Source organism: Streptomyces sp. NPDC101132 (assembly GCF_044759225.1).
In the GTDB taxonomy this organism is placed as follows: domain Bacteria; phylum Actinomycetota; class Actinomycetes; order Streptomycetales; family Streptomycetaceae; genus Streptomyces.
In genome coordinates this window covers 356518-408795 of the sequence record NZ_JBIVYX010000008.1, presented here as the reverse complement: position 1 = coordinate 408795, position 52278 = coordinate 356518, and the positions used below count along the sequence as shown (strand labels likewise).

Genomic DNA, 52278 nt, shown 5'->3' with positions numbered 1-52278 from the left:
GGGGGGCGTGACGCGCGCCAATATCAATAATCCGGGCGGGGGGGGGGGGCCCCCCCCCCCGGGGGGGGGGGGGGGGGCCCGCCCGGGGGGGGGGGGGCCCGGGGGGGGCCCCCCCCCCCGCCCGCGTACGCGTACGCGGAACCCTGCCCGCCCGCGTACGAGGGGACCTGCCAGCCGTCGCCCGGCCGGTCCCCGTAGCGGTCGCCCGGCCGGTCTCCCGGCCGGTCGCCCCAGGGCGTCCACGGTTCCGCGTACGAGCTCAGGAAGCCGCCGCTGGTGAGCGCACCGAAGCCGGCGAACCCCAGGTCCTCCTCACCCGTACGGTCGCCCGGCAGCGCCCGGAAGGCCCGCAGGTACTCCGAGCAGAGGGCGTCGTAGATCGGGGTGTGCGAGCCGCCGTGCGGATCCCGCTCGCGCGCGGGGCGCATCGCGGGGACGTGACCGTAGCCGTGGCTCTGCTGGCGAGAGGCGTCGTATGAGTGCACGTGCTGCCAACGACCCCCGGGGCCGCTCGGATGCGGGCGCGGCGGCAAAAACGCAGATCGCCGGGGGTACACGGACCCGAACACGGTCCTGACGTGTACCCCCGGCGCGTCCCGGGTGCCCGTCCCGGGCGACGGATCAGGTGCCGGCGAGCGGCAGCTCCGCCGCCACGAGCAGCCCGGAGGCCGCCGCCTTGTCCAGGGCGTCCCGGAGCAGGTCCTCGCGCGGCTGCTGGCCGATGGAGCCGACCGGCGCGGCGTACACCAGCACCTTCTGCGACCGGTTGGCGGCGGCCCGCCAGCCCTCGGTGACCGGCAGCGCCTGGTGCGCCTGCCACCAGGCCACCGGGCTGCCCCCGTTCGGGCCCGGCTGGAGCACGGCGTGCAGCTTGCCCATGGCCAGCAGCACCGACCAGCCCGACAGCGCCGACGGCAGCGAGGCCATGTCGGTGACCGGGACGAAGCCCTGCTCGATCAGCAGCGGGAGGAAGTCGTCCCCGGGGCCCGAGGTGCCGGGGCGGGCGATCGGCGCGGTCGGCTCCACCACGAGGGCCGGGTACAGCTCGCCCCCGATGAGGACCAGCCCGCTGGTGATGCCGAGGACGGCCTGGCCGCCCGGCACGCTCTGCGGCACCGCCTGGGCCAGGTCGGGGGAGGGGCTGTCACCGGTGATGCTGCGGACGGCGCCCTGGAGCTGCTCCTCGGAGACCGCCACCACCTGCGAGGGGATGCAGGTGGCGTGGGCGAAGGCGAGCACGGCGGTCTCGTCGCCGACGAACAGCACGGTGCTGGTGCGTTCCCGCTCGGAGTCCCCCGGGGTGCGGCAGGAGGTGCAGTCGTAACTGCCGGGGGCGGTCTCGCCCCGGAGCAGGAGTTCGGCTTCTTCGTCGCCGATCTCGGCGCGTACGTCATCACTGACGTCGAGCATGCGCGGCACGGGGTGACTCCTCGGACTAGACGTGCGTGGCCGGGCGGTTCCCGGCTCTTCCGGTCTCAACGGGGGACCCGCGGCCGGGGTCACGCCGTTCAGGGGAACGGAACCGAACCGGCCGACCAGCCGGGTGAACCCGCCACCCGGGTCTTTCCCTTCGGTGCGCTTCCTGGCCGTTGCGGGCCCCTCGCTGTCCGAAGTCGCACGAACGGGTGGCGCGCGGGCCTGGGCCGACCGGGTGGGCCCGCGTGACCCCGCCGCGCGGCACGGCGGGCCGCCGGGGAGCGGTGCGTAGCGTGACCCGATGCCTCCCCTCCGGAACCTGGCGGCGGTCCTGCTGGCCGCCGCCGCGCTGGCGGCCGTCCCGCCCGCGGCCGTACGGGCCCACGCCGCCGGCCCGGACACCGCGGCGGCGGCCCCGCCGCCCCCGGCACCCGGGCCCTCCGGCGTCGGGCACGTCGGCTCCCGGGGCGTGATCGGCACCGGACCGGGCGACTGCGGACCCGGCGGCACCTGGCCCTGGGACTGCCTCGCCGACTGCGAGAGCAGCGGACGCTGGAACATCAACACCGGCAACGGCTTCTACGGCGGGCTCCAGTTCCGGCAGACCACCTGGGTCCGGTACGGGGGGCCGGCCTACGCGGCCCGCGCCGACCTCGCCACCCGGGCCCAGCAGATCAGGGTCGCCGAGGACCTGCTGCCCGAACAGGGATGGGAGGCCTGGCCGGTGTGCGCCAAGCGGTACGGACTGAGCGGGCGCGCCCACGTCGTACGGGCCGGCGACACCCTGTACTCGCTGGCCCGCACGTACCGGGTCAAGGGCGGCTGGCAGGAGCTGCACCGGCTCAACTCCGCGCTCATCGGGGCCACTCCGAACGTGCTGCGGATCGGCTGGATCCTGGCCCTTCCGGCGGCCGCGGCAGCAGCGATGCCACCGGCTCCACCGCCTCAGCGCTGAACGCGACCCGCCCGCGCACGAGTTCGTGCACCAGGACGCCCGGGCGGGCCAGGGCCCGCGGCACCCGAGGCCCGGCGGCCACCACCGTGGCCCCCGCCCGGGCGAGACCGGCGAGCAACTCGTACGTACGGGCCGCCACCTCCGGCGACATGCCCTGCACCGGCTCGTCGACCAGCACCACCGGGTCCGGGCGGGCGGCCGCGGCGAGCAGCGCCCGGGCCACCGCGAGCTGGCGCTGCTCACCGCCGGAGAGGGTGGCCGCGGTGCGGGGGAGCAGGGCGGCCAGCGCCGGGTACGCCTCCAGCGCGGCCGAGGGGTCACCGGCGGGCCCGGCCAGGGCCAGGTTCTCGGCCACCGTGAGCGTGCCGTAGAGGGCGCGTTCCTCCGGTACGAAGCACAGGCCGCGGCGCGCCCGGTCGTGGGCCCGCATCCGGGTCACGTCCTCGCCGCGCCAGCGCACCGTGCCGGCCGCGACCGGCACCGCGCCGGCCAGGGCCCGCAGCACGGAGGTGCGGCCCGAGCCGTTCCGGCCGACGAGCAGCGTGAGGGTGGCGGCGGGGAGGGCCAGGTCCACGCCGTGCAGGGCCTCCAGGGGGCCGTAACGCACCTTCACACCCGACAGTGCGATGTCAACGGTCATACGGCGTCCGGGAGGAGAGCGTCTCGGGGCGGAGCACACCGGCCTCCATGCGGTGCACGGTGTCGGCGAGCCGGGCCACCAGATCGAGGTCGTGCTCGATGAGGAGCAGCGCCGTGCCGTCCGCGGCCAGGGCGCGCAGCACCCGGGCGAGGGCCTCGACCTCGGCCGTGTCGAGGCCGGCGGCCGGCTCGTCGAGCAGCAGCGCCCGCGGGTCCGCCGCCAGGGCCCGGGCCAGCTCCACCCGCCGCAGCGTGCCGGTGGGCAGCCCGGCCGCCGGCACCCGGCGCACCGGGCCGTCGAGGTCCAGCAGCCGCAGCGCCCGCTCGACCGCCCGGGGGGCCGGGCGCCGGCCCTGCTCGGCGCCGACGCGGACGTTCTCCTCGACGGTGAGCGAGCCGAAGACCGCCGGCTGCTGGAAGGAACGCACCAGCCCCAGGCGCGCCCGCGCGTACGCGGGCAGCCGGGTGACGTCCCGTCCGGCCAGCAGCACTCGGCCCCCACTGGGCCGCAGCGTGCCGGCCAGGCAGTGGAAGAGGGTGCTCTTCCCGGCACCGTTCGCCCCCACCACCCCCGTGACCCGCCCGGCCGGCACGGCCAGCCCGACCCCGCGCAGCACGTGGTAACCCCCGTAGTGCGCGTGCAGCGCCTCCGCCCGGAGCACCGGCTCCGGTCCGCCGGGGCCGTACCCCGGAGCCGCCGCCACGGGCGGGCGGCCGGGCGCGGCGGCCGGGGGCGGCGGGGCGGTCGGCGGAGTCGGCGGAGGGGGAGGGGGAGACGGAGAAGCCGGGGTGCCGGGGGCACGGGGGTCCCCGGCGGGGCCCGCCGGCCGCCGCCCCGCCGGGTCCTCCGGTCGCTGTCCCGCGGGGTCCTCCGGCCGGGGCCGCCCCGTGGGCTCCTCCGGCCGCGGACCGGCCCGGGCGGGACCCGCGGGCGCCGGGGCGGCTACCGCGGCCGGGGCGGGCCGGTCGGCAGGGCGCAGGGCGGCCGACGGAGGCGGGGGAGGGGCGGTCGGAGCGAGGAGGCCCGCGAGGCCCGCCGGGAAGCGGCCGATCAGCGTGGCCAGCAGGCCGATCACGGCGGCCGCGACACCACCCCGGGCACCGGCGTCCAGCCCGACCAGCAACGCGGCGGCCAGCAGCGCCCCGGGCATGCTGTCCGCCCCCACGACCACCACCGCGGCGAACCACAGCAGCCCCCGCACCGGATCGAACGCCTCCGGGTCGAAGGCCCGCACCCCCATGCCCAGCATCCCGCCGCCCAGCGCGGCCAGCGCGGCACCGACGACGAAGGCCCCCACCTTCAGCCGGTCCACCGCCACCCCGGCCGCGCCGGCACCGGCCGGGTGGTCCCGCATCGCGGCGAGCCCCCGCCCGGTCCGCCCCCGCCGCAGCGCACCCACCGCCGCCAGGGCCACCGCCAGCAGCACCAGCTCCAGGACGTAGTACGCGCGGTCCGCGGCGAAGCCGGCCGGGCGGCCCAGATCCAGCCCCGAGGTGGCGTACGGCTGGGCGAAGACGAACCGGCTCACCGCCACCCCCACCGCCAGCGTCGCCAGCGCCAGGGCCAGCCCGTGCCGACGGATCGCGGGCCACCCGGTCAGCAGCCCGAGCGGCGCCACCAGCAGCACGGCGAGGGCGAGCGCCGCCGGCTCGGGCACGGCGGGCAGCCCCGGGAACCGCCCGGCGGCCAGCAGCGCGGTGAACAGCGCCCCCAGCCCGGCGTACGCCGCCTGCCCCAGCGAGATCTGCCCCCCGCGCCCCGTGACCACCACCAGCGACAACAGCACCACCGCCAGGGCCGGCACCCGTACGGCGGTCTGGAGGTCGTCCCCGCCGAACCCCAGCGGCAGCAGGAACAGCAACCCGGCCGCGCACCACACGAGCGGCTCCCGGCCCCCCGCCCGGCCCCCGGCCCGGCCCCCCGCCCGCCACCCGCCGCCGGCCCCCACCGGCCCCGCCGCCCCCCGCTCCGGCAGCTCCCCGGCGGGCACCGGCACCAGCAGCGTCGCCGCGAGCAGGGCCAGCACGAACAGGTTCGCCGCCACCGCACCCAGCAGCGGCGCCGCCCAGCCCTCCGGATGGAACCGCGTCAGCTGGGCCTGCGCCACCCCCAGGGCCAGCGCGGCCAGGATCGCCACGGGCAGGCTCCGCATCCGGGCCAGCACCGCGACCGCCACCACCTCCAGCACCAGCAGCGGCAGCCCGTACGGGTCCAGCCGCACGTAGGGGGCCAGCAGCACGCCCGTCAGCCCCGCCGTGAACGACCCGAAGGCCCAGCCCACCGCGGCCACCCGGTCGGCGTCGATGCCGCCGAGCGCGGCCAGCGCCCGGTTGTCCACCACGGCCCGCAGCGACCTGCCGAAGCCCGTACGCCGGGTCACCACCGCCACCAGCAGCGCGACCAGCACCGCCGCCGCCAGCTGGGACCACGGCTCGCCGCCGACCGGCACCGGAGCGTCGTCCCGCGCCCCCGGCCCCCACACCAGCACGGCCGCCCCCACCAGCAGCACGAACACCCCGATCGAGGCCACCAGCGTCAGGTCGGGACCGGCGCCCCGCACCGCCAGCGGCCGGAACACGGCCCGGTCCAGCAGCAGCCCGATCCCGGGCGCCACCAGCAGCAGCGTCACCGCCCCCGCGGCCGGCACCGGCCAGTGCCACTCCACCACCAGCTGGCGCATCACGTACGCGCACACCATCGCCACGGCACCGTGCGCGAGGTTCAGCACCCCGGTGGCCCGGTAGGTGACGATCAGGCCGATCCCGGTGAGCGCGGCGGCACTGCCGACCGCCAGTCCGGCCAGCGTCAGCTCGTACGTCAGCGAGGCCACGACGGCTCGCACACCGGGCACGGCGTCAGACCGGAGCCGGCCGCCTCCTCCGCGTCCGGACGCCCGTCCACCAGCGGGCAGTCCGGCCGGTGGGCCAGCGTCCCGCCCGGCACCCGCAGCGGCGGCCCCTCCGAGGACGCCGACGCCCCCGGGGCCGGAGCCCCGAACGCCACCGCCCCGTCCCGCTCCTGACGGCCGTCCGGCACCGGCCCCCGGTCCGCCGCCGCCCCGTCCCGCACCAGCACCGCCGCCAGCAGCACCGCGCCCGCCACCACCAGCGCCGCCCCCGGCACCGTGCACGAGGCCAGGTAGGGCAGCTGCCGTTCGGCGTACCGCTCGCCGGAGATCCCGTACCAGCCCAGCACGCACAGCAGCGCCCCGCAGACCAGTGCGCCCACGGCGGCCCACAGCGCCGGGCGCGGAACGTCCCGCATCGGCAACCCCCTCGACGGTGGTGCGTCCCGGCCCCGGAGGACCGGACGGCGGCCGGTTTCTTGCACGATGCCCGGAAGCATCAGACCCTGGAAGCATCGAGCCGAACGGCTCGCTCGGACACCGGTGGTGAGCCAGATGGTCCTGGGCGGACACTCTCGTATCGCGGCGCTCGCCGCGGCGGCGGTCCTCGTGCTGACCCCCGCCGCGGTCGGATGCTCCGACGACGGCGGCGGCAACGGCGCGGCCACGCCGGGCACGCCGAGCGTGGCGGCCCCCACGCCGACCGGCCCCCCGGGCCCCGCCGACCCGGCCGCGGCCGAGGCCGAGGTCACCAGGAACTGGGTGGCGTTCTTCGACCCGAAGACCCCCACCGAGGAGAAGGTCAAGCTGCTGGAGAACGGCGAGACCCTCCAGCCCGTGCTGCTCGCCATGCGCGCCGACCCCAACGCGCAGAAGACCTCCGCCAAGGTGACGAAGGTCGAGTTCACCTCTCCCACCGAGGCCGCCGTGACGTACGACCTGCTGGTCGGCGGCACCCCGGCCCTGACCGCCTCCAAGGGCACCTCCGTCCACGTGGACCAGGTCTGGAAGGTGTCCACGAAGACGCTGTGCGCGCTGATCCAGCTCAGCGGCGACACGTCCGTGCCGGGCTGCTGACGCCCTTGCCCCCGCGCCGGGCCGACGTACGCCGGACCGCCCGGCACCTGCTGCTCGCCGCCGTCCTCGCGCTGACCGCGGCCTGCGGCAGCCGGCTGCCGGAGAGCGCCTTCGAAGCCCGCACCCCGACCCCGCCGTCGGCCGCCGCCTCCGGCTCGCCGGTCCGCGTCGGCCTGATCGCCAGCGTCACCAGCCCGGTCGGGGGCGACGCCTTCACCGGCCCCGGCGAGGGCGCCAAGGCGTACTTCGCCGCACTCAACGCGCAGGGCGGCCTCGGCGGGCGCCCGGTCGAGGTGATCACCTGCGACGACGGCGGCAGCGGCATCGGCAACAACGAGTGCGTCCACGAACTCCTCGACGAGCAGAAGGTGTTCGCCCTGGTCGCCACCACCGCCCTGGACTACGCCGGCGCCCCGCTGGTCAGCCGGGCCGGGGTCCCCGACATCGGCGGACAGCCCATCGGACCCGCCTACGACACCTACCCGCACCTGTACGGGATCTACGGCAGCCAGGCCCCCCGCACCGGCAGGACCCCCGGCTGGAACGGCACCCTGTACGGCGGCACCGAGGTCTACCGGTACTTCAAGCAGACCCAGGGCGCCCGCAGCGCCGCCGTCGTCGCCTACAACCAGGCCGCGTCCGCCGCGTACGCCCGGCTGGTCACCGAGGGCCTGGAGGCCGAGGGCTACACCGTGGTCCAGGAACAGGTGGACTTCGCCCTGCCCAACTTCCGCGCGGTGGCCGCCGACCTGAAGGCCCGCGGCGTGGACCTGGTCTTCGACGCGCTCGACAGCCACGGCAACGCCCGCCTGTGCGAGGCGATGGACGCGGCCGGGGCCGACGTCACCGCCAAGGTCACCAACGTGCAGAACTGGAACGACACCGTCGAGCGCGACTACGCCGCCGCCCCGCGCTGCCGCAACGCCCTCTGGGTGACCGGCTCCAGCCGCAACCACGCCGAGGCGGACCACCCCGCGGTGCGCGCGTTCCGCACCGCCATGGGCGACCGGCCGCTGTCCCAGTGGCAGCTGGAGGGCTGGGCCGCCGCCATGTGGTTCACCGACGCGGCCCGCTCCTGCCTGCCGGACCTCACCCGCGCGTGCGTCGAGCGCTTCATGAACCGCCCCGAGCCCTACACCGCCCGGGGCCTGCTGCTGCCGGCCTCGTACGTGCCCTCCGCCACGCCCCCCGAGGAGCGCCGCACCTGCCTGTCCGTGGCCCGCTGGCAGGACGGCAGGACCTGGGTGGACCAGGGCCCCGACATGACCGCCAACTGCTTCGTCGTCCCCCAGCTCCCGTACCGGCCCTGACCGCGCCTCCGGTACGGGCCCTGACGGCGCGTCCGGTACGGGCCCTGACGGCGCGTCCGGTACGGACCGCCCGGCCGCTCGCGTACCGGCCCCGGCCGCCGCCGGCCCCGGCGCTGGCAGACTCGGGCCCATGCTCGAGACCTCCGCACGACTGCTGCGCCTGCTCTCCCTGTTGCAGGCCCACCGCGAATGGACCGGCGCCGACCTGGCCGAGCGGCTCGGCGTCACGCCGCGCACGGTCCGCCGGGACGTGGACCGGCTGCGGGAGCTCGGCTACCCGGTCAACGCCAGCCCCGGCACCGGCGGCGGCTACCAGCTGGGCGCGGGCGCCGAGCTGCCGCCGCTGCTGCTCGACGACGACGAGGCGGTGGCCGTGGCGGTGGGCCTGCGCACCGCCGCCGGGAACGGCGTCGAGGGCATCGGCGAGGCCTCCGTACGGGCGCTGGCCAAGCTGGAGCAGGTGCTGCCGGGCCGGCTGCGGCGGCGGGTGTCGGCCCTCAACGCGTTCACGGTGCCCATGCTCAGGGCACCCGGCGGGCCGGCCGTCGACGCCGCCGTGCTGACCGAACTGGCCGCGGTCTGCCGGGACGGCGAGCGGCTGCGCTTCGTCTACCGGGACCACCGGGGCGAGACCAGCCGGCGCACCGTCGAACCGCACCGGCTGGTGTGCACCGAGCGCCGCTGGTACCTGGTGGCCTGGGACGTGGACCGGGAGGACTGGCGGACCTTCCGGGCCGACCGGATCGAGCCGAGGCCGCCGCACGGCCCCCGGTTCCCGCCGCGCACCCCGCCCGCCGAGGACCTGGCCGCGTACGTCTCGGAGGGCGTCTCCCAGCGGGTCTACGCGGCACGGGCCGTGCTGCGGCTGCTCGTGCCGGCCGAGGAGGCGGCCCGTACCGTCTCGCCCTCGGACGGCGTGCTGGAACCCGTCGACGCGGACAGCTGCCTGCTGCACACCGGGGCGGCCGCGCTCGACGTACTGGTGATCCACGTGCTGCTGATGGGCTTCGAGTTCGAGGTGGTGGAGCCGCCGGAGCTGGCCGACCGGATCAGGGCCGCCCGGGACCTGCTGGGCCGTGCGGCGGCGCGGAGCCCGGAGGGGAATCCGGGGCAGGACGAGGAAGTCGTGGCGGGGCGGCGGACAGGGGGTCGCCCATTCCGGTGACCTTCCGAAGCGTCGTGCCGTGCAGCGAGACGAACGACGTGACCAGGCAGAGGTGGCCCCTCGCTGTCCGTCGTGCTGCGGATCGGGATCAGGCCCGTCGGGCCACGGGCTCAGCCACGATGCCGGCGGCAGGTCCGCGGGAACGGGGTGCCGACGCGCCGGGCCGGACGGGCCGGGACGGGGTTCGCCGGGGACCTGGCGGGGAGGGCACGGGCTTGTGGAGGAACCATGGACATTCCATGGAGCGCCGGTTTCCGGGCCGGTTGCGGTACGCGGAATGGGGCCCCGGGAATTGCCCCGCGGCGGCGGCGAATTCGGGCGCCATTCGGGCCGTTCCGGGCCCGCCCGGAATGGGGAGGCGGAACCCTCTGTGACCGCCGCCGAGAGCGGGGGATTCCGCTTCGACCGCTGTCGACGTTCTGTGACACAAGCGTGACCCGGGATGGACCAACGTCCGGGCGCACCGCCGGCGGGACCGGTTCCGGCCCCGCCACGGCGGGCGCCCGGACGGCCGGGCGCCGGTCGTGGGGCGGGCGGTCAGGCGCCGGTGGCGGGGCGGGCCGTGGCGGTGGCCCCGCGCGGGGCGCGCTCGGCGTGCACGGGCCGGCGGGTGCCCGCCGCGGTGCCGGGGGAGCGCTCGGCGCGGATGAGGTGCGGGCGCGGTGCCAGGTGGGCGGTGGTCCGGGCCGCGTGGCCGGCCGGGGCGGCGGCCGGTGCCGACGGGCGCAGGGGGTCCTCCCCGTCGGCCGCGGTGGGCCGCTGGACGAACACCCGTGTGGACAGCGGCGTGACCGGCACGGGGGCCGGGGCCGGGGCCGGGACCGCGGCGCGACGCCGGGCGCGCAGGGACCGCAGCAGCTCCCGCAGTTCGAAGACCCAGGCCTCGACCCGGGCGATCAGCGGCTCGAACCAGGGCAGCGCCAGCAGGATCAGCAGGCCCGCGGCCCAGCCCAGCAGCACGTCGCTCACCCAGTGCGTACCGAGGTAGACGGTGGTGGCGCCGACGCCGAGGGCGACGACCGCGGAGAGCACCGAGAGGTTGCGGCGGGTCCGTACGGTCGAGGCCAGGTAGGCCAGGATTCCCCAGGTCACGACGGCGTTGGCGGTGTGGCCGCTGGGGAATATATCGCCGCCGGCGAAGAGTTCGGCCGATCCGATCTGGGTGGCGTAGTGCGGACCGAGCCGCCCGAGACCGAGCTTGACCGCGCCGACGGTCACGTTGAGCAGCAGCAGCGCCACCCCGAGGGTGATCAGCGGCCGCAGGGTGTGCTGGCGCCAGGAGCGCCAGCCGAGCCAGGCGGCGACCATGACCGCGGTCGGTCCGCGCTGGCCGAGGACCACGTAGTAGTCCAGGAACGCGTGCAGCTGGGGCCACTGCTCGTAGGGGCGGAAGAACATCACCTGCCAGTCCAGCCGGACCAGCCGGGACGTGGTCAGCACGCCGACCACGATCGCGAGATAGAAGGCGAGGGTCGCGCCGAAGAGCACCACGCGGTGCCGGCTCATCTGCGGTACTTGCAGATGAGCCGGTCGTTCGGGTTCACGGTCCAGGCGGGCGAAGACCCGCTCCAGACGGGTGAAGATTCGGTCGGTACGCACTCAATCGACGTTACCGCGCGTGAGTGCACGGCCCGGCCGAATCGCTGGGTTCGTGATGACCATGTGATGTGGAGTAGGTCTCATTCGGGGACCTATTCAAGGCAATGCGAGAATCGGCGCTCCGTGCCGGATCGGGTCCGCTCGAATTCCACTCGATGCCGTCCGCGAGTTTATTCGAGAGGAAATCCCATTACCCGACCGGTTCCGGAATTGACGGCTCCGCCGTGCGGTCCCCGGTCACGTCCCGGTCACGCACCGGTCACGGCGCCCGCGCCGCGCGCCCCCCGCCGCACGCCTCCCGACGGAGCCGGAACGAGCCCCGCCGCACGCCTCCGACGCGACCGGACCCCGCCCCGCCGTACGCCTCGGCCCGCCCCGACCCCGCCCCGCCGGACTCCCTACGGCGGCCCGGAACCGTTCAGCCAGAACGCCCCGTACACCGCCGACAGCACCGCGGCCGCCCCCAGCACCGCGGCCGCCCGCCGGGTCCGCCACCGGGCCAGCGCCACCGCGACCGGCAGCAGCAGCGGGAACGCCGGCAGCAGCAGCCGCGGCTTCGACCCGAAGTACCCCGAGGCGCACAGCGCCAGCGCGACGACGATCCCGCAGTAGACCAGCAGCGGCAGCGGCTGCCGGTCCCGCACGCACCGCCCGTACAGCCACAGCACCAGCACCACGCCGGCGATCAGCCCGACCCCCGCGAGGAACGCGGGCGAGGCCAGCCTCCCCCCGATGAACCGCGCGAAGGCCCAGCCCCCGTCGAAGCCGTTCCCCCAGCCGGCCTGCACGTCCAGGTACCCGAGCAGCCCCTCGCCGGTGTGCCCGCCCACCCACAGGACGTACCCCGCCGCCCCCAGCGGAGCCAGCAGCACCCCCGCGAGCATCCCGGCCGACCGCTCGCCCGCCCGCACCCGCAGCAGCGCCCCCGCCCAGACCGCGGCCACCACCGCCGCACCCACCGGCCGGGTCAGCCCGGCCAGCGCCGCCAGCAGACCGGCCGCCGGCCACCGGCCGGTGAGCACCGCGTACAGCGCCCACGCGGCCAGCGCCGTGAACAGCGACTCGCTGTACGCCATGGACTGCACGATCCCGACCGGCAGCACCGCCCAGACCACCGCGGCCAGCACCCCCGCCCGGCGGCCGTACAGGAGGTCCGCCACGGCGAAGATCCCCCACGCGGCGAAGAGCGAGGCCAGCCACGCCACCAGCAGCCCCGCGTCCTGGTGCGCGAGCGGACTCACCGCGGCCAGCCCCCGCTCCAGCCACGGCAGCAGCGGGAAGAACGCCAGGTTCGAGTGGACGTCGCCGTTCGGCAGCGCCACCTCGTACCCGTACCCCAGCACGGCGACCCGGGTGTACCAGAGCGAGTCCCAGCGCTCCGCGAGCAGGTGGTGCGGGCTGCTGCCGGCGGCCAGCCCCCACACCGCCAGCGCGGCCAGGCCGAGCAGGCGCACGGCGGCGAAGCCCAGCAGGGCGGGCGAGGCCCTGCGCAGCGCGGCGGACAGGGCGGCGCCCCGGGACGGGTGCGGCGGAGCGGGTGGAGCAAGATCGGTCACGGGCATGATTATCGGTGGAGGCGGCCCGGGACCACGGGCCGTCACCGGGCGCGTACGCAGGGGTGGTGCGAGTGGCGTACGCCACACCCCGGCGGCCGCAGGGGTGAGAGCTTGACCACGTGATCCACAGCCGAACTCGCGTACGCTGACGGTTCACTCGCCAGTCGATGCCGGACCCCGAAGAACGCCGTGGAACGCCCGCGGAACGCGTGGCACCAGAGCTCACACCGCTGGTCCGCCGAGTGCGAGGGATCACCTGGGAGGTACATGCATGTCAGGGACGAACACGGTCCGAGAGCGGATCCCTTCCCCCTGGCAACGACAGGCCCGGCGGCTCGCCGCGGCCCAGGGCGGCGCGAACCGCTGGGTGGTCCTGGTCGTCCTCTGCGTCAGCCTGGTCCTCGTCGCCCTCGACGCCACCATCCTGCACGTGGCCGTCCCGGCGGTCACCGAGGACCTGCGCCCCGGCTCCATCGAACTGCTCTGGATCGTCGACGCCTACCCGCTGGTCTGCGCCTCGCTGCTGATCCTCTTCGGCACGCTCGGCGACCGCGTCGGGCGCCGCCGCGTCCTGCTGCTCGGGTACGCCCTCTTCGGCGTCGCCTCGGCCGTCGCCGCCCTCGCCGACAACGCGCAGGTGCTGATCGCCGCCCGGGTGCTGCTCGGCATCGGCGGCGCGATGATCATGCCGGCCACCCTGTCGATCATCCGGCAGGTCTTCCCCGACCGCCGCGAGCGCGCCCTCGCCATCGGCATCTGGACCGCCGTCGCCGCCGTCGGCGCGGCCACCGGACCGGTGCTCGGCGGCTTCCTGGTCGAGAACTACTGGTGGGGCTCGGTCTTCCTGATCAACATCCCGCTGATGGCGCTGCTGCTCCCGGCCGCCCGCTGGCTGCTCCCCGAATCCCGGGGCACGGGCAACGGCCCCTGGGACGTCCTGGGCGCCCTGATGGCCGCGGCCGGCATCCTCGGCGTGGTCCTCGGCGTCAAGCGGGCCGGTGCGGGCGACGCGCTCCTCAGCCCCTGGACCCTGGTGCCGCTGCTCGCCGGCACCCTGCTGCTGGTGCTGTTCGTCCGGCGGCAGAAGCGGCGCGCCCACCCCCTGGTCGACATCGGGATGTTCTCCCGGCCCGCCTTCGCCACCTCCGTCGGCTGCATCGTGCTCGCGATGCTCGCCCTGGTCGGCCTGGAGCTGCTGGCCGTCCAGTACCTCCAGCTGGTGCTCGGCCTCAGCCCCCTGGAGACCGGGCTGCGGCTCCTCCCGCTGACCTTCGCCGCCATGGCCGCGGGCGCCGGCGGCTCGTACACCCTGCACCGCGTCGGCCCCCGCGCCATGGTCTCGCTGGGCTTCCTGCTGACCGCCGGGGCCGTGGTCCTGCTGACCCTGATGGGCCAGCACGACCGGCCGCTGCTGCTCACCGTCGGCTTCGTCCTGCTCGGCTTCGGCCTCCAGACCACGCTGTTCGGCGCGTACGAGTCCATGCTCAGCGAGGCGCCGGTGCAGCAGGCCGGCGGTGCCGCGGCCATCGGCGAGACCTCGTACCAGCTCGGCGCGGGCATGGGCATCGCCCTGCTCGGCAGCGTGATGAACGCCGCCTACGCGCCGGGCCTGCGCGAGGTGCCCGGCGTCTCCGCGGCCGACAGCGCCTCCGCCGCCAACTCCCTGGGCGAGGCCTACCAGGTCGCCGACGGGCTCGGCGGCACCGCGGGGGAGTCCCTCTTCCACGCCGCCCGGACCGCCTTCGTCCACGGCCTGCACGTCACGCTGCTGGTCAGCGCCGGCCTGCTGCTGCTGGGAGCGGTGGCCGCGCTGCGGCTGCCGCGGGTGATGGACTGCTCGGCCGCCGCCGGGGAGGCGGACGCGGCCGGGGACGCCGTCCCGGACGCGCGGGACGAGGGCGGTGTGCCGGCGGTCGCCGCGGCCGGTACGGTGGCGCTGCCCGCGCAGCCGACGGGCGATCAGGCCGGTCACCGGGTCAAGGTGCCCGGGCCCTCGCGCGCCCGGCACGGCGCGGTCGGGGCGGCCGGGTCTGGACGCACCGCACCCTGAGCCGTACCGTCGGCGCCGAGGCATGAAACTTCCACCGCTAGTTTTCGGGGCGGGGCCGCCCCCGCGGCCGCCCCGCCACCCTCGCGCCCGCCGGAGGCCACCCGTGTCCGCAACGCCGCCCTTCGACCCCGCCGACCCCCTCGGCATCGACGACCTCCTCAGCCCCGAGGACCTCGCGGTCCGCGACACCGTCCGCAGCTGGGCGGCCGACCGCGTCCTGCCCCACGTCGCCGAGTGGTACGAGAGCGGCGAACTGCCCGTCATCCGCGAACTGGCCCGCGAGCTCGGCGCCCTCGGCGCCCTCGGGATGTCCCTGGAGGGGTACGGCTGCGCCGGCGCCAGCGCCGTCCAGTACGGCCTGGCCTGTCTGGAGCTGGAGGCCGCCGACTCCGGCATCCGCTCGCTGGTCTCCGTCCAGGGCTCCCTGGCGATGTACGCGATCTGGAAGTACGGCTCCGAGGAGCAGAAGCAGCGCTGGCTGCCCGGCATGGCCGCCGGCGAGCTCATCGGCTGCTTCGGCCTCACCGAGCCCGACGTCGGCTCCGACCCGGCGGGCATGCGCACGTACGCCAAGCGGGACGGCGACGACTGGATCCTGACGGGCCGCAAGATGTGGATCACCAACGGCTCGGTGGCCGCCGTCGCCGTGGTCTGGGCCCAGACCGAGGAGGGCATCCGCGGCTTCGCCGTCCCCACCGACGCGCCCGGCTTCTCCGCCCCCGAGATCCGGCACAAGTGGTCGCTGCGCGCCTCGGTCACCAGCGAGCTGGTCATGGACGGGGTACGGCTGCCCGCCGACGCCGTACTGCCGGGCGTCACCGGCCTCAAGGGCCCGCTGAGCTGCCTCAGCCACGCGCGCTACGGGATCGTCTGGGGTTCGATGGGCGCGGCCCGCGCCAGCTTCGAGGCGGCACTGGACTACGCGAAGACCCGCGAGCAGTTCGGGAAGCCGATCGGCGGCTTCCAGCTCACCCAGGCCAAGCTCGCGGACATGGCGCTGGAACTCCACAAGGGCATCCTGCTGGCCCACCACCTGGGCACGCGCATGGACGCCGGGCGGCTCCGCCCCGAGCAGGTCAGCTTCGGCAAGCTCAACAACGTGCGCGAGGCCATCGAGATCTGCCGCACCGCCCGCACCATCCTCGGCGCGAACGGGATCTCGCTCGAATACCCCGTCATGCGGCACGCGACCAACCTGGAGTCGGTCCTCACCTACGAGGGCACCGTCGAGATGCACCAGCTGGTGCTGGGCAAGGCGCTCACCGGACTCGACGCCTTCCGGTAGGCCGCGGGGCGGCGGGACCGGGGCGGCCGGTGAGGGCCCTGCTCAGCTCTGGTTGAAGAAGCCGTCCTCGGCGCGGTGGCCGTTCTCGTTCACGATCTGGGTGTCGGCCGGGGTCAGCAGGAAGACCCGGGTCGCCACCCGCTCGATCGAGCCCCGCAGACCGAACGTCAGGCCGGCCGCGAAGTCGACCACGCGCTTGGCGTCCGAGGGGTCCATCGACGAGAGGTTCACGATGACGGGCACGCCGTCACGGAACAGCTCGCCGATGCCCCGGGCGTCCCGGAACCCGTCCGGGGTGACCGTGGCGATCCGACGGCCGTGCTCGACGGCGGAGTCGGAGGCCACCCTGACGCGCGGGTCGGTGACCCACTGGTCGCCGGCCCCCGAGTCCTGGGCGTACTCGTCGTCGTAGTAACGCTCGTCGTCGCTGTCCTCGACAAGTCCCAGCCAGGCACTCGCCTTGCGCACCGAACCCATGGACGCCTCCTTCCACCGCGGTCAGTTCTTGGTTCCGCATCCCTATGGTCGTCCATGATGCTGACAACGCGCCAAGTGGATAGCCGCCGCACAGGGGTTTCGTGACGGTTCTGGTGCAGAACTTCCCGTGTTCCGCTAAGGATCTTCGCGGCCCTGGCTGCTGTCTGAGTGAAAATACGACGCATCGCTCCGTACGGGTGACGCACGGGGCGTTCGGGTGAGGAAACCTGGCCGGTACGATTCCCCGGCACACGCGATCGATGCACGGGGGGACCGTCGTGTTCGGAATTGTCAGGCCCTGCAGCCACCGTCTCGGTGAGCGCTTCAAGGCGGAGTGGATGGCCCATCTCTGCGGCCTGTGCCTGGCACTTCGCGGGGACCACGGCCAGCTCGCCCGGGTGGTCACCAACTACGACGGGCTGCTCGTCTCCGTCCTGACGGAGGCTCAGTCGGGACCGGTCGCCGGCGCCCGGCGCACCGCCGGCCCCTGCCCGCTGCGCGGCATGCGCACCGCCTCCGTCGCCCGGGGCGAGGGCGCCCGGCTCGCCGCCGCCGTCTCCCTCGTCCTCGCCTCCGCCAAGGTGCGGGACCACGTGGCCGACCGCGACGGGCTGTTGGCGCGCGCCCCCTTCGCCGCCGCCGCGCGCACCGTCGCCCGCGGCTGGGACCGGGCCGGGGCGCGCACCGGCGCCGCGGTCGGCTTCGACACGGGCGTGCTGGTCGAGGCGGTGGACCGGCAGGCCGGGGTGGAGTCCCTGGCCGGCCCCGGCACGCCGGTGCTGGTCGTCACCGAGCCCACCGAGACCGCCACCGCGGCGGCCTTCGCCCATACCGCGGTCCTCGCCGGCCGGCCAGGCAACGCGGCCCCGCTCGGCGAGGCCGGGGCGCTGTTCGGACGGCTCGCGCACCTGCTGGACGCCGTCGAGGACCAGGCCGCCGACGCCGCCTCCGGCGCCTGGAACCCCCTCACCGCCACCGGCACCTCCCGGGAGGAGGCCCGCCGGCTGTGCGACGACGCGCTGCACGGGATACGGCTGGCGCTGAGGGAGGCCGAGTTCACCGACCGGGGCCTCGCGCACCTGCTGCTGGTCCACGAACTGCGGAACTCGGTGGACCGCGCCTTCGGCACCACGAGCTGCGGCCACGCGCAGGGGCTGCTGCTGCCGGACGGCTCCCCGGCGGCCGGCGGCGCGGCGCCGGAGGCGAACAACCCGTACGGCAACCCCTACGGCAATCCGTACGGGACCCCGCAGGGGCCGGGCAGCCCCCTGCTCCCGCCTCCGCCCGGCGGACCGCAGCGCCCGCACAAGCCGCCGCGCGGGCTGCTGGCCGGCTGCGCCGTGTTCCTGGGGCTGTTCTGCACCTGCCAGATGTGCTGCACCGAGCACGACGGGCCCTGGTCCCGGCAGCGGCGCGACCCCTGGTGCGACGCGGGGGACGCGTGCGACGGCTGCGACTGCTGCTCGAACTGCTGCGGTGACGGCGGGTGCTGCGACGGCTGCTGCTGCGACGGCTGCGGCTGCGACTGCTGAGCAGTCCTGCCGCCCGTCCTCAATGCCGCCCGTCCCCGGCGCCGGCCGTCCGTCCACCGAAGCGCGCCGGCGAGAGAGCCGAAGGGCGCGCCGGGTCGGGGGGTGGGGGGGGGGGCCCGGGGGGCCCCGGGGGGGGGGCCCCCCCGGCCCCCGCCGCGCCCCCCCCCGCCCCCCCGGCCCCCCGCCCCGGGGGGGGGCGGGGGGGGGGGGGGGGGGGGGGGGGCGGCGGCGGGGGGCGCCCCCCCCCCCCCCCCCCCGACCGGGCATGACGGCGCCCGGAGGCGAACGAGCCCGAAAAGGGGGGAAGGGGCCGGACGGCGTAGGCCGGGATGCCGTGTGCGGGTCATGTGGAAATCTGACGGGCATGACTGATGACGCATCAGGAGGGCGGTCCCGCGGTGCCGGGAGCCCGCCCGCGGCGCGCGGCCGCCCCGTCCTGACCGGAACCCGTACGACCGCCGGCTACCCGGAAGGTCGAATTCCGGCCGTTCCCCGGGGCCGGGCCCCGGCGGGCCGGTCCCTCCTCCTCGGCGCCCGGCCCGCCGGCCGGGCCTCCCGCCGCGGCACCCCTCCCGTCGCCGACACCCTCCCCTTCGCCGCCGCGGCGGGGCGGTGCCGGCCGGCCCCCTGACCCCTGCGGCGCGCCGCACCCGGGCCGGCCCCGCCGGTCCGCGGACGGCTCCGGTCGGCCGAAAGCCGCCCTTGCGGCCGGATGCCGCCACCACCACACTCCCGAGCAGCGCTTGTCAGGGACACGGCCAAAATGGGCGCCCCCGTCGGACGGAGTCCGCGAAGGGCACCCGCACCCAATCCCCCGGCCCGCTCCCCGACTGCGCCTCACCGGGCCCGCCGAACCCCACAGCAGCGGACCCCCGATCCCCCCTGGGAGGAACGAGAAGTGAGGATCAAGCGCATCACCCCCACCCGGCTGACCGCCCTCGCGGCCGGAATCGCCGCCTGCGTCACCCTGGCCGCGCCCACCGCGGCCGGCGCGGACCAGCCCGCCGGCGGCTACTCGCCCGCCCGGCTCGCCGCCGCCGGAGCGTCGGTCCTGCGCGCCGACGTCGCGGGCACCGCCTGGCACACCGACCCCGCCACCGGAACCCTCGTCCTGGTGGCCGACTCCCGGGTCAGCGGAGCCGACATCGCGCGGATCAAGCGCGAGGCCGGCGCCGACGCGGGCGCCATCCGCGTCGAGCGCACCCCGGGCCGCTTCAGCAAGCTGATCTCCGGCGGCGACGCCATCTACGCCAGCAGCTGGCGCTGCTCCCTGGGCTTCAACGTCCGCAGTTCCTCCGGCACCTACTACGCCCTGACCGCGGGCCACTGCACCGACGGCGCCGGCACCTGGTACACCAACTCCGCGCGCACCACCGCCATCGGAGCCACCGTCGGGTCCAGCTTCCCGGTCAACGACTACGGCATCGTCCGCTACGACAACGCCTCCCTCGCCCACCCCGGCACCGTCGGCAGCCAGGACATCACCAGCGCGGTCAACGCGACCGTCGGCATGTCCGTCACCCGCCGCGGCTCCACCACCGGCATCCACAGCGGCTCCGTCACCGGCCTCAACGCCACGGTCAACTACGGCGGCGGCGACGTGGTCTACGGCATGATCCGCACCAACGTGTGCGCCGAGCCCGGCGACAGCGGCGGCCCGCTGTACTCGGGCACCCGCGCGGTCGGCCTCACCTCCGGCGGCAGCGGCAACTGCTCCTCCGGCGGCACGACCTTCTTCCAGCCGGTGACCGAGGCCCTCAGCGCGTACGGGGTGAGCGTCTACTGATCCCCCCACCCATCCCCTGACCGCCGACCCCTGATCCCCGGTCCGGCCGCGGTCCGGCGCCTCTGATCCGCGCGCCCCCGTTCGCGCCCCTGGACGTTCCCCCGCCTTCTGGGAGGATGTCCAGGGGCGTCCGGCATCCGGCGATTCGCCGGGGTATTTCCGCAACCACGGGGGGACTTGGCCGTATGAAGCGCATCGGCGTGACCGGGCACCGCAGCATTCCGGGCGAGGTGCTCGCCCACGTCACGGACGGGCTGCGGGAGCTGCTCGACGGCCACGAGGGCCCCCTGGAGGCCCTCTCCAGCCTCGCCGAGGGCGCCGACCAGATCTTCGCGGACATCGCCCTGGAGTGCGGGGCCGACCTGACGGTGGTCATCCCCAGCGGGGACTACGAGAAGACCTTCACCGACGCCGGGGCACTCGCCCGCTACAGACGGCTCAGGGGCCTGGCCGCCCAGGAGGTCCGGATGGACTACGCCCATTCGACGGACGACGCCTACTACGCGGCCGGCACCTTCATCGCCGACGCCTGCGACCGGCTCGTCGCCGTCTGGGACGGGCTCCCCGCGCGCGGCCGCGGCGGCACCGGCGACATCGTCGCCTACGCGCGGGGGCTCGGGAAGCCGGTCACGGTCATCTGGCGCGACGGGGTCGAGCGGGACTGACCGCCGTATCCGACGCTACGTCAACTGCTGTGCCGGGCGAGCCAGTCGGTGTGCTGGGGTGAGACGTAGCGCTCCGTCTCGTAGACGGCGGAGGGCCACTGGTCCTCGGTGATCGTCGTCTGCATCACCACCATCATCGCCCCCAGGTCCTGCTCGATGAGGGTGTGCGCCTCGATCAGCGGGTGGTGCCGGCGCATCTCGTTCCACGCGATGGCCGCCGCGGCGGCCGCGCTCAGCAGCCCCGAGAGGCCGCCCGCAGGCCCCGCCCCGAAGGTCCTGAGCAGGGCGAACACCAGGCCCGTGGTGGTGAGGAGGACGATCGTCCAGGACCACAGTGCGGTCGCCCGGCGCGACACGTCGGTCTTGCGGCGGTACCAGTTGCGCTGCTCGATCAGCCGGTCGCGCACGTACGTCTCGCGCCGCACGCTGTAGACCCGGCCCCGTAACTGCCGCATGGCGCCGGTGATTTCGAGGCCCTGCGGCACCTCCCCGGTCTGCCGGGGATCGCTCCACCCCATCTTCTTCAGCTCGTCCAGGCCGGCCTCCAGGCGGGTACGGTACAGCTCCTCGTCATCCGCTCCCGCCGCTCCGAAGGGCGCACCGTGAACGGCGTACCGCCACGCAAGCGACTTGATGAACTCCGCCGCCGACCGGTTGAGCTGCCACTGCGGCCGGGCCCGGCGGCGGGTGGCCCGCACTCCGATGGCCAGCACCCCCGCGTACCCCAGCAGGGCTCCCAGTGCCGGCAGTTGAACGGAGCCGAGGTGGGGCCCCGGCAGCGCCGCCGCCGCGGCCGCGAGCACGAGGAGCAGCAACTGTGCGCGCGTGGCCTGCGTGGACTCCCGCTGGCGGGCGACCGCGGCGCCGTCGGCGTGGTGGAAAAGCGCCGGAAGGTCCTCGTTCCTGAAAGTCATGCTGTTCAGAGATCCGCGATAATCCATCACAGCCCGCCCCCAGTCTGCTGTTCTGGTGCTCACTCTTTCGATAGAACGCTTGACCTGGCTTCATGTCTCGGTTGCCAATAGTGCGCAGAAGAGTAAAGTCCACACCGACACTAGCGCGTCGCTGTTGTCATTTCCATGCCCTCACCAGTCATTGCTGGGCGGGCCCCCAACTAAGGACGGCCGTGAAGACCTCTGCTCCCTCCTCGACCAGCGCCGGCAAGAACCGTCGCGTTCCCCTGGCCGACATCGACGTGCGCAGCACCGCTGCGGCGGCCGCCCTCAGTCGTGTACTCCCCTCGGAATCCGGTCGCCCGGTACAGACTCCGATCTTCAACTCGGCGCTCTAGCACTCGAGTAACCGCTCTATGCTGGTGGAATGACCGGCCTGATCGCATTTCGCGAGATCGTCCTCAAGGTTCACAGCAGATGCGATCTTGCCTGTGATCACTGCTACGTCTATGAACACGCAGATCAGAGCTGGCGAGCCCGGCCCAAGGTGATCTCGGAAGAGGTCATTTCCCGGACCGCCGCCCGGCTCGCGGAACACGCCCGGGACCATGCGCTCCCCTCCGTCACCGTGATCCTTCACGGGGGGGAGCCGCTCTTGGCGGGCCCCGCCCGACTCCGCACCGCGTGCGAGGAGTTCGGCCGCGCCCTCGACGGCATCGCGGAGCTCGACCTCCGCATCCACACCAACGGCCTCCAGCTCAGCCCCCGTTACCTCGACCTGTTCGCCGAGTACGACGTCAAGGTGGGCGTCTCCCTCGACGGCGACCGGGCCGCCAACGACCGGCACCGCCGCTTCGCCGACGGCCGCACCAGCCACCCCCTGGTCCTCAAGGCCCTCGACCTCCTCAGGTCGGCCCCCTACCGCCACCTCTACCAGGGCCTGCTCTGCACGGTCGACATCGAGAACGACCCCGTCGCCGTCCTGGACGCGCTCACCGCACTCGAACCGCCCCGCATCGACTTCCTGCTCCCGCACGCCACCTGGGAGACCCCGCCGCCCCGCCCCGACGGCGCCCCCGACGCCTACGCCCGCTGGCTGCTCCGCGTCTTCGACCACTGGGACGCCGCCGGCCGCCCGGTCCCGGTCCGGCTCTTCTCCTCCCTGCTCAGCACCCTGCGCGGCGGCCCCAGCCTCACCGAATCCCTCGGCCTCGCCCCCACCGACCTGGTCGTCGTCGAGACCGACGGCACCCTGGAGCAGGTCGACTCCCTCAAGAGCGCCTACGAGGGCGCCGCCGCCACCGGCTTCGACGTCTTCGCCCACAGCCTCGACGAGGTCGCCGCCCACCCGGGCGTCCGCGCCCGCCAGCTCGGCCTGGCCGGAGTCAGCGGCGAATGCCGCGCCTGCCCCGTCGTACGTTCGTGCGGCGGCGGCCTCTACACCCACCGCTACCGGCCCGGCACCGGCTTCGACAACCCCTCCGTCTACTGCGCCGACCTCAGGGAACTCGTCGAGGGCGTCGAAGGCCGCACCGCCGCCACCAGCACCGCCCCCGCACTGCGCGACCCCGCCGAACTGGACACCGCCCAGCAGGACCTGACCCGGGTGCTGCTCGCCCGCCTGCACCGCGACCTGGCCGGCGCCGGGGGCGCCGACTGGGACCGCTCCTGGGAACTGCTGGGCGCCGTCGAGGAGGCCGGAGACGCCCTCCAGCCCGTCCTGGACCACCCCTACACCCGCACCTGGCTGCTCGGCGCGCTGGACGCCGTACGGCAGGGCCGGCCCGACGGCGCCGAGGCCGCCCGGCGGCTCGCCGCGCTGGCCGCCGCCGCCGTGCTGCGCGGCGGCCTCCCCCTGCCCGCACCCGTGCCGTACCGGGACGGCGAGGTGTACCTGCCCACCCTCGGCCTGCTGCGGATCGGCGCGCCCGGCACCCGCGGCCGGGCCGTCCTCCGCACCGACGGCCGGGGACACCTCGTACGGGACGGCCGCCGCGAACACCGCTTCGGCCCCGGCACCTCCGACGCCCGCTGGCACCCCGTACGGGTCTGGGAGGACACCGCGCTGGACGACCTCGACCCGTACCGCAACTGCTTCCCCCGCCCGCCCCGGATCCGGCTGGGCGCCGCCGAGGCCGCCGAATGGGGGCGCCGGCTGTCCGCCGCCTGGGCCCTGCTGCACCGCACCGTACCGGCCCTGGCCCGGCAGGCCCGGGCCGGCCTGACCACCCTGACCCCGCTCGCCGGCGGCCCCCGCTCCGGCCGCGGCGAAGCCGGCCGGCACGGCCCCGGCGCACTCGGCGTGCCCCACACCGGCGGGGTCCGCGAGACCGCCCTCGCCCTGCTCACCGGCCGGCGCCGGGCCCGGCTGCGCGCCCTGACCGAGGTGGCCGACCTGTACGCGCTGGACGGCGAGTGGCTGCACCCCTCGCCCTGGCGCGAGCAGCCGGTGCCGGTGTCCCGGCTGCTGGCCGACGTCTACGAGGGCGTGGCGGTGGAGGCGTACCGGCGGGCCGAAGGGCCGCTGCCGCCCGGGTACGGCGTGCCCGGCGACCGGGTCGAGCAGGCCCTCGACCGGCTGGCCGCCGCCGCCGAACTCACCAGCACCGGCAAGGCCCTGGCCGCCGAACTGCACGGCGAACTGAAGGGCGCCGGCGCGTGACCGGCCGGCCCGCGGCGGAGGGGGCGGCCGGATGAGCGCACCGGACGTGCGGCAGGACCTCCGCGAGGACCTGCGGAGCCTGGGGGTCGGGCCGGGCGGCCGGCTGCTGGTCCACGCCTCGCTGCGCGGCACCGGCCTGCGGGCCGAGGAGGTCAGGGACGCCCTGACCGGCGCCCTGGGGGAGGACGGCACCCTCGTCGTCCCCGCCTTCACCCCCGGCAACTCGGCCTCCTCCAGCGTGCACCTGGCCCGTACCGCCGGGATGACCGCGGCCGAGGCCGCGGCGTTCCGCGCGGCCATGCCCGCCTTCGACCCGCTGACCACCCCCAGCGAGGGCATGGGCCGGCTCGCCGAGTCCGTGCGGACCGCCCCCGGCGCGCACCGCAGCGCCCACCCGCAGACCTCGTTCGCCGCCCTCGGCCGGGACGCGGGAATGCTGTGCGCGGGACACCGCACGGAATGCCACCTGGGGGAGGAGTCACCCCTGGGAACCCTGTTCTGGACGGGGGCGCAGGTACTCATGATCAATGTGGGATTCTCGGTGTGCACCGCATTCCATCTCGCGGAATACCGAATTCCGAAGCCTCCCCTGCGGGAATACCGCTGCGTCGTGGGCCTCCTGGGTAAGTCCCGGTGGATCGGGTACGAGGATGTCGCACTCGACGACGGGGATTTCGCGGAGATCGGCAACAGCCTTCCCGAATCCGCGGTCCGCAGGGGGCTCCTGGGAGGGGCGGCCGCGATGATTTTCTCGATCACCGACGCGGTGGACCACGCCCTTGCCTGGATGACCGAAAATAGGCGTTGATTGACTCAACGCCGAAGGGAATCGTTTCCATTCGATGTGAGTGGTCATCACGGGACGGGGGTCGTGTGCCTTCAGCAGCGCAGCCGTACTTCTTTCTCAGTTACGCGCACACACCGCGGTACGGGGCCGGGGGACCCGACCCGGACATGTGGGTCGAGCGGCTCTTCCGCGACCTCTGCGGCCACGTCATGGCCCTGACCGACCTGCCCGCGGGATCCCCCGCCGGATTCATGGACCGCGAGATGCGCGCCGGCGAGGGCTGGTCGGAGCGGCTCGGCGCCGCACTCGCCTCCTGCCTGGTCTTCGTACCGCTGTTCTCCCCCCGCTACTTCGCCAGCGAGATGTGCGGCAAGGAGTGGTACGCCTTCGCCCAGCGCGCCATCCGCCACGGCGCCCTCAGCAACGAACCCACCGAGGCCATCGTCCCCGCCCTCTGGGTCCCCGTACCCCCCGACCAGCTCCCCGGACCGGCCGAACGCCTCCAGTTCAACCACAACACCTTCGGCGACCGCTACGTCACCGACGGCCTCTACGGCCTCATCAAACTCCGCAGCTACGCCGAACAGTACGAACGCGCCGTCTACGAACTGGCCAAGCGCATCGTCCGGGTGGCCGAGACGGTACGCCTCCAGTCCAGCCGCCCCGTCGACTACCGGCTCGTCCCCAGCGCCTTCGGCAACCCCGGCAACACCGCCCGCACCATGCAGGTCACCGTCGCCGCCGCCACCCGCCACGACCTGCCCGAAGGCCGCAGCCACTCCTACTACGGCGACTCCGCACTCGACTGGAACCCCTACCACCCCGACGCCCGGCGCCCCGTCGCCTACGTCGCGGAAGACCTCGTCCGATCGCTCAACTACCGCACCACCATGGCCTCCTTCGACGACGAGGCCGGGCACTTCGACAGCAAACAGCCCCCCACCCGGCCGGAGATCCTGATCGTCGACCGCTGGGCGGTGGCCGACGAACAGCGCAGGCAGCGACTCGCCGCCTTCGACCAGGACCCCCGCCCCTGGGTGAGCGTGGTCGTGCCGTGGAACCGGCTCGACCCCCAGAGCCGCGCGAAGGAGAGCGAGTTGGTCCATCGGCTAGAGGACACCATGCCGGTCAAGATGAGCCAGGGGCGCGCCGCCTGCCGGGCCGCCGCCAACGGCGTGACCAACATGGAAACCCTCGGGCAGATCCTGCCGCAGGTGGTCGAGGCCGCCGCGCAGCAGTTCCTCAGACATGCCCAGGTCTATCCCCCCGCGGGCGGCGGCCACACCGAACGCCCCCGCCTCCTCGGCCCCATGGGCATATCCGGCGGCCCGCCCCTCCCACCGCCCGCGCCCTTCCCACCCGACCACGTCCCCCCGGCCCCCGCCGGCCACCGGGACGAAGACGCCACCGACGGGAACCACCACCCCGCCGACGACCGGGCACAGGCACACCACACCGATGCGGAGGACACGGATGACGGCCAGTCGTGACGGACGCATCGTCACCTTCTACTCGTACAAGGGCGGCACCGGCCGCACCATGGCCCTCGCCAACACCGCCTGGATCCTCGCCGCCAACGGCAAGCGCGTCCTCGCCCTCGACTGGGACCTCGAAGCCCCCGGCCTGCACCGCTTCTTCCACCCCTTCCTCGACCCCTCCACCCTCGGCGCCACCACCGGCGTCATCGACCTGATCACCGAATACGCCTGGGCCGCCACCAGCCCCGTCCAGCGCTCCGACGACTGGCACCGCGACTACGCCCGCATCCAGCAGCACGCCGTCTCCCTCACCCCCGAGAACCTCGGCTGGGAGTTCCCCGACGGAGGCACCCTCGACTTCGTCTCCGCCGGCCGCCAGAACCGCGAGTACTCCGCCACCGTCTCCACCTTCGACTGGGACAACTTCTACGACCGGCTCGGCGGCGGCCACTTCTTCGACGCGCTCCGCGCGGACATGAAGGAGAACTACGACTACGTCCTCATCGACAGCCGCACCGGCCTCAGCGACATCGCCGACATCTGCACCGTCCACCTCCCCGACGTCCTCGTCGACTGCTTCACCCTCTCCGACCAGTCCATCGACGGCGCCGCCTCCGTCGCCCGCCAGATCGACGAGCGCTACCCCGACCGCGGCATCCGGATCTACCCCGTCCCCATGCGCATCGACGAGGGCGAGAAGGAGAAGGCCGACGCCGGACGCGCCCTGGCCCGGCTGAAGTTCGACCGCTTCCCCTCCGGCCTCGTCGGCGACGAGGCCACCGCCTACTGGGGCGCCGTCGAAATCCCGTACCGGCCCTACTACGCCTACGAGGAGACCCTCGCCACCTTCGGCGACGAAGCCGGCCTCACCAACTCCCTCCTCTCCGCCTTCGAACGCCTCACCGCCGTCGTCACCGGCGGCGAAATCACCTCCATGCCGCCCGTCGGCGAAGAGGTCAGGCTCCGCATCCGCGACGCCTTCACCCGCCGCCGCCCCGCCCAGCCCGCCGACCTCTTCCTCAGCTACGTCGCCGAGAACCGCATGTGGGCCGACTGGATCGAATCCGTCCTCACCCGCGCCGGCTTCCGCGTCGTCCCCAAGGACGTCTCCGCCGACACCGGCGGCGACACCCTCGGCGCCGGCTTCGGCACCGACAACCCCGCCCGCACCGTCGTCCTCCTCTCCGGCGCCTACCTCAAGTCCGCCCGCGCCATGGAGGTCTGGGAACGCGCCGCCGCCGAGGACGCCGCCGGCGGCCGCCGCGGCCTCATACCGCTGCGCGTGGGCGACGTCCGCATGAACGCCCCCCACCTCGACCGCAACCCCGTCGACCTCTTCCGGCTCGACGAGGCCCACGCCACCACCGCCCTGCTGCGCGCCCTCGAACGCCCCGTCGCACTCCCCGAGAACTCCACCCCCGGACCCCGCTTCCCCGGCACCGTCCCCAAGATCTGGAACGCCCCGCCCCGCAACCCCGGCTTCACCGGCCGCAGCGTCGTCCTGGAACGCATGCGGGACCAGCTCGGCGGCGGCATATCCGTGGTGCTTCCCCAGCCGCAGACCCTCTACGGCCTCGGCGGCGTCGGCAAGACACAGGTCGCCCTGGAATACGTCCACCGCTTCATGGCCGACTACGACCTCGTCTGGTGGATCTCCTCCGAACAGACCGACGACGTCGTCGCCGGCCTCGCCGAACTCGCCGTCCGGCTCGGCGCCCAGACCGGCGAGGACATGGCCGCCGCCTCCCAGGAGGCCATCGACCTCCTCCGGCGCGGCGTGCCCACCTCCCGCTGGCTGCTCGTCTTCGACAACGCCGACGACCCCGAGAACCTCAAACGCTTCTTCCCGCCCGGCGGACCCGGCCACATCCTCGTCACCTCCCGCAACCAGAGCTGGTCCCAGTACGGCGACGCGCTCCCCGTCGACGTCTTCCTCCGGGAGGAGTCCGTCGAGCACCTCCAGCGCCGTGCCCCGGGCCTCACCCCCGAGGACGCCGACCAGGTCGCCACCGCCGTCGGCGACCTCCCGCTGGCCGTCGAACAGGCCGGCGCCTGGATCGCCGAGACCGCCACCCCCGTCTCCGCCTACCTCGAACAGCTCGCCCAGCAGGCCGCCCGGGTCCTCGCCCTCAACCAGCCCGCCGGCTACCCCGAACCCGTCGCCGCCACCTGGAACGTCTCCATAGAGCGCCTCCAGAGCCGCTCACCGGCCGCCGTCCGGCTCCTCCAGCTGTGCGCCTTCTTCGCCCCCGAACCGATCAGCGCCAACCTCCTCTACAGCAAGGAGATGATCGACGCCCTCAAGCCGTACGACGCCTCCCTCCAGGAGAAGCTCGTCCTCGGCCGCGTCATCCGCGAGATCGGCCGCTTCGCCCTCGCCAAGGTCGACCAGGTCAGCAACAGCATCCAGGTCCACCGCCTGGTCCAGGCCGTCATCCGCGCCCAACTGAGCGAGGAGGAGCAGCGCGAGGCCCGGCACGCCGTCCACCGCATCCTCGCCGGCGCCCGCCCCGACGACGACGAACCCATCGACAACCCCGGCACCTGGCCCCGCTTCGCCACCATCTGGCCGCACCTGGCCCCCTCCGAGGCCCGCTACTGCAAGGAGCCCGAGACCCGCCGGCTGCTCATCGACCGCGTCCGCTACCTGTGGAAGCGCGGCGACTTCAAGGCCGCCTTCCAGCTCGCCACCGAACTCCGCGAGGCCTGGAAGGCACAGCTCGGCGACACCGACCTCCAGTACCTCTACCTGCGCTTCCACCTCTCCAACATCCTGCGCTCGCAGGGCCGGTTCGTGGAGGCCAAGGAACTCGACGAGGTCACCCTGGAACGGCAGGCGGCCGCCCTCGGCGCCTCCCACCCGCACACCTACATGACCACCAGCGGCCTGGCCATGGACCTCGGCGCCCTCGGCCAGTACGGCAAGGCGATGGAACTGGCCACCGCCGCCCACGACGGCTTCAGCCAGATCTTCCACGAGGCGCACCCGCGCACCCTGGCCGCCGCCAACAACCGCGCCCTGAACCTGCGCATGATCGGCCGCTACAAGGACGCGTACAACATCGACGAGGAGGTCTACAAGCTCCGCCAGGAGGTCCTGGGCCCCGAGCACCCCTACACCCTCTCCTCCGCCCAGAACCTCGCCCGCGACCTGCGCGAGGTCGGCCGGTACGACGAGTCCGTACAGCTCCTCAGCCGCACGTACGAGATCTACAAGGAGGGGCTCGGCCGGGCCTTCCCCGGCACCCTGTCGGCCGGCAAGAACCTGGCCGTCTCGCTGCGCCGCGCCGGGCAGCTGGAGGACGCGCTGCGGCTGACCAAGGCCACCCGCGGCCGCTACAAGGCCAAGTACACCTCGGTCAACCCGGACCTGCTGGCCTGCGACCTGAACTACGCGGCCGACCTGTTCGCGACCGGCGACGCGGAGGGGGCGCGGGACATCGCGCAGGAGGTGGTGGACGAGTACGTGCAGGTGCCCGGCGCCCGGCACCCGTACACCCTGGCCGCCATCAACAACCTCGCGATCTTCCACTGGGGCTCCGGGGCGCCGGAGACCGCGCGGGAGATGCTCCGCGAGGCCATCGCCCTGATGCGGGAGGTCCTCGGCGACGACCACCCGCACACCGTGTGCGCCACGCTGAACCTGGCGAACGCGCACGCCGACCTCGGCGACCCGGAGCGGGCGCTGGAGCTGGAGGGCGCCGCGCTCGGGCGGCTCCGGTCGGCCCTCGGCCCGGATCACCCGGACACGCTGAGCGCCGCCTCGAACATGTCGGTCACCCTCGACATGGTCGGGCGGAAGGAGGAGGCCGCGCGGCTGCGGGCCGAGACGGTGCTGGACCTCACCCGGCAGCTGGGGGAGGACCACGCCCTGACCCGGTACGCGCGCGAGGCGCGGCGGGTGCACCGGGACCTGGAGCCGCTGGCGGTGTGAGCCGGGGCCGGCCGGTCCCGCCCGGCGGGGAGCGGGGGCGGGGCCGGCGCCGCCGTGTGACGTCGCACGTGACGGTGCGGTGTGACACGGCGGCGCGGCCCCGGCCCGGCTACTCCGGCGGCACCTCCGGGTCCCGCAGCAGCCAGGTCAGGATCTGGGGGAGGGCCCGGAAGGCGGCGAAGTGCGCCGCCGCCGGCTCGATGGTGGTGGTGGCGCCCGGGATCCGGCGGGCCAGCCAACGGGAGTGGCCCACGGGCGAGAACACGTCCTGCTCCCCGTGCCAGAGCAGCACTGGGCAGCGGATGTCGGCCGGGTCGAAGCCCCAGGGGCTGGACAGGGCGAGCAGGTCGTCGATCCACCCGTAGGCGGAAGTGCGGAGCCCCTCGCGGTAGTTGGCCTCCAGCATCAGGCGCAGTCCGGCATCGGCGACGATCATCTTGTCGTGGTCGGTGAGCTCCTGGCGCAGCTCGTCCAGCAGCCTCTTGGGGTCCTTGCGGATGCCGTCGGCGCGGGGGATCAGCCGGGCCGCCAGCTCCTCCGGGTCGACGGTCGCGGTGGTGTACTCGCGCACGTTGTGCGCGGTCATGCCGTCGAACCAGTCGAGCCCGTCCGCGTCCCAGGGGGCGAGGCCGACCAGGGCCGCGGCCCGGGTGACCCGGTCCGGCAGCAGCGCGGCGCAGGCCAGGGCGTGCGGGGAGCCGCCGGAGCGGCCCGCGACGGCGAACCGCTCGATGCCGAGGGCGTCGGCGATCGCGGCCACGTCCTGGGCCACGTCGGCGACGGTGCGGCCGGGGTGGCGGTCGGAGCCGCCGTACCCGGGCCGGTCGTACGCGATGAGCTGCATCCGGCGCTGGTAGAGGACCATGCCCCGGGGGGCCGGGCCCAGCCGGCTGCCCGGCATGCCGTGGAGGAGGAAGACCGGCTTGCCGCGGGGGTCTCCCAGTCGTTCGACCAACAGATGCCGCCCGTCCGCGGCGCGCACCCGGTTGCGCACGCCTCGCCTCCCTCGCGGTAGACCGCTTCACCTGCCACCGATGATTGTCGCCGGGGCGGAGGGCGCACGAAAGAGCGCACTTGTCCGAAATTCTTGTGAAAGTTTTCACAAGCTCACAGGGGCCTTTGGTCCTCTGGCATATGCGCAGGTCAAGCCAGACTCCTGACGCCCGGCCGGTGATCGTAAAGGACTTTCGGACCCCCGAAACGGGGCTTTTTCGGAACCCCCGCCCCCGATTGCGGGTGTCGAATTGAGACATCGGGAAAACGGGTCGCAATGAAGGAGACCGGCATGCAGGCCAACGAGATGGTGGACGGACTGGTCCAGGACGCGCTCACCGCGCTCGGCCGGTTCGAGACGTTCACCCAGGAACAGGTCGACCACATCGTCAAGAAGGCGTCCCTCGCCGCCCTCGCCGCCCACGGAGAACTCGCCCGGCTCGCCGTCGAGGAGACCGGCCGCGGCCTCTTCGAGGACAAGGCCGTCAAGAACCTCTTCGCCTGCGAACACGTCGTCAACTCGATGCGCGGCCTCAAGACCGCCGGCGTCATCCGCCGCGACGAACTCAACGGCATCACCGAGATCGCCGAACCCGTCGGCGTGGTCTGCGCGATGACCCCGGTCACCAACCCCACCTCGACCACCGTCTTCAAGGCGCTGATCGCCCTCAAGACCCGCAACCCCATCATCTTCGCCTTCCACCCCTCCGCACAGCACTGCTCCGCCGAGGCCGCCCGCATCGTCCGCGACGCCGCGGTCGCCGCCGGCGCCCCCGAGCACTGCGTCCAGTGGGTCGCACAGCCCTCCATGGAGGCCACCGGCGCCCTCATGAACCACCCCGGCGTCTCCACCATCCTCGCCACCGGCGGCAACGCGATGGTCAAGGCCGCCTACTCCTGCGGCAAGCCCGCCCTCGGCGTCGGCGCCGGCAACGTCCCCGCCTACGTGCACCGGAGCGCCAAGCTCCACCGCGCCGTCCACGACATCGTCCTGTCCAAGGCCTTCGACAACGGCATGATCTGCGCCTCGGAACAGGCCGTCATCCTCGACGCCGAGATCTACGAACAGGGCCTGGCCGAGTTCCGGCGGCTCGGCGCCCACGTCGTCACCGCCGCCGAGAAGACCAAGCTGGAGGAGTACGTCTTCGGCACCACCGCCTTCGCCGCGAACTGCTCCGGCGCCAGGCTCAACTCCGCCGTGGTCGGCAAGTCCGCCCGCTGGATCGCCGAACAGGCCGGCTTCACCGTCCCCGAGGGCACCTCGATCCTCCTCGCCGAATGCGCCGAGGTCGGCGAGGGCGAACCGCTCACCCGCGAGAAGCTCTCCCCGGTCCTCGCCGCCCTCAAGGCCGACAGCACCGAGCACGGACTCGAACTCGCCGCCCGGATGGTCGAGTTCCACGGCCTCGGCCACAGCGCCGCCATCCACGCCGAGGACGAGGACCTCGTCGAGGAGTTCGGCCGGAAGGTCAAGGCCGTCCGCATCATCGCCAACTCGCCCTCCACCTTCGGCGGCATCGGCGACGTCTACAACGCCTTCCTGCCCTCCCTCACCCTCGGCTGCGGCAGCTACGGACACAACTCGGTGTCCGACAACGTCACCGCGGTCAACCTCGTCAACATCAAGCGGATCGGACGGCGCAACAACAACATGCAGTGGTTCAAGGTGCCCCCGAAGATCTACTTCGAGCGCAACTCCATCCGCTACCTCGCCGAGATGGACGGCATCAGCCGCGTCTCCATCGTCACCGACCGGACCATGGTCGACCTCGGCTTCGTCCAGAAGGTCACCGACATCCTCCAGGCCCGCCCGGGCGCCGTGGCCGTCCAGGTCATCGACGGTGTCGAACCCAACCCCGAACTCTCCACCGTCCAGGCCGGCGCCGCCCTGATGCGCGAGTTCCGCCCCGACACCATCATCGGCCTCGGCGGCGGCTCCCCGATGGACGCCGCGAAGATCATGTGGCTGATGTACGAGCGCCCCGAGGTCGAATTCGCCGACACCAAGGAGAAGTTCTTCGACATCCGCAAGCGCGCCTACACCTTCCCCAAGCTCGGCGAGAAGGCCCGGCTCGTCGCCATCCCCACCACCTCCGGCACCGGCTCCGAGGTCACCCCCTTCGCCGTCATCTCCGACCCCGCCGCCGCCCAGAAGTACCCCCTCGCCGACTACGCGCTCACCCCCGACGTCGCCATCGTCGACCCGGTGCTCCCGATGAACCTCCCGCCCACCGTCACCGCCGACTCCGGCTTCGACGCCCTCACCCACGCCACCGAGGCCTACGTCTCCGCGTACTCCAACGACTACACCGACGGCCTCTGCCTCCAGGCCATCAAGCTGATCTTCGAAAACCTGGAACGCTGCGTCACCGACGGCCCCCGCGACCCCGAGGCCCGCGAGAAGATGCACAACGCCTCGACCGTCGCCGGCATGGCCTTCGCCAACGCCTTCCTCGGCCTCGTCCACGCCATGGCACACACCCTCGGCAACACCTTCCACATCGCCCACGGCCGCACCAACGCCCTCCTCCTGCCCCACGTCATCCGCCACAACGGCACCGTCTCCCACAAGGCCACCCCCTGGCCCAAGGCCGAGGTCTACCGGGCACCGGAACGCTTCCAGGAGATCGCCCGCATGCTCGGCCTCCCGGCCGACACCCCCGAACAGGGCGTCGAGTCCTACGCCACCGCCGTCGAGGACCTGCGCCGCCGCTGCGGCATCCCGGCCTCCTTCGCCGAGGCGGGCGTCGACGAGCAGGCCTTCATCGACGCCCTCCCGCAGCAGGCCATGAACGCCTACGCCGACCAGTGCGCCCCCGCCAACCCGCGGATGCCGATGATCGACGACATGCAGCGGCTCATGCGCCAGGCCTACTACGGCACGACGGAAGGAGCGCCCACGCACGAGTGACGGACAGCAGCAGCGCGAGGGCCCGCCCGGCGAACCGCCGGCCGGGCCCCCGCCCTTGCCCCCCGGCCGCCGCCACCCCCGCCGCTGCCGCCCTCACCTCGTGGGCCAGTACCACAGCGGCTCGTCCAGCGGCCCCTCCCGCCCCGCGACCTCCGTCCGCCCGAAGTCCTTCACCAGCTCCACCGTGTGCAGGTCCGTCCGGTGCCGCCGGGCCCCCTCCGCCAGCGCGTCGGCCAGCGGCCGGGCGTGCGTGACCACCACCGTCTGCGTCTCCCGCGCCGCCGTGAGGACCAGCTCGGCCAGCGGCCCCAGCAGATCCGGGTGCAGGCTGGTCTCCGGCTCGTTGAGGACCATCAGCGACGGCGGCCGCGGCGTCAGCAGCGCCGCCGTCCACAGCAGGTAGCGCAGGGTCCCGTCGGACAGCTCGGCCGCCCCCAGCGGCCGCAGCAGCCCGTGCTGGTGCAGCTCCAGCTCGAACAGCCCGCCCCGGTTCGCGATCTCCACCCGGCTGCCGGCGAACGCCGCGTCCACCGCCCCGTCCAGCGCGTCGTGGTCCCCGGTCTCCCGGATCGTCTGCAGCGCCGCCGGCAGGTCCGACCCGTCGGCGCTCAGCACCGGCGTCCGCGTCCCGATCCGCGGCCGCCGGGCCGGCGCCTCCGCGTCCGTCCGCACGTGGTCGTAGAACCGCCAGGACCTGATCCGCTCGCGCAGCGCCAGCAGGTCCGGAGCCAGCTGCGGGTCCGCCAGCTCGCTGAGCATCGAGTCGTACGGCCGCAGCGCGTTCTGCGTCCGGTGCCAGCCCCCGTCCGCGGTCCGCGTCCGCACCGCCGGCCCCGCCCGGTCCGACAGCAGCGCCGCCGGCCGCAGCACCGGCCCCGCCCAGGTGCACTCCCGCTTGATCTCCGGATCCAGGTCGAACTTGGACTCCGGTACGGGCACCGGGTGCCCGAAGTCCACCGCGTACCCGAACTCGTCCCCGGCGAAGCCCAGCCGCAGGCTCACCGGCCCGCTCCGCACCGTCCCCTGCACCGGCCGGTCCCCGCGCCGCAGCGCACCGGGGGAGGTCTCCGGCCCGGCCCACAGCGTGGACGGCAGCCCGCCCTCCCGGGCCAGCGCCGCGACCGCCCCGCCGCGGGCGGAGTCGGCCAGCAGGCGCAGGGCCCGGTAGAGGCTGGACTTGCCGGTGCCGTTCGCACCGGTGACCACGGTCAGCCGGCCCAGCGGGACGACCAGCCGGCGCAGCGAGCGGTAGTTCTCCACCGCCAGGGTGGTGATCACGCCTCGGGGGTCTCCTCCGGGGCGAGGAAGCGGCCCATCGGCAGCACCGGGCGGCCCCAGGTGCTGGCGAGGATCTGGCCCGCCAGCAGGTACGTCGCCCCGAGCGCGGCCAGCAGTCCGGACCAGCCCGCGACCCTGTTCCAGATCACGTCGCCCGTGAAGCCGTACACGGTCATGCCGACGAAGACCACCAGCACGCACGTGAAGGTCGACAGCAGGGCCAGGTGGATCCGCCAGCTCCCCAGCCACAGCACGAACACCACGAACACCCACGGCAGGGCGAACAGCCCCGACACGTCCCCGCGCAGCGCCGGATCGGTGGCCGGCAGCACCCACTGGAGCAGCGCCGCCTTGGCCATCCAGAAGGTGCCGAACCCGCCGAACACCGTGGCGTGCCAGGTGTCACCGCGCTGCGCCTGGAACAGCCCGGCCAGCAGCTGAGCCAGCCCGCCGACGAAGAAGCCCACCACGGGCAGCACCGAGTGGGCGAGCTTCTCGGGGAAGACGCCCGCGTCGATGCCGGTGGCGATGACCGTCACCACGATGAACCCGGTCAGGCCCAGCGGGCCCAGCTGGGCCTGGGCGGTCGGCTCCATCCGCTTGACGGAGATCGACTGTTCGGCGGGCCCCTGCCGGTGCCGCAGGGCGTCCGTCGTCACGGGCGGCCGCCCGGCGTCGTGGCCTCGGCCCGGTCTTCGCCGCCGCCCTTGCGGAAGAGGGCGCAGGCCATGGTCACCGCCGCGCCCAGGACCGCCCACCCGGCCAGCACCAGCATCGAGAAGGCCATGTCGTTGCCCTTGAAGTACGCCACCGACCGCGCCGCGTACGTGCCCGCGCCCGGCGGGAACCACGGTCCGATCGCCCGCCAGAACGGCGGCAGCAGCGGCCACGGGTAGGCGCCGCCCGCGCTGGGGTTGCCCAGCACCACCACGATCAGGATCGCCAGGCCGATGCCGATCACACCGGCCAGGCCCTGGAGCGCCAGCGTCAGCGCGCCGACCGCGAAGACCAGCAGCGTGCCCAGCCCCCACAGGGCCATGAGGCTGCCGGGCAGGGCGTCCAGCACCGGTCCCGCGATCACCGCGCCCAGCAGGCCGGCCACCACCGCGTACACCAGCAGCGCCCCGAGCCGGATCAGGGCGCGGGCCGAGTTCGCGGGGCGGGCCCCGGCGCTGATGGCGAGGATCGCGGCACACAGGTAGCCGCCCACGCACCAGCCGACGACCAGGTAGAAGGAGGACAGGCCGCGCGCGTCGCCCTTGGCGGCGGGGGCCACGTCGACGGTCACCAGGTTCCGCCGCTGGGCCGCCTCGACGGCCTGCACGACCTCCTGGAGCGCCTGGGAGAGGGAGGCGCCGGCGCCACTGGCCACGAGCAGCCGGTCGGTGGTGCCGCGGGGGTCGATGAGCAGGGCCCCGTCGACCTCCCGGTCCTTGATCCGCTCGACGGCGGTGGCCTCGTCCGCGACGGCACTGGCGTCGAGCGGGTCGCCGGGGAGGGCGTCGAGGCGCTGGACGGCCTGGTCGGTGATCTGGGCCGCCGGGGTGACCACGGCGAGCTTGATCTCGTGGGGCCGGGGCTGGTGGAAGGCGCCGATGTACGAGGCGATGAAGGCGAGCTGGAGCGCCAGCACCCCGATGACCAGCAGCGCGGCCCGGGTGGTGACGGCGTCCTTCACTTCGGCGAGAAAACCGGGGGGCGACCCCGTCGGGGCGTCTGAGGTGCGCTGAGTCATACCGTCCACGCTCGGGGCAGGGCCGGTGCGGCGACAGCAGGAGGGGGCCGAACGGATGACCGGACGCCCACCTCCCCGCTCGAACGTTTGTGTCGTACGTGCGTTCGAAACTGGTCTATGGTGGAAGAGGGGGAGGCGGTCATCGAGGGAAGCAGGAGGCGCGGGTGCCCGGTTTTACGCATCTGCACACCGTTTCCGGGTTCTCCGCGCGGTACGGAGCCTCGCACCCGGAACGGCTGGCGGAGCGTGCCGCCGAGCGGGGCATGGACGCCCTCGCCCTCACCGACCGCGACACCCTCGCGGGCGCGGTCCGGTTCGCCAAGGCCTGCGCCGCGGCCGGGATCCGGCCACTCTTCGGCACCGGCCTGGCCGTCGACCCGGCCCCCGTCACCGGTGACACCGCAGTGTCACATGTCACCCCGCACGCCACCCAGCGCCGCCGCACCCCCGTCAAGGGCGGCGCCTTCGTCGACGAGTCCGCCCCCCGCGCCGTCTTCCTGGCCCGCGACGGCGCCGCCGGCTGGGCCGACCTGTGCCGCCTGGTCACCGCCGCCCACGCCCCCACCGCCGGCACCACCGCCCCGCCCCGCCTGCCCTGGCCCCACAACCACGCCGAGGGCGTCTTCGTCCTGCTCGGCCCCGACTCCGAGGTCGGCCGCGCCCTCGCCGCCGGCCGCCCCGACCGCGCCGCCCGCCTGCTCGCCCCCTGGCGCGAGGTCTACGGCGACGCCCTGCGCCTGGAGGCCGTCCACCACGGCGTACCGGGCACCGGCCCCGGCTCCCTCCGCCTGGCCGCCCGTACCGTCGGCTTCGCCGCAGAACAGGGCGTACGCGCCGTCCTCAGCAACGCCGTCCGGTACGCCGACCCCGGCCAGGGCCCCGTCGCCGACGTCCTCGACGCCGCCCGCCGCCTCGTGCCCATCGACCCCCGCAAGGGCCTGGACGGCGGCGAACGCTGGCTCAAGGACCCCCGCGCCATGGCCGCCGCCGCCGAACGCGTCGCCGAGGCGGCCGGCCTGCGCCGCGACGGCGCCCACCGCCTGCTGGCCGAGACCCGGCACACCGCCGAGGCCTGCGCCGTCGACCCCGAGGACGACCTGGGCGTGGGCTCCGTGCACTTCCCCGAACCGGGCCTGGTCGGCGCCGGCCGCCGCACCGCCCAGCGGGTGCTCGCCTCCCGCTGCGCCGCCGGCATGGTGCTCCGCGGCTACGCCGGCCGGCGCGCGTACTGGGACCGGATGCACCACGAGCTGGACATCATCGCCCACCACGACTTCGCCAGCTACTTCCTGACCGTCGCTCAGGTCGTGGACGACGTACGGGACATGGGCATCCGGGTGGCCGCCCGCGGCTCCGGCGCCGGCTCCCTCGTCAACCACCTCCTCGGCATCGCCCACGCCGACCCGGTCGAACAGGACCTGCTCATGGAGCGCTTCCTGTCCAAACGCCGCCCCGTGCTGCCCGACATCGACATCGACGTCGAATCCGCCCGCCGCCTGGAGGTCTACCGGGCCATCCTCGACCGGTTCGGCCCCGCACGCGTCGCCGCCGTCGCCATGCCCGAGACCTACCGGGTCCGGCACGCCATCCGCGACGTCGGCGCCGCCCTGTCCCTGGACCCCGCCGAGACCGACCGGCTCGCCAAGGCCTTCCCCCACATCCGCGCCCGCGACGCCCGCGCCGCCCTGGCCGAACTCCCCGAACTCCGGCAGGTCGACGGGGAGCGGTACGGCCGGCTGTGGGAACTCGTCGAGGCGCTCGACGCGCTCCCGCGCGGGATCGCCATGCACCCCTGCGGCGTCCTGCTGTCCGACGCCACCCTGCTCGCCCGCACCCCCGTCGTGCCCACCAGCGGCGAGGTCCCCCTCGGCCCCGGCCTCGGCAGCGCACCGATCCCGATGTCCCAGTTCGACAAGGACGACGTCGAGGACCTCGGCCTGCTCAAACTCGACGTCCTCGGCGTCCGCATGCAGTCCGCGATGGCCCACGCCGTCGCGGAGATCCGCCGCGCCACGGGGGAGGAGGTCGACCTCGACGACCCCGCACAGCTCCCCCCGGGCGACGAGGCGACGTACCGGCTGATCCGCTCCGCCGAGACCCTCGGCTGCTTCCAGATCGAGTCCCCCGGCCAGCGCGACCTGGTCGGCCGGCTCCAGCCCGCCACCTTCCACGACCTCGTCGTGGACATCTCGCTGTTCCGCCCCGGCCCGGTCGCCGCCGACATGGTCCGGCCCTTCATCGAGGCCCGGCACGGCCGCGCCCCCGTCCGCTACCCGCACCCCGACCTGGAGGAACCGCTGCGCGAGACCTACGGCGTCGTGGTCTTCCACGAGCAGATCATCCGGATCGTCGACATCATGACGGGCTGCGGCCGGGACGAGGCCGACCGGGTGCGCCGGGGCCTCTCCGACCCCGAGTCGCAGGGCCGCATCAAGACCTGGTTCGCCCGCTGCGCGGAGGAGAAGGGCTACCCGCCGGAGGTCGTCGCCCGCACCTGGGAGATCGTCGAGGCCTTCGGCAGCTACGGCTTCTGCAAGGCCCACGCGGTGGCCTTCGCCGTCCCGACCTACCAGTCCGCCTGGCTCAAGGCCCACCACCCCGCCGCCTTCTACGCCGGCCTGCTCACCCACGACCCGGGCATGTACCCCAAGCGGCTGCTGCTCGCGGACGCGCGACGGCGCGGGGTGCCCGTACTGCCCCTGGACGTGAACCGCTCCGCCGTGGCCCACCGAATCGAACTGGTGTCCGGTGCGCCGGAGCGGTGGGGCCTCCGCCTCGCCCTCGGCGACGTCCACGGCATCAGCGAGGCCGAGGCCGCCCGGATCGAGGCGGGCCAGCCCTACGCCTCCCTGCTCGACTTCTGGGACCGCGCCCGCCCCGGCCGCCCCGTCGCCGAACGCCTGGCCCAGGTCGGCGCGTTGGACTCCTTCGGAGCCAACCGCCGGGACCTCCTGCTGCACCTGTCCGAACTCCACCGCTCCCGCAGGGGACGTGCCGCGCACGGCGGCCAGCTCCCGCTGGACGGCGGCCGCCGGACCGCCTCCGTGGGGCTGCCCGACCTCAACGAGGCCGAACGCCTCAGCGCCGAACTCGGCGTCCTCGGCATGGACGCCTCCCGCCACCTGATGGACGACCACCACACCTTCCTCGCCGAACTCGGCGCCGTCCCCGCCCGGCGGCTGCGCGAGGCCGAACACGGCAGGACCGTGCTGGTCGCGGGCGCCAAGGCGGCCACCCAGACCCCGCCGATCCGCTCCGGCCGGCGGGTCATCTTCACCACCCTCGACGACGGGACCGGCCTGGTCGACCTCGCCTTCTTCGACGACAGCCACGAGCGGTGCGCGCACACCGTCTTCCACTCCTGGCTGCTGCTGGTCCGCGGCGTGGTGCAGCGCCGGGGGCCGCAGAGCCTCAGCGTGGTCGGCGAAGCCGCCTGGAACCTCGCGGAGCTGGCCGAACTCCGGCGCGAGGGCGGCCTGGACGCGGTCGCCGCCCGCCTCGCCGAACCCGCCGCCGGCACACCCGGAGCCACCGGAGCCCCCGGCGGTCCCGGCGGTCCCGGAGCCTCCGGCGCCGGGCCGGCGGCCGACGGGGCGTCGGGCAACGGGGCGTCGGGCAACGGGGCGTCGGGCAACGGGGCGTCGGGCAACGGGGGGTCGGGCAACGGGGCGTCGGACGACGGCCCGGCAGGCGACGGGGCGTCGCCCGACGCAGCCGAACCCGCCCCCGACGGCCACCCGGCCTCCGACCGCCGTTCCGGCGCCGACAGCGGCCGCCGCATCCACCTGTCCACCGGCTACGAGCTGAACCCGTGGGCCGACCTCCAGCCCCCCGGCTCGGGCCCGGCCACCGGCCGCAAGCTCTGGCACTCCAGCCCGGGGAGCGCGGGATGACACCCCAGACCACCACCCAGGCACCCACGCCCCGCCACCAGGCACCCACGCCCCGCCACCGGGCGCACGCCACCGCCCCGGCACCCCACCCGTCGACCACGTCCGCGCCCCGCCCCGCCCCCACAGGTCCGCCCCCTCGCCCGGCCCGCGGGCCGGCTTCGGCATCCCGCCCGGCCCCCGGCGCCGGGCCGGCGGCCGCGTTCCGCCCCGCGGCCGACGACGCCCCGCAGGGGACCGGGGCCACCGTGCTCTGTGTCCGGTTCCGGCGGCTCGACGGCGCGCCCCTGCCCGCCGACACCCACGCCGGCCTGCTCGACCTGCTCTCCGGACTCACCCCCGTGGTGCAGGCCCTGCCCCCCGACGGCGCCCTCGCCGACGTACGCGGCGCACTGCGCTACTTCACCTGTGACGCCGCACGGCTGGCGGCGGTCATCCGGGTCCGCGCCCTCGCCCTGCACGGCGTGGACAGCTCCATCGGCGCCGCCCCCAGCCCCATGCTGGCCCGCATGGCCGCCCGCGAGGCCCGCCCCGGCCGGACCCTGCTCGTCCCCGACGAGCCCGCCGCCGTACGGGAGTTCCTGGCCCGCAAGCCCGCCGTCGCCCTCGACGGCGTCGGCACCGCCACCGCCCGCACCCTCGGCGCGTACGGGCTCGACACCGTCGGCCGGATCGCCGCCGCCCCGCTCCCCGCCCTCCAGCGCATCCTCGGCGCCCGGGCCGGCCGCGAACTCCACGAACGCGCCCACGGCATCGACCGCACCCCGGTCGTCCCCGGTGCCGCCGCCCGCTCCCTGGCGGCCGAACGCCCCTTCGGCCGCGACGAGATCGACCCCGACCGCCACCGCCGCGCCCTGCTCTCCCTCACCGAGGAACTCGGCGCCCGGCTGCGCGCCGAGGGCCAGGCCTGCCGCTCCCTCGCCCTCACCGTCCGCTGCGCCGACCGCACCACGCTCACCCGCACCAAGACCCTGACCGAACCCACGGCCCACTCCGCGGCGCTCACCGCCGCCGCCTACGCCGTATACGGGTCCCTCGGCCTCCAGCGGGCCCGGGTCCGCGCCCTGTCGCTGCGGGCCGAGGGGCTGCTGCCCGCCGAACGCGCCGCACGGCAGCTCAGCTTCGACCCCGACGACGAGAAGTCCCGGCGGATCGAGGCGGTCGTGGACCGGGTGCGGGCGAAGTTCGGTCCCGGCGCCGTCGTACCCGGCTCACTCGGGCGGCGTAATTTTACCGACGCGTAACTTCCCAGTTTTGCTACCCACCCGTAATTTGACCGGTGCAGCTCGACCTTGTGATCCGGATCACGGGCGAATCCCCACATCGCATCCCCTTGACCGCAAGGAGACCACCCGATGCTGCCCTGGCGACGACTGCTCGGATCCCTGGCCGCCCTGATGCTGGCCGGCGCCGCCCTCACCCCCACCGCGGCCCAGGCCGCCACAGCCCCCAGCTCCGGCTGGAACGACTACACCTGCAAGCCCTCCGCCGCCCACCCCCGCCCCGTGATCCTCGTCCACGGGACCCTCGGCAACTCCGTCGACAACTGGCTCGCCTTCGCCCCGTACCTGGTGCACCGCGGCTACTGCGTCTTCTCGCTCGACTACGGCCAGCTGCCCGGCGTGCCCTTCTTCCACGGCCTCGGCCCCATCGAGAAGTCCGCCGGCCAGCTCGACGCCTTCGTCGACAAGGTGCTCGCCGCGACCGGCGCCGCCAAGGCCGACCTCGTCGGCCACTCCCAGGGCGGCATGATGCCGCGCTGGTACCTGAAGTTCCTCGGCGGCGCCGAGAAGGTCAACGCCCTCGTCGGCCTCGCCCCCGACAACCACGGGACCACCCTGCTCGGGCTGACCAGGCTCCTGCCGTACTTCCCCGGCGCCGAGGACCTGATCAGCGCGGCCACCCCGGGACTCGCCGACCAGATCGCCGGCTCGGCCTTCCTGACCCGGCTCAACGAGGGCGGCGACACCGTCCCCGGAGTCAGGTACACGGTGATCTCCACCCGGTACGACCAGGTGGTCACCCCGTACCGCAGCCAGTTCCTCGACGGGCCCGGCGTACGGAACGTCGTGGTCCAGGACCTCTGCCCGCTCGACCTCTCGGAACACGTCGCGATCGGCCTCACCGACCGCATCGCCTACCACGAGGCGGTCAACGCCCTGGACCCGGCGCACGCGGAACCCACCACGTGCGCCTCGGTCCTCGGCTGAGGGTCAGCGGCCGTGGCGCCCGCCGCCGGTGACGGACCGGCGGCGGACCGTCGCGAACAGCACCGCCGCGCCGACGGCCAGCGCACCGGCGCCGCCGACCGCGATCACCGGGGTGGCGGAGCCGCCGCCCGTCTCGGCCAGGTCACCGGCCGCGGACGGGACCGGCGAGGCGCCGCCGCCGTCGGCGTCGGGCGCGTTGGCGGCCGGTACGGACGGGCTCGCCGACGGGGCAGGGGAGGCCCCGGCACCGCCGTGACCCCCGTGGCCGCCGTGCCCGCCGGTCGCCGCACCGCCGTCGGCCGGCGGGGTGGAGGGCGCCGGGGTCGCGGGCCCACCGGTACCGCCCCCGGAGGAGCCGCCCGCACCGCCGGCGGCCCCGCCCGAGCCACCCGTGGAACCGCCGGTCGAGCCACCCGCACCACCGGTACCACCGGTACCACCGGCACCGAACACCACGTCGGAGCAGGTGTAGAAGGCCTCCGGGCTGTCCGAGCGCTGCCAGATGCTGTAGATCAGGTGCCGGCCGGACTTCCTCGGCACCTTGCCGGTGAACACGTAGTCCCCGCCCTGCATCCGCGGGTCGGTGACCTTCGCGAACGGCTTCGACTCCAGGTCGGACCACTTCAGCGGCCGCGAGGGGTCGTACCCGTCCCGGGTGATGTACAGCGCGAACGAACCGCGGTGCGGCGCCGTCCCCCGGTAGCGGAACGTGTGCGTACCGGCCGCCATCCGGCTGGCCGGCCAGTCGGCCCGGGCCAGGTCGAGCCCCCGGTACTTCTCGTTGCCCGCGGAGCACAGCTTCCCGTCCGCGATCAACGACCGGTGCTTCCCGGCGGCGTTGGCGATGTTGACGCCGTTCCAGTCGTACAGGGGCTGCGTCCCGCCGGCCGCCACGGCCGCCTTGCAGGCCGCCGACTTCGGCGCCTCGGGCCCTTCCGCGTAGCAGGCCGCCACCCGGCTCACCGGATCGGTCATCGAGCCGTGCGCGGCGGCGGTACCCGCGGGCACCAGCGCCAGCGGTCCGGCGGCGGCCAGCGCGGAAAGCGCGAGGGCGGTACGACGGCGAGCGGTCATGGGGCTGATCTCCTTGGCAGCGGCGCACAGGTCTCCGACGTGAACGAGTCGTACGGCGCCGCACCCCGTACGCGCGGCGCCGCGACCCATCCCGTCGCGAACAGCAAGCTAGCCCCGGAAAAACCCGAAAACCCCCTGCTTAAGCGGCGGGAGAGAGATCCTTAGGATGGGCTTAAGGAAAGACCGGGCAGGGGGAGCGGGATGGGGCGTGGAGGGGGGCCGCGGCCGGCGGTCGAGGCTGATCTCGAGGCCGTGCGGCGGGTCACCGATGCCGCGTACGGGCACTACGTCGCGCGGATCGGGATCCGGCCCGCGCCCATGGACGCCGACCACGCGGCGGAGATCGCCGCCGGGCACGTCCACGTCACCGGCCCCCGCCCCCAGCTGCCGCCGGGGGCGCCCCCGGTGTCCGGTGTCGTGGTCCTCGTGCCCCGCGCCGACCACCTCTTCCTCGACAGCATCGCCGTCCACCCCGAGGCCCACGGCACCGGACTGGGGCGGCAGCTGCTGGAGTACGCCGAGGAGCGGGCGCGGGCCCTCGGGCTGCCCGAGATCCGGCTCTACACCAACGCCCTGATGTGGGAGAACCAGCGGCTCTACCCGCGCTTCGGATACGAGTTCACCGAGCGCCGGGTCGACGGCGTCTACGACCGGCTGCACTACCGGAAGGCCGTGCCCACGCGGCGTGATTGACGGACCGTCAGTCAATCAGCTGCCAGAACTTGCCCAGCCGGGCCAGGAGTTCCAGTTCGTCCAGCGCGTCCACCGCCTCGGACGCCGCCCGCGGGTCCCGCTCGGCCAGGCCGCTCGCCGCGAACTCGTCCTCGTCCAGCCGCAGTACGGCCGACGCGTCGGCCGAGACCCACAGGTCCAGGTCCAGGTCCTCCGCCACGATCCGCCCGTCCCCGACCACCGCGGGCCGGGTCACGTCGCAGTACCAGCCCTTCAGCACGCCCTCGCCGCTGCGCACCTCCTTGACCGCGTACCAGCGGTCCCGCCAGAAGTGCTCCGTGAACACGTCCCCCGGCTCGAACCGCACGAAGCCGAAGTCCCGTACGCCGTCCGCCGCCCAGGGCGCGCGGACCGTGATCCGCAGCCCGTCGTCGGCGACCACCTCGGCCGGGTACGCCAGCTTCTCCCGGCCCGCCTTGACCAGGCTCACCGTCAGGGTGCACCCGGCCGCGAGGGCCGCCGTGCCGTCCGTCACGATCCGCCCACCTCCTTCACGTACCGCGCCTCCGTGGCGCAGACCTCGTAGCCGAACCACCGGTTGATGGCCAGCATCGGACCGTTCTCCGCGTCGTTGCCGGTGAACGCCTCCCGGTAGCCGGCCTCCCGGGCCAGGTGCAGCGAGGCGTTCTTGGCGAGCTTCGCCAGGCCCCGGCCCCGGTACGCGCGCCGCGTGCCGGTCATCGCCGTGCCGTAGCGGTCCACGCCGTCCGTGCGGGCCGCGCTGAACGCCACCACCTGGCCGTCCACCACGGCGGCCACGGTCAGCTCGCGGTCCAGCGTCGGGTCCGCCCACACCGTCGCCAGCCAGTCCTCGTAGTCGGACATCTCCGTGCCGATGTCGCCGGGCTCGTCGCCGGTGGCCTCCGCGTCCGCCTCGTACAGCGGCCGCGGGTCGTCCGCGAACGCCGAGGCGGGCACCAGCTCCACGCCGGCCGGCGGCGTCGCCCGCTCCGGCAGCCCCGCGGTCAGGTCCAGCCGCAGGAAGTGCGCCGAGCGCCGCCGCTCGTACCCGCGGCGCACCGCGTACGCCGTGTGCGCGGGCTCGTCCAGCACCCAGGAGAACAGCGCGCTGGCCCCCGCCTCCGTCAGGTACTCCTCGCCCGCCCGCAGCAGCGCCGTGCCGGCCCCCCGGCCGCGGAAGGCCGGGTCGACGTACGGGTTGACGAAGGCGCGGCCCGGCTCCGGACTGTCGTACGCGAAGCCGGCCTGGGCGGTGCCCACGACCCGGCCGTCCAGCTCGGCGACCAGCACGCGGAACCGCGCCTCCGGCGGATGGCACACCGCCTCGAAGGCGACGAGGGCCGGGGAGGCGATCATGAAGGGCAGGGCCGCGCGCCGGACGCGGACCACCGCCTCGGCGTCGGCCGGGTCGTCGGAACGGAGATCACGGATGAGTACGGTCACGTGAGGGGACGTTACGTGCGAACCCGGGCGGGACGCCTGCCATTTTCCCGCCGGTGGGCCACAATCGCCGCGTGACCTCGAAGAACGTCCAGACGCACGTCAAGATCAGCATCGACCCGGCCGCGGCCGCGGCCCCGTACGAGCAGCTGCGCGCCCAGATCGCGGACCAGGCCCGGTCGGGCCGGCTGCCGGTCGGGTTCAAGCTGCCGACCGTACGCGGCCTGGCGGAGGAGCTGGGCCTGGCGGCCAACACCGTGGCCAAGGCCTACCGCGCCCTGGAGACGGACGGGGTGGTCGAGACCCGCGGCCGCAACGGCACGTTCGTCGCCGCCGCGGGCGATGCCGCCGCCCGGGAGGCGGCGGCCGCGGCGCAGGCGTACGCCGAGCGCGTGACGCGGCTCGGCCTGGACCGGGAGGCCGCGCTGGCCCTCGTACGGGACGCCCTGCGGGCCCTCGGCTAGCGGGTCCTCGGCCACGGGCGCCCGGCTACGGGTCCTCGGCCACGGGGCCCTCGGCTACGGGTCCTGGGCCACGGGCCGGTCTCAGAGGTACAGGCCGGCGTCCGCGCCCTTGTCCTGGGCCGGTACGGAGGCGGGGCCGCTGCCGCGGCGCAGCGCGAACAGCTCGGCCAGCGTGGCCCCTTCGCGGGAGACGCCCTCCTCGGTGCCGAGCCAGTCCACGGACTCGCGGTGGGTCAGCCGGCCGACCTCGATGCGGGCCAGGCAGCGGCCCGGCCGGACGACCGCCGGGTGCAGGCGCTCCAGGTCCTCGTTGGTGGTGACCCCGACCAGGACGTTGCGGCCCTGGCCGAGCAGGCCGTCGGTGAGGTTCAGCAGCCGGGACAGGGCCTGTCCCGCGGTGTGCCGGGCCTCGCCGCGGATCAGCTCGTCGCAGTCCTCCAGGAGCAGCAGGCGCCAGCGGCCCCGGCTGGTGCCCTCGTCCTCGCCGATCGCGATGTCCATCAGGTAGCCGACGTCGTTGAAGAGCCGCTCGGGGTCCAGGACGCAGTCCACCTGGCACCAGTCCCGCCAGGACCGGGCGAGCGTGCGCAGGGCGGAGGTCTTGCCGGTGCCCGGCGGTCCGTGCAGCAGGAGCAGCCGGCCCGCGATGTCGTCCGGGGTGATCTTCATCAGCCGGTCCATCGCCTCGGCCACCGGCGCCGTGTAGTTGGGGCGGACCTCGGCCCAGGTGCCGGCGGCGATCTGCCGGGTGGTGCGGTGCGGTCCGCGGCGCGGTGACACGTACCAGAAGCCCATCGTGACGTTCTCGGGCTGGGGTTCGGGCTCGTCCTGCGCGCCGTCGGTGGCCTCGCCGAGGACGGAGGCGGCGAGTTCGTCGCTGACGGCGGTGACGGTGACGTCGGCGCCGCGGTTCCAGCGCGAGACGAGGACGGTCCAGCCCTCGCCCTCGGCGAGGGTGGCGCTGCGGTCGGTGTCGCGGGCGGAGCGGACCACCTTCGCGGCGGGCGGCAGGAGGGTGGCCCCGGGTTTGACGCGCTCGATGGTCACGCTCTGGGAGTACGGCTGCTCGCCGTTGGCGAACCGCCCCAGGAACAGGGCGTCGACCACGTCGGAGGGCGAGTCGCTGTCGTCCACGTTGAGCCGGATCGGCAGGGCGTGCCGCGGGTCGCCCGGGGTGTCTGACATGGTCGCCATGATCCGGCACGAACACCTCCCGCGCACCCGGGTTTCGCCGGTTCGGCCGCCGAACACGAGTGCCCAAACCCCGCTCCGGTGAAGGTTCCTCCGCAATCCTCCGCGCAACATTCTTGGCATGGACACTTCCAGCAGGTGAGGTCCGGCGCTACGAAAAAGGAGGCAGAAGTCCTGCTAAGGGAGGGTCCATGAAACTGTCCCGACTCGCGGCGCTCTCAGGCTCGTTGCTCCTCGCCGCGACCGCCGCCCTCATGGGCGCGGCACCGGCCTCGGCCGCCGCCGACGCCGCTTCCACCGACTACGTGGCGCTCGGCGACTCGTACTCCTCCGGCGTCGGCGCCGGCAGCTACGACAGCGCCAGCGGCAACTGCAAGCGCAGCACCAAGGCCTACCCCCGCCTGTGGGCCAACGCGCATTCACCCTCGTCGTTCGCGTTCACCGCCTGCTCGGGCGCTCGTACGGGTGATGTCACGGCGGGTCAGCTCGGCCCGCTCAACACCGGAACCGACCTCGTCAGCATCACCATCGGCGGCAACGACGCCGGCTTCTCCGACGTCATGACCACCTGCGTCCTCCAGTCCGAAGCCACCTGCCTCAGCCGCATCAACCAGGCCAAGGCCTACGTCGACACCACCCTGCCCGGCAAGCTCGACCAGGTGTACAGCGCCATCCGCGGCAAGGCGCCGGCCGCCCGCGTCGTCGTCCTCGGCTACCCCCGCTTCTACAAGCTCAACGGCACCTGCACCACCGGGCTCTCCGAGACCGAGCGCAGGGCCATCAACGACGCCGCCGACTACCTCAACAACGCCACCGCCAAGCGCGCCGCCGACCACGGCTTCACCTTCGCCTCCGTCGTCGGCTCCTTCACCGGCCACGAGATCTGCTCCGGCAGCGCCTGGCTGCACAGCGTCAACTGGCTCAACATCGGCGACTCGTACCACCCGACCGCCGCCGGACAGTCCGGCGGCTACCTGCCGCCGTTCAGCTCCGCGGCCTGACACCGGCCCCACCGCCGGCACCGGCACCGGATCCTCATGAGGGACCGGGAGCGGGCGACCCGGACGGGCCGTAGGTAGGGGAGACCCCGCCCGTCGGGGTCTCCATGTCACATGTCACCGTGTACGCCACCCACGCCGACTCCCCGCGCACCGGCAGCCGCACCTCCAGCCGGACCGCGTCCTCCACCGCATCCCCGGGCCGCAGCCCGGACACCGCGTACGCGAACGTCCGCGACCGGCCCCCGTCCGCCCCGTACACCTCCGCCTGCCAGCCACCCGGCGCCTGCGCGGAGCTCCGCGTCACCCACCGGTACTCGACCCGCGCCGGCAGCCGCACCACCTCGACCGTGCCCGTGAACTCCGGCCCGGCCCCCGAGGGCGGCGGACAGGGGCCCGCGTAGTGCGCGCGCACCGCGTGCACCGCCACCCGGACACCCTGCCCCGGCGCCGCCGTGCTCCCGCTCGCGCTCGGCCGGGCCGGCGAGGCGGACGACGCCGGCGCACCCGTCGTCGCCCCCGGCGCCGTCGCCGGGGCACTCGTCGGCCCGCCGGAACCCCCGGAGGACCCCGCGCCGTCCCGCTGCCCCCGGTCGTACAGCGCCCAGGCCAGCGCGGCCAGCCCCAGCAGCAGCACCAGGATCCCCGCCGTCAGCACCACCCCGGCCCGCGACCGCCGCCCCGGCCCCCCGCCCGTCCCCGGCCCGGCCGGCCCGAAGCCCCCACCCGCACCACCCGATCCGAAGCCACCGCCCGCACCACCCGACCCGAAACCCCCACCGACACCGCCCGCACCACCCGCACCGCCCGGCCCGCCGGCACCCGCGCCCGCACCGCCCGCCGCCCACCCGGCACCCACCGTCGGCGCGTCCGCCGACGGCCCCGAGGCCCGCGGCGGACCGCCACCGGGACCCGACACCGGCCCGCCCGACGCCCGTACCGAACCGCCCGCGCCCACGATCCGCAGCATCCGGCCCGCCTCGGCCGCCGACAGCCGCGCCGCAGGCTCCTTCCGCAGCAGCCCCTCGATCACCGGAGCCAGCTCCCCGGCCCGGCGCGGCGGCGGCAGTTCCTCGTCCACCACCGCGCGCAACGTGGCCAGCGGGGTGTCCTGCCGGAACGGCGAGACGCCCTCCACCGCCGCGTACAGCAGCACGCCCAGCGACCACAGGTCCGACTCCGGACCCGGCTCCCGGCCCAACGCCCGCTCCGGCGCGAGGAATTCGGGAGAGCCCACCACCTCACCGGTCATCGTCAGCGCCGCGCTGCCCTCCAGGCGCGCGATCCCGAAGTCGCCCAGCACCACCCGCCCGTCGTTGGCCACCAGCACGTTGGCCGGCTTCACGTCCCGGTGCAGCACCCCCGCCTCGTGCGCGGCCCGCAGCGCCGTCAGCACCTGCTCGCCGATGTGGGCCGCCCGGTGCGGCGGCAGCGGTCCCTCCGCCTCCAGCACCTCCGCCAGCGACAGGCCCCGGACCAGCTCCATCACAATCCACGGCCGCCCGTCCTCGGTGACCACGTCGTACACCGTGACCACCCCGCGGTGCGACACCCGGGCCGCCGCCCACGCCTCCCGCTCCAGCCGCGCGTACATCCGCCGCACCTCGGCCTCGTCGAGGCCCGCCGGAGCCCGCACCTCCTTGACCGCCACCTCGCGGTTCAGCAGCTCGTCGCGCGCCCGCCAGACCACGCCCATCCCGCCCCGGCCCAGCGGGCCCAGCAGGCGGTACCGGTCCGCGACCACACGGTCACGCCCACCACTCGGAACTCCGCTCACGCGAGCCCCCATCCTCCGCCTGCCACCGGTGGGTGGCGGTGCCTCCAGGGTGATCACTCCACGTTAGCCCCCCGTACCGTTCCTGCCACCCCACGGCGCCGGAACTGCCGACAACTCCCGCAAAGGCGCGCCGAATTCGGCCCGAAGGCCGATTGTGTTCGGAGAGTAACGGTCGAATTCGGTGAGTGACCGTCAAACCTGGTGAGTGCGTGGTCAATCACCCCTCCCGGGATACCGCACTGCGATACGGGGACGATAGGGTTAACCTGCCCGGGCCGGGCCCTCGTACGGGTGGGGAGAGACATGGAACAGATAGCAATGCGCAGCAGGCCGCCACGCGTGCCTGCCATCACCTGCGGCAGCAAGGCGACCAGCACGCGCCTCGACCGACACCTCGCCGTGCTGGGTGGCCCCGCCATCCCGCAGCGCGAGGCCGCCGAGGCCACCCTGCTGATGCGCGAGCTGACCACGCGCGACCGCACGCACGGCCACCGGAGCAGGAGCGCGCGCGTCTCGCTCTTCGCCCCGCTGCGCCGCCTGCGCCGCTCGCTCTTCGGCAGCCGCGGCTGACGCCGCACCGCACCCGCCCCCAGCCCCCGCTGGGGGACCCCCGTCCGGCAACCGGCCTCAGGCGACCACACCGTCCCGGCGCAACGCCGTGATCTGCGCGTCCGCCATCCCCAGGGCGCGCAGCAGCGCATCGGTGTGCTCGCCGAGCGCGGGAACCGCACCCATGCGCGCCGGGGCACCGCCCGGCAACCCGATGGGCGGCAACAGGGCGCGCAGCGGACCGGCCGGCGAATCCACCTCCCGCCAGCGGTCACGCGCCGCCAGCTGGGGGTGCGCGGCCAGCTCCGCCACCGAGTTCAGCCGCGCGCACGCGATCCCGGCCGCCTCCAGCCGCCGCACCGCCTCGTCCGCGTCCAGCGCGGCCAGCGCCTCCGCCACCACCGCGTCGGTCTTCTCCCGCCGCCCGGTGCGCGCCGCATTCGTCGCGAACTCCGGATCGTCCGCCAACTCGGGCCGCTCCAGCACCTGTTCGGCCAGCCGCCGCCACTCCCGGTCGTTCTGCACCGACAGCAGCACCTGCCCGCCGCCGGCCGTGCCGTAGGCGTCGTACGGCGCGATCACGGCATGCGCCAGACCGGTCCGCTCCGGCTGCCGGCCGCCGTGCATCGTGTGGTGCAGGGGATGCCCCATCCACTCCGCCAGCGCGTCCAGCATCGACACCTCCACCGGGCCGCCCCGGCCGGTGGTGCCCCGCCGGAGCAGCGCCGCGAGCACCCCGGAGAACGCGTACATCGCCGCCGCGATGTCGGCCGCGGGGATGCCGGCCTTGACCGGCCGGTCCGGCGTGCCGGTCACCGACACCAGCCCCGCCTCACACTGCACCAGCATGTCGTAGGCCCGCTTGTGCGCGTACGGGCCCTCCGCCCCGTACCCCGAGACGTCCACCGCCACCAGCCGCGGGTACCGCGCGCACAGCGCCGCCGCGTCCAGCCCCAGCCGGGC

General features: G+C 74.6%; 40 protein-coding genes (1 of these 40 only partly in view). 22 read left to right on the top strand and 18 right to left on the bottom strand.

Translation table 11 applies throughout. The features are described 5' to 3' along the window. Positions 1-621 precede the first annotated feature (621 nt). Positions 622-1419 carry a hypothetical protein gene (locus tag ACIQUR_RS21165; RefSeq protein WP_403666232.1) on the bottom strand — a complete coding sequence of 266 codons (798 nt, stop codon included), beginning with the start codon at positions 1417-1419 and terminating at the stop codon, positions 622-624. A gap of 298 nt (positions 1420-1717) precedes the next feature. Between ACIQUR_RS21165 and ACIQUR_RS21160 the strand changes: the two genes are divergently transcribed. Next, positions 1718-2371 (top strand): transglycosylase family protein, encoded by a 654-nt coding sequence (locus tag ACIQUR_RS21160; protein WP_403666230.1) that lies wholly within the window; start codon positions 1718-1720, stop codon positions 2369-2371. Here ACIQUR_RS21160 and ACIQUR_RS21155 read toward each other — a convergent pair. The 3 genes from ACIQUR_RS21155 to ACIQUR_RS21145 are packed head-to-tail and all read right to left on the bottom strand — an operon-like array spanning position 2271 to position 6275. Continuing rightward, complete coding sequence (locus ACIQUR_RS21155; protein ID WP_403666228.1) at positions 2271-3011, bottom strand: ATP-binding cassette domain-containing protein; 741 nt, start codon at positions 3009-3011, stop codon at positions 2271-2273. The two genes, ACIQUR_RS21160 and ACIQUR_RS21155, sit on opposite strands and share 101 nt — an antisense overlap. Then, the gene (locus ACIQUR_RS21150) at positions 3001-5841 is read right to left on the bottom strand and encodes an ATP-binding cassette domain-containing protein (protein WP_403666284.1); all 2841 of its coding nucleotides are present in this window, start codon (positions 5839-5841) and stop codon (positions 3001-3003) included. The genes ACIQUR_RS21155 and ACIQUR_RS21150 overlap by 11 nt, the downstream gene beginning before the upstream one ends. Beyond that, positions 5829-6275, bottom strand: a complete 447-nt coding sequence (locus ACIQUR_RS21145; protein WP_403666226.1) for a hypothetical protein — start codon at positions 6273-6275, stop codon at positions 5829-5831. The genes ACIQUR_RS21150 and ACIQUR_RS21145 overlap by 13 nt, the downstream gene beginning before the upstream one ends. A 136-nt stretch (positions 6276-6411) precedes the next feature. On the opposite strand from ACIQUR_RS21145, the gene ACIQUR_RS21140 reads away from it, so the two are divergent. The 3 genes from ACIQUR_RS21140 (at position 6412) to ACIQUR_RS21130 (ending at position 9408) form a co-directional block, all read left to right on the top strand. Beyond that, on the top strand, positions 6412-6933 hold the full coding sequence (locus ACIQUR_RS21140) for a hypothetical protein (protein ID WP_403666282.1): 522 nt from the start codon (positions 6412-6414) through the stop codon (positions 6931-6933). A 5-nt stretch (positions 6934-6938) separates the two neighbouring features. Then, complete coding sequence (locus ACIQUR_RS21135; RefSeq protein ID WP_403666224.1) at positions 6939-8243, top strand: ABC transporter substrate-binding protein; 1305 nt, start codon at positions 6939-6941, stop codon at positions 8241-8243. Positions 8244-8373: 130 nt separating this feature from the next. Next, on the top strand, positions 8374-9408 hold the full coding sequence (locus ACIQUR_RS21130; RefSeq protein WP_403666222.1) for a helix-turn-helix transcriptional regulator: 1035 nt from the start codon (positions 8374-8376) through the stop codon (positions 9406-9408). A gap of 537 nt (positions 9409-9945) precedes the next feature. On the opposite strand, the gene ACIQUR_RS21125 is transcribed toward ACIQUR_RS21130, so the two are convergent. Together ACIQUR_RS21125 and ACIQUR_RS21120 are read right to left on the bottom strand one after the other, a co-directional pair. Next, positions 9946-11007, bottom strand: a complete 1062-nt coding sequence (locus tag ACIQUR_RS21125) for a phosphatase PAP2 family protein (RefSeq protein ID WP_403666220.1) — start codon at positions 11005-11007, stop codon at positions 9946-9948. A 398-nt stretch (positions 11008-11405) separates the two neighbouring features. Beyond that, positions 11406-12569 (bottom strand): hypothetical protein, encoded by a 1164-nt coding sequence (locus ACIQUR_RS21120; RefSeq protein ID WP_403666218.1) that lies wholly within the window; start codon positions 12567-12569, stop codon positions 11406-11408. Positions 12570-12834: 265 nt separating this feature from the next. Between ACIQUR_RS21120 and ACIQUR_RS21115 the strand changes: the two genes are divergently transcribed. Together ACIQUR_RS21115 and ACIQUR_RS21110 are read left to right on the top strand one after the other, a co-directional pair. Further along, complete coding sequence (locus ACIQUR_RS21115; RefSeq protein WP_403666216.1) at positions 12835-14613, top strand: MFS transporter; 1779 nt, start codon at positions 12835-12837, stop codon at positions 14611-14613. Positions 14614-14716: 103 nt separating this feature from the next. After that, the gene (locus tag ACIQUR_RS21110; protein ID WP_403666214.1) at positions 14717-15898 is read left to right on the top strand and encodes an acyl-CoA dehydrogenase family protein; all 1182 of its coding nucleotides are present in this window, start codon (positions 14717-14719) and stop codon (positions 15896-15898) included. Between the two features lie 42 nt (positions 15899-15940). Here ACIQUR_RS21110 and ACIQUR_RS21105 read toward each other — a convergent pair whose 3' ends face one another. Next, positions 15941-16375, bottom strand: coding sequence for a cell division protein SepF (locus ACIQUR_RS21105; RefSeq protein ID WP_399955031.1), 435 nt, complete (start codon positions 16373-16375; stop codon positions 15941-15943). A 278-nt stretch (positions 16376-16653) separates the two neighbouring features. Between ACIQUR_RS21105 and ACIQUR_RS21100 the strand changes: the two genes are divergently transcribed. The 3 genes from ACIQUR_RS21100 to ACIQUR_RS21090 all read left to right on the top strand — a co-directional run bounded on the left by ACIQUR_RS21100 (position 16654) and on the right by ACIQUR_RS21090 (position 20358). Continuing rightward, positions 16654-17907 (top strand): DUF5685 family protein, encoded by a 1254-nt coding sequence (locus ACIQUR_RS21100; RefSeq protein ID WP_403666211.1) that lies wholly within the window; start codon positions 16654-16656, stop codon positions 17905-17907. 898 nt (positions 17908-18805) lie between these two features. Next, on the top strand, positions 18806-19693 hold the full coding sequence (locus tag ACIQUR_RS21095) for a S1 family peptidase (RefSeq protein WP_403666209.1): 888 nt from the start codon (positions 18806-18808) through the stop codon (positions 19691-19693). Between the two features lie 185 nt (positions 19694-19878). Then, positions 19879-20358 carry a hypothetical protein gene (locus ACIQUR_RS21090; protein ID WP_403666207.1) on the top strand — a complete coding sequence of 160 codons (480 nt, stop codon included), beginning with the start codon at positions 19879-19881 and terminating at the stop codon, positions 20356-20358. A gap of 20 nt (positions 20359-20378) precedes the next feature. Here ACIQUR_RS21090 and ACIQUR_RS21085 read toward each other — a convergent pair whose 3' ends face one another. After that, positions 20379-21272, bottom strand: a complete 894-nt coding sequence (locus ACIQUR_RS21085; protein ID WP_403666205.1) for a DUF4231 domain-containing protein — start codon at positions 21270-21272, stop codon at positions 20379-20381. Between the two features lie 92 nt (positions 21273-21364). Here ACIQUR_RS21085 and fxsA point away from each other — a divergent pair, with 92 nt between their 5' ends. The 5 genes from fxsA to fxsT are packed head-to-tail and all read left to right on the top strand — an operon-like array spanning position 21365 to position 30112. Continuing rightward, positions 21365-21649, top strand: coding sequence for an FxSxx-COOH cyclophane-containing RiPP peptide (gene fxsA / locus ACIQUR_RS21080; protein ID WP_403666203.1), 285 nt, complete (start codon positions 21365-21367; stop codon positions 21647-21649). 29 nt (positions 21650-21678) lie between these two features. Further along, positions 21679-23913, top strand: a complete 2235-nt coding sequence (fxsBH, locus tag ACIQUR_RS21075; RefSeq protein WP_403666201.1) for a radical SAM/SPASM protein FxsBH, inactivated beta-hydroxylase extension form — start codon at positions 21679-21681, stop codon at positions 23911-23913. Between the two features lie 31 nt (positions 23914-23944). Continuing rightward, positions 23945-24721 carry an aminoglycoside N(3)-acetyltransferase gene (locus tag ACIQUR_RS21070; RefSeq protein WP_403666199.1) on the top strand — a complete coding sequence of 259 codons (777 nt, stop codon included), beginning with the start codon at positions 23945-23947 and terminating at the stop codon, positions 24719-24721. Between the two features lie 29 nt (positions 24722-24750). Beyond that, positions 24751-26190, top strand: coding sequence for a TIR-like protein FxsC (locus tag ACIQUR_RS21065; RefSeq protein WP_403666280.1), 1440 nt, complete (start codon positions 24751-24753; stop codon positions 26188-26190). Further along, complete coding sequence (gene fxsT, locus ACIQUR_RS21060) at positions 26174-30112, top strand: FxSxx-COOH system tetratricopeptide repeat protein (protein WP_403666197.1); 3939 nt, start codon at positions 26174-26176, stop codon at positions 30110-30112. Before ACIQUR_RS21065 ends, fxsT begins: the two co-directional genes overlap by 17 nt. A gap of 109 nt (positions 30113-30221) precedes the next feature. On the opposite strand, the gene ACIQUR_RS21055 is transcribed toward fxsT, so the two are convergent. Further along, a complete protein-coding gene (locus tag ACIQUR_RS21055) occupies positions 30222-31106 on the bottom strand; it encodes an alpha/beta fold hydrolase (RefSeq protein ID WP_403666195.1) in 885 nt (294 codons plus the stop codon). 291 nt (positions 31107-31397) lie between these two features. On the opposite strand from ACIQUR_RS21055, the gene adhE reads away from it, so the two are divergent. Next, a complete protein-coding gene (gene adhE / locus ACIQUR_RS21050) occupies positions 31398-34016 on the top strand; it encodes a bifunctional acetaldehyde-CoA/alcohol dehydrogenase (RefSeq protein ID WP_403666193.1) in 2619 nt (872 codons plus the stop codon). Positions 34017-34109: 93 nt separating this feature from the next. Here adhE and ACIQUR_RS21045 read toward each other — a convergent pair whose 3' ends face one another. From ACIQUR_RS21045 to ACIQUR_RS21035, 3 genes are read right to left on the bottom strand one after another with little or no spacing between them, the layout of a single operon-like run. Beyond that, on the bottom strand, positions 34110-35294 hold the full coding sequence (locus tag ACIQUR_RS21045) for an AAA family ATPase (protein ID WP_403666191.1): 1185 nt from the start codon (positions 35292-35294) through the stop codon (positions 34110-34112). Next, a complete protein-coding gene (locus ACIQUR_RS21040; protein ID WP_403666189.1) occupies positions 35291-35953 on the bottom strand; it encodes an acetate uptake transporter in 663 nt (220 codons plus the stop codon). The genes ACIQUR_RS21045 and ACIQUR_RS21040 overlap by 4 nt, the downstream gene beginning before the upstream one ends. Beyond that, positions 35950-37029 (bottom strand): DUF3533 domain-containing protein, encoded by a 1080-nt coding sequence (locus ACIQUR_RS21035; protein ID WP_403666188.1) that lies wholly within the window; start codon positions 37027-37029, stop codon positions 35950-35952. Before ACIQUR_RS21035 ends, ACIQUR_RS21040 begins: the two co-directional genes overlap by 4 nt. Positions 37030-37193: 164 nt before the next feature. Between ACIQUR_RS21035 and ACIQUR_RS21030 the strand changes: the two genes are divergently transcribed. The 3 genes from ACIQUR_RS21030 to ACIQUR_RS21020 all read left to right on the top strand — a co-directional run bounded on the left by ACIQUR_RS21030 (position 37194) and on the right by ACIQUR_RS21020 (position 43129). Further along, positions 37194-40922, top strand: a complete 3729-nt coding sequence (locus ACIQUR_RS21030) for a DNA polymerase III subunit alpha (protein ID WP_403666186.1) — start codon at positions 37194-37196, stop codon at positions 40920-40922. Beyond that, positions 40919-42163 carry a DNA polymerase thumb domain-containing protein gene (locus ACIQUR_RS21025; RefSeq protein WP_403666184.1) on the top strand — a complete coding sequence of 415 codons (1245 nt, stop codon included), beginning with the start codon at positions 40919-40921 and terminating at the stop codon, positions 42161-42163. Before ACIQUR_RS21030 ends, ACIQUR_RS21025 begins: the two co-directional genes overlap by 4 nt. Before the next feature lie 111 nt (positions 42164-42274). Beyond that, entirely contained in the window at positions 42275-43129 is an 855-nt protein-coding gene (locus tag ACIQUR_RS21020; protein WP_403666182.1) for an esterase/lipase family protein, read from the top strand. Between the two features lie 3 nt (positions 43130-43132). Here the strand turns inward: ACIQUR_RS21020 and ACIQUR_RS21015 are convergent, their stop codons facing one another. Beyond that, on the bottom strand, positions 43133-44203 hold the full coding sequence (locus ACIQUR_RS21015) for a lytic polysaccharide monooxygenase (RefSeq protein ID WP_403666180.1): 1071 nt from the start codon (positions 44201-44203) through the stop codon (positions 43133-43135). A 201-nt stretch (positions 44204-44404) separates the two neighbouring features. Here ACIQUR_RS21015 and ACIQUR_RS21010 point away from each other — a divergent pair, with 201 nt between their 5' ends. After that, complete coding sequence (locus ACIQUR_RS21010; protein WP_403666178.1) at positions 44405-44896, top strand: GNAT family N-acetyltransferase; 492 nt, start codon at positions 44405-44407, stop codon at positions 44894-44896. A 7-nt stretch (positions 44897-44903) separates the two neighbouring features. Here ACIQUR_RS21010 and ACIQUR_RS21005 read toward each other — a convergent pair whose 3' ends face one another. Next, the gene (locus tag ACIQUR_RS21005) at positions 44904-45410 is read right to left on the bottom strand and encodes a DUF402 domain-containing protein (protein ID WP_403666176.1); all 507 of its coding nucleotides are present in this window, start codon (positions 45408-45410) and stop codon (positions 44904-44906) included. Continuing rightward, positions 45407-46339, bottom strand: coding sequence for a GNAT family N-acetyltransferase (locus ACIQUR_RS21000; protein WP_403666174.1), 933 nt, complete (start codon positions 46337-46339; stop codon positions 45407-45409). The genes ACIQUR_RS21005 and ACIQUR_RS21000 overlap by 4 nt, the downstream gene beginning before the upstream one ends. Before the next feature lie 71 nt (positions 46340-46410). Between ACIQUR_RS21000 and ACIQUR_RS20995 the strand changes: the two genes are divergently transcribed. Next, the gene (locus tag ACIQUR_RS20995) at positions 46411-46800 is read left to right on the top strand and encodes a GntR family transcriptional regulator (RefSeq protein WP_403666172.1); all 390 of its coding nucleotides are present in this window, start codon (positions 46411-46413) and stop codon (positions 46798-46800) included. A gap of 81 nt (positions 46801-46881) precedes the next feature. Here ACIQUR_RS20995 and ACIQUR_RS20990 read toward each other — a convergent pair whose 3' ends face one another. Continuing rightward, positions 46882-47985 carry a DUF5925 domain-containing protein gene (locus tag ACIQUR_RS20990; protein WP_403666170.1) on the bottom strand — a complete coding sequence of 368 codons (1104 nt, stop codon included), beginning with the start codon at positions 47983-47985 and terminating at the stop codon, positions 46882-46884. Between the two features lie 197 nt (positions 47986-48182). Between ACIQUR_RS20990 and ACIQUR_RS20985 the strand changes: the two genes are divergently transcribed. Then, on the top strand, positions 48183-48992 hold the full coding sequence (locus ACIQUR_RS20985) for an SGNH/GDSL hydrolase family protein (RefSeq protein WP_403666168.1): 810 nt from the start codon (positions 48183-48185) through the stop codon (positions 48990-48992). A 34-nt stretch (positions 48993-49026) separates the two neighbouring features. Here ACIQUR_RS20985 and ACIQUR_RS20980 read toward each other — a convergent pair whose 3' ends face one another. Further along, positions 49027-50778, bottom strand: coding sequence for a serine/threonine-protein kinase (locus tag ACIQUR_RS20980; RefSeq protein ID WP_403666166.1), 1752 nt, complete (start codon positions 50776-50778; stop codon positions 49027-49029). A gap of 291 nt (positions 50779-51069) precedes the next feature. Here ACIQUR_RS20980 and ACIQUR_RS20975 point away from each other — a divergent pair, with 291 nt between their 5' ends. Next, the gene (locus ACIQUR_RS20975; RefSeq protein ID WP_403666164.1) at positions 51070-51336 is read left to right on the top strand and encodes a hypothetical protein; all 267 of its coding nucleotides are present in this window, start codon (positions 51070-51072) and stop codon (positions 51334-51336) included. Positions 51337-51393: 57 nt separating this feature from the next. On the opposite strand, the gene ACIQUR_RS20970 is transcribed toward ACIQUR_RS20975, so the two are convergent. Then, positions 51394-52278, bottom strand: the 3' portion of a protein-coding gene (locus tag ACIQUR_RS20970) for a CaiB/BaiF CoA transferase family protein (protein ID WP_403666162.1). Its footprint extends 312 nt past the window's final position; 885 of the gene's 1197 nt are visible here — the last part of the coding sequence; the start codon falls outside the window, past its right edge; the stop codon is at positions 51394-51396.

Excerpts from the sequence above, each read along its gene's own strand:
- ACIQUR_RS21160 (WP_403666230.1), top strand. The coding sequence starts at position 1,718 with ATGCCTCCCCTCCGGAACCTGGCGGCGGTCCTGCTGGCCGCCGCCGCG.
- ACIQUR_RS21155 (WP_403666228.1), bottom strand. The coding sequence starts at position 3,011 with ATGACCGTTGACATCGCACTGTCGGGTGTGAAGGTGCGTTACGGCCCC.
- ACIQUR_RS21145 (WP_403666226.1), bottom strand. The coding sequence starts at position 6,275 with ATGCGGGACGTTCCGCGCCCGGCGCTGTGGGCCGCCGTGGGCGCACTG.
- ACIQUR_RS21140 (WP_403666282.1), top strand. The coding sequence starts at position 6,412 with ATGGTCCTGGGCGGACACTCTCGTATCGCGGCGCTCGCCGCGGCGGCG.
- ACIQUR_RS21130 (WP_403666222.1), top strand. The coding sequence starts at position 8,374 with ATGCTCGAGACCTCCGCACGACTGCTGCGCCTGCTCTCCCTGTTGCAG.
- ACIQUR_RS21120 (WP_403666218.1), bottom strand. The coding sequence starts at position 12,569 with ATGCCCGTGACCGATCTTGCTCCACCCGCTCCGCCGCACCCGTCCCGG.
- ACIQUR_RS21115 (WP_403666216.1), top strand. The coding sequence starts at position 12,835 with ATGTCAGGGACGAACACGGTCCGAGAGCGGATCCCTTCCCCCTGGCAA.
- ACIQUR_RS21105 (WP_399955031.1), bottom strand. The coding sequence starts at position 16,375 with ATGGGTTCGGTGCGCAAGGCGAGTGCCTGGCTGGGACTTGTCGAGGAC.
- ACIQUR_RS21090 (WP_403666207.1), top strand. The coding sequence starts at position 19,879 with ATGAAGCGCATCGGCGTGACCGGGCACCGCAGCATTCCGGGCGAGGTG.
- ACIQUR_RS21085 (WP_403666205.1), bottom strand. The coding sequence starts at position 21,272 with ATGACTTTCAGGAACGAGGACCTTCCGGCGCTTTTCCACCACGCCGAC.
- fxsA (WP_403666203.1), top strand. The coding sequence starts at position 21,365 with ATGTCTCGGTTGCCAATAGTGCGCAGAAGAGTAAAGTCCACACCGACA.
- fxsBH (WP_403666201.1), top strand. The coding sequence starts at position 21,679 with ATGACCGGCCTGATCGCATTTCGCGAGATCGTCCTCAAGGTTCACAGC.
- ACIQUR_RS21070 (WP_403666199.1), top strand. The coding sequence starts at position 23,945 with ATGAGCGCACCGGACGTGCGGCAGGACCTCCGCGAGGACCTGCGGAGC.
- fxsT (WP_403666197.1), top strand. The coding sequence starts at position 26,174 with ATGACGGCCAGTCGTGACGGACGCATCGTCACCTTCTACTCGTACAAG.
- adhE (WP_403666193.1), top strand. The coding sequence starts at position 31,398 with ATGCAGGCCAACGAGATGGTGGACGGACTGGTCCAGGACGCGCTCACC.
- ACIQUR_RS21035 (WP_403666188.1), bottom strand. The coding sequence starts at position 37,029 with ATGACTCAGCGCACCTCAGACGCCCCGACGGGGTCGCCCCCCGGTTTT.
- ACIQUR_RS21025 (WP_403666184.1), top strand. The coding sequence starts at position 40,919 with ATGACACCCCAGACCACCACCCAGGCACCCACGCCCCGCCACCAGGCA.
- ACIQUR_RS21020 (WP_403666182.1), top strand. The coding sequence starts at position 42,275 with ATGCTGCCCTGGCGACGACTGCTCGGATCCCTGGCCGCCCTGATGCTG.
- ACIQUR_RS21015 (WP_403666180.1), bottom strand. The coding sequence starts at position 44,203 with ATGACCGCTCGCCGTCGTACCGCCCTCGCGCTTTCCGCGCTGGCCGCC.
- ACIQUR_RS21010 (WP_403666178.1), top strand. The coding sequence starts at position 44,405 with ATGGGGCGTGGAGGGGGGCCGCGGCCGGCGGTCGAGGCTGATCTCGAG.
- ACIQUR_RS20990 (WP_403666170.1), bottom strand. The coding sequence starts at position 47,985 with ATGTCAGACACCCCGGGCGACCCGCGGCACGCCCTGCCGATCCGGCTC.
- ACIQUR_RS20985 (WP_403666168.1), top strand. The coding sequence starts at position 48,183 with ATGAAACTGTCCCGACTCGCGGCGCTCTCAGGCTCGTTGCTCCTCGCC.
- ACIQUR_RS20980 (WP_403666166.1), bottom strand. The coding sequence starts at position 50,778 with ATGGGGGCTCGCGTGAGCGGAGTTCCGAGTGGTGGGCGTGACCGTGTG.
- ACIQUR_RS20975 (WP_403666164.1), top strand. The coding sequence starts at position 51,070 with ATGGAACAGATAGCAATGCGCAGCAGGCCGCCACGCGTGCCTGCCATC.